Here is a 57,671-nt window from a genome sequence, read left to right as displayed (position 1 = left end):
AAATAAATTTTCTACCTATCCTTGGTTCAAAGAATAATTTCAGGTCTGATGAATTGTTCCCGATTTTGGAGGATCTTAAAACTGCAGTCAGAAATCCTTTGCCTAATTCAGCTAAGCTTAATAGCCAATCGTTTGGTGATATATCAATATTTTCGAATATATTAATCGAATTACTGCTGATTTGTTCTTCCGAGAAAAAATTTAGAGCATTCTTCGTTTGAAAATTTGAATCAAACAGATCTTCCCAATAGATCTTTTTGGGCTTAGAATTTTCTAAACTTACTTGCAAAAAGTTTTGGAAGATAGAAGAAACTGGTTCGTTTGCCTTATGAATTCCTTTGATTGCTTTTGGACCGGGGATCCAGGCGCAAGAATCCGGCTCAATATCAACACAATGAGAATACCAAAGTGAATCTGAGCGAATCCATTTTACTAAATCCTCATCGATTACGGGGATAAAATTTACAGGTTTACCTGGTCTTTTACAAACATCAAAGAAGAAGATTATATCTTCTGGTAAGATAAGAATTGTATCCGCATTCTTATATCTACTATTCCATTCTTTTAGAAAAACATTCGGCTCAAAGTTATGATCTATATTTTCCAATATAGATTTTTGATGTGAAGGTTCTGAAATCCGAGCTTCGAATCTTTGCACTAATTCTATAAATCTGTTTCTGAAACTTTTATCTATGAAAGGATGATCTGGCCAATTCTCTTCTGGAGAAATCAATCTCTGTCCAGGGCAGACCAACTCTAAATATCTAGAAAGAATTTGAGTATAACTCATCTTTTCTAGATCTCCGAAGAAAGGTTTTGCAGTTGAATTGATAAGAGAGATTAGTTCTTTCCTTTTAGAGAGAACTGCTTTTTTGGCTTCCTCTGTTTCTTTTCCTTTTGTAAGTTCTTCTGCGAGTGAAGAAAGTTTAGTCCAAGTGTTTTCTGCATAATAAATATCAGCGCCGAGTCCAGATCTTCCTGAGATTACCCCACCAGCGTTTTTGCCTTCTTGAGTGGTCTTCCAATTTTCAGAGCCTGAGATATCAACAAGAGCTTGTTTAATTTTTTCTGATGTAGCACATTCCTTGGCGGCCATTAATCTGGTCCCTAAGAATACTGCGTCAACCGGCATAGCATTTTTTCCTGCCCAAGTGCCGAATAGCCAAGACTTAGAATCTTGAGGTTCTGCAATTCCTCCGCCCACTGCTAAGACAATATTCTTACAATCTCTGATCTCGCCATAAGTAGAGCGCACTAATTCTTCTAGATCTTCCCAGCTATGGTGTCCTCCTGCGGCTCCACCTTCTATCTGCATTAGGATTTTTGAATCAGATACTTGTTTTGCGATAGAGATTACTTGTCGGATTTGTTTTTGAGTTCCAGGCTTGAATGAGTTCAACCAGATCCCGTGAGCTTCAAAATCTTTTAATATTCTAACTGCTTCTTCCGTTTCAGGAATACCAGCGGAAATAGTAACTCCTTCGATAGGGGCGCCTTCACTCTTTAGTTTCTTTACTAAGGGAACTTGAAGATTCCATAAATAAGCATCTAAGTATAGAAGGTTAATGACTATTCCAACACCTGGAGGTAATTCTTTTCGAAAGACATCCATTCTTTTTCGAAACAGCTCTTCTGTTACTTGCCCACCGCCTGCCCACTCGATCAGGTGTCCTCCTTTTGCGGCGGCGATTACTATTGCCGGTTCAACAGTAGAAGGAGTCATACCTCCCCCAAAGACGGGAGATCTTCCTGTCCACACCGAATAACTGTTTTTTAAGAAAACCTTTCCATTTGGTAGCTCTACTGTTTCTGGCTGGAATTCCTTCCATGCTTTAGGAAATTCTAAATTAATTTCTTTGGTAAAGGATCTATAAGATTCGGATTTGCTTAAGTTGCGAACTAGGTAGGATTTTCCTTTGAGGATAGGAGAGCACAATTTTTCAGCGTCAACTCCTGGCCCGAAAGAGATTAGTAAAATTTTACCTTCTTCTCTTTCTAAACTTCCTAAACAGATTTCCCAATCCAGAAGTTCCGCAACTGCCATTCTGGAAAATGCAAGTGCAAGATCAGATTCGGTTCTCAGATCTCTTCCGTCTCTAGTATCGTATAACGGAATTTTTAGATCAGATTGTTTTGGATTAAATCCAATTCTTTTGACATCTTCTTCTAAAAGTATAGGAACTCTTCTTAATAGTGGGCTATGAAAAGGAGCGGAAATTTTGAGAAATACCCAAGATTCCAAATTGGGGAAGTTATTATTTGAAAGGAAACTTCTGAACTCTAATAATGACTCAGGAGATCCGCATACTACTCTTGCCTTTGGTCCATTCTTCAATCCTAAATATACAGTATCTTCGGAACTTCTATTTATATTAAATTTATCTAATTCCTCTGTTAACAATTTGTCGCTTTCCGATTTAATGGCGGCCATTGGCGAGGCAATCTCATCGGGTTTTAAAAGCCTTTTAGCTATAACGTCCAATTCTAAAATTGGAAATTCTTCTTGGACTCGGATTCCTAAACTAATAAGATTCCTGAGTATTAGAGACAAATTTTTCAAAAATGTGGTTTTATCGGGAGAAGAAGATAATAAGAATCCTGCATACACTCCTTGCGAATGGCCAAATACACCTGAAGTTTCGTTAAACAAAGTCTCCCAGTTAGATTCATCTTGGACCACTCTGTATAAAGCAGAAGCTTGGGCTAAAAAGATAAGAGGAATGCTATAAGAACAATTCTTTAGGATAGAATGATCCGGAGTCAGTTCAGGTTGATCCAGCCAATCCTTTAAATGAAAACCTAAAGGTAATGCTCCTATAAGTCTGTCTTTATTGATTGCCTTACATTCTTCTTCAATAGAAGAAAAGACTGTTTGCCAGAATTCAGAATTCGAATGGCCTTCTTCATAGAAAGAACGTAACTCAGGGATAGGATCTATTCCTTGTCCACCGAAGGTTATAAATGTTTTAGCTGATTGGGCGGAAAGATTTTTAAAGATAGGTGATACTTGTTCAGACGACAAAGCTCCGCTTGAATAATTTGTTTTCATTTATTGACCCTTCCATTTTTATTTTTCGTTTATTAAGATTTCATTTGAAATGGAAGAGTTTACGTTTTGATTTCAAGAAAAAAATTTTTTACGCACAATAAAATCTAAATCGTGATGTGCGAACGCTGTTCTAAAACATGTAGCAAATGCCATACATATCTATTTTCCTAATTTATAATATGAATGTATAAATATTATGCTGATGAACGTTTGTTAGTTAAGTGAGTTAGTTAACAATTGTTCGTTAATAGTGTTTGATCGATGTATGATATCATTTATTTTATAGCATATGGATGATAAATAAATGAACGTTTGTTTATTATATATTAACAAAATGTAAAGTAATATTTGGTTAAAGAGGGGGATTTGATGCGAAGATATTCGTTTTATGGTATTCTGTTGATTGTGAGTATATATTTGATCTGGGCTTATTCCTTTTTAGGTAATTCTCCTGAAGAGAAACCTTTTGAGATCAGTTCGTACTCTTTCGGTAAGGATTCTGGCGCAGGGAATTTAATTGGAGTGGAACCTTTTATGGTTTCTGGAGATTACTCGAATCAAAAAAGATTTTTGGAGAAGACTGAGTCTTATCTGCTAACGGCAAAAAAGTCTGGCTGGATCTCTAATCGGACAATTTTCGTTTTTCCGGAATATTACGGCACTTGGCTAGTTGTTTCTGGTGAAAAATCCTCTTTATATACTTCCACTGATCTACAATCCGGGATGATCTATTTTATACTTCGAAATCCTTTTTCTTTCTTATATCATTTCCTGACTTCCAAGGAGAATGATAAGATACAAGCAGCTATATTTAAAAGTAAGGCAGAAAAGATGAAGGAAATCTATGAGAGTACCTTCTCAGCTCTGGCTTTAAAATACCAGGTCACTATATTGGCCGGTTCAATCGTTTTACCTTCTCCTTCTGCTCAGAATGGAAAGATTATATTGGGTCCTTCTTCTTTATTCAATACGAGCTTTGTATTTGGAAAAGATGGTTTTGTTCTGGGGGAGCCAATTCGCAAAAAATTTTTAACGGAAGAAGAGAAGCCATTCTTAGACTCCAATTTAAAACCCGGAACAGTCATCGACACTCCTGCAGGAAGAATGGGAGTTTTGGTATGCGCAGATTCTTGGTATCCCGAGTCTTACACAAATTTGAAGGTATCCGGTGCAGATTTTATTGCGGTCCCTTCTTATATAAATCGAGGAGAGACTTCTGTTTGGGACCAGGCTTGGGCAGGATATAATGGGGAAAAAAATCCCGCCGACGTAGATCCAAAAGATATAGGAAGGATCACGGAAGGGCAGGCTTGGAAAAAATATGCATTGGAAACTAGAGCTGCTAGATCCGGATTTAAGAATGGGATCAATGTGTTTTTACAAGGGAAGCTCTGGAATTTGGAATCAGATGGCAAGGCATCTATTTTGCGAAATGGAAAACCGGAAACGGTTCCAGTATCTGAACATAATAAAAATAGAATATATAATCTTTGGCTTTAGGACTTAAGCTTACTTAAAAAATCGGAAAAGACTCCACTGGTAGGGAGGAGTATAACTTCTCCCCTCTTTAAAGGAACCTTAGGAACCATATATTCCACTCCGGCAAACCAAGGAAGGAAATATTTGCTGAGTGCCATTACTCCGGAAACATCAAATCCAGTAGTGGCGATTACTTTAATTCCTTCGAATCCGTCTTGATAGATCTTACGAATCATCCAAAGTCCCGAGGTTTGGGTTTCCATTGTAATATCGGTGATGATAGCTTTTAGTTTATGTTTATTCGCAAGATAAAGATCCCAACCTTGGGAAGCATCTATAGCACGTAGGACTTCGCATCCATTTTCCTGCAGATAAGTTTTGAGATTATTAGCATAACGATCGTTGTCGTCCACTACAAGAACTAATGGTTTCAAGGCAGCATCCCCGCTCCAGCGTATTGGTTATCAGTAAGTTTCCTATAAAGACCGTTCATTTCCATTAGGGAAGTATGATTTCCTTCTTCTACAATCCTTCCATTGTCCATAACAAGTATACGTGGAATGTCTTTGATTGTGGAAAGTCTATGAGCGATCACGAATGTAGTACGGTTTGCAAATAATCTTCGGAATGCATCGCTGACCAGCCTTTCGGACTCGGCGTCTAATGCAGATGTTGCTTCATCTAAGATCATAATTTCAGGATCTCTTAATAAAGCCCTTGCGATTACAAGTCTTTGTCTCTGTCCGCCTGAAAGATTTAAACCTCTTACTCCCAAAATACTATCGTATCCATTGTCCATTTGTTTGATGAAGTCATGAGCGTGAGCAAGCCTCGCAGCTCTAATAACATCTTTTCTGCTGGCTCCAGGTTTTCCATAAGCGATATTATCTGCGACTTTTCCATGGAATAGAAAAATGTCCTGAGTTACGATCCCGATCTTATTACGAAGATCTGCAAGAGAAAGGTCTTTGATATTCTGTCCATCAAACTCTATCGATCCAACGCTCGGATCAAAAAATCTAGGAATTAAGTCCATCAGCGTCGACTTACCACAACCACTTGCACCCACTATTGCGATTGTTTCTCCCACTTTCACATTCAAGTTGATATCTTTTAAGACTTCTGCATTCGTTCCTGGATATGCAAAGTTGATCCCTTTGAACTGGATGGAATTTGTGACTCTTTCTACTTTTACTTTTTCTTCTTCGCTATGATCTTCCGTTTCCAGATCTATGATCTCGAAGATCCTTCTTCCTGCGATGATCGCTTGGGAAATTTTTCCCACCATTTGTGATAATTGTGTTAATGGGCGGAGAAGGAACAGTAATGTCAGAAGGAACACCATGAACTGTCCCACTGTAAATGGAGAACCAATATTTCCTGAGAGAATATACCTTGCACCTAATGCAAAAAATCCAAGCGCAACTAAGGAAGAAGTTAGTTCAACTAAACTAGGCGCAATCTGAAGATAGTACTGCCCTTTAAAATTCCTACGATAAACGTTCTGATTGATCTTCTGGAATTTTTCCTTCTCGTATTTTTCGGTATTGAAAACACGGATCACTTTAATCCCCGAGATCATCTCTTGGAGATTCGCGTTTAAGTCCGCAAGTTTCTCCTGGAATCTTTCCGTGGATCTTGTAATCTTTTTGGTGAATAATGTTACAGGAAGAATGACCAAAGGGACGATCCCGCACGCGATAAGAAGAAGTTCCGTATTCAGATAAAGTAATACTAATAGGTGAGTTATTACATAGAAAAAGTTGATCGTTGCGTCTCTAAAATTGGAAGAGATCACCGCTGCTACAACTTCTACATCGTTGATGATCCTGCTCATCAAGAGTCCCGTTTTTTCCTTAAAGAAAAACGTAAGAGGAAGCATTTGGTTCTTCTCGAATAATTCCTGCCGAATATCTCGGACAGCCCAATAGCCTGCAGTGGCAAGGCAATATACAGAAGCGAGATAGGTGATAAGTTTTAGTCCGTACAAAGGAAGGATCAAAAGACAAACTGCCCAAACCACTTCCTTAGGTTCCATATACTTAGTACGTCCGTTAGACCATCTTTTAACGTCGATGAGAACTTTCTTGGCCCTTTCTACGGGATTTAAACGGATCTCTAAATTGGATTCTTCTTTAGTGATGATCTCTTGTTCTGCTTCCGTAAATTCGAATTGGAAGCGAGTGTTTGGATCCGCGGCCATTGTATCGAAAAGTGGAATGATAGACGTTAAGGAGACTGCATTCAAGACTGCAGTTAGAAGAGCGAACGCAATACCTAATGAAAATCTGTACTTATAACGTACTGAATAACTCATTAAGCGGAAAAAAATTTTCATTTGGTTTATGCTTCTGAAACGATTCGCGAAAAGTTTCTCACCAATTCCAAACCGTTTTGTGTCATGATAGACTCCGGATGGAATTGAACTCCATATAAATGAGGTTTTGTTTTATGACGCACACCCATAATAATTCCATCTTCGGTCTTAGAGGAAACCTCTAAAACATCAGGAAGACTTTCCGGTTGGATCACTAGTGAATGATATCTAGTAGCTAAAAATGGAGAAGGCAAGGACTTATAGATATCCTTACCGTCATGTTCTATCAAGCTTACTTTTCCGTGCATGATAGTCGGAGCGTTTACGATCTTTCCGCCATGGACAAGACCAATGGCTTGGTGACCTAAACATACACCTAAAATCGGTAATTGTCCTGCCAGTTCTTTTAAAATATCAATACAAACTCCTGAATCCTCAGGACGTCCTGGCCCCGGACTTAATATGATCCCTTTCGGAGCTAATCTTTTGATCTCGTTCAGATCGATTTTATCATTTCTGAAAACTTCTACCTTATTGCCAATCTGCGAAAAATACTGATACAGATTGTATGTAAAAGAATCGTAATTGTCTACGAGAAGGATCATCTATTCCATTCTCCTTTCAATCCGTTCCTGGCGAAGTCCACTGCTCGGAGTAATGCGGCCATTTTATTTTTGGTCTCTTCTAATTCGCCTTCCGGAGAAGAATCGTAAACCACTCCGCCACCTGCTTGGACGAATGCCTTCTCGCCGTAAAAAGAGATGGTGCGGATTACGATTGCCATATCTGTATCTCCTTGGTAGGAAATATAGCCTAAGGCTCCGGAATAAATTCCTCTTCTGGTCCTTTCCAGTTCGTCTATGATTTCCATAGCTCTGATCTTAGGTGCGCCTGAAACTGTTCCTGCAGGAAGAGTTGCGCGGAGAAGATCGTAAACCGATTTTCCTTCTTCTAAAATTCCGGAACATTGGCTCACAATATGCATAACGTGAGAATATTTTTCTATAATTTTAAAATCTTCTACTCGAACACTTCCCGCTTCACAAACTCTACCTAAGTCATTTCTTCCTAGGTCTACTAGCATGATATGTTCTGCTATCTCTTTAGGATCCGCTAAAAGATTCTCTTCTAAAAGTCTGTCCGCTTCCGGATTAGCTCCTCTTGGTCTCGTTCCTGCAATCGGTCTTAAGTAAGTTTTTCTATCCTTACATTTTACCATGATCTCAGGAGAAGATCCTACCAAGGAAATATCATCCAACTTTAGGAAATACATATAAGGACTCGGATTTACAGTTCTTAATCCGCGATAAACTTGGAAAGGAGGAACACCAGGTCGGAATTCCAACTTTCTGGAGGGAACTACTTGGAAAATATCTCCCGCGTAAATATATTCCTTCGCTTTCTGAACCGCTTTTTTATAATCCTCATCCGGAATATTAGGAGTGTATTCTAACTTTTCCTTGGATTCAACCGGATGTGCTACCCAACCAGGAAGTTCGCCTTCTCTGATCTCTTTTTCAATTGCATCAATTCTTTCTAATGTAGCTTCATAACAAGCTTTGGGATCTTTGTATTCTGAAAGACGTGCGTTTACTACGATCCTTAAAAGACGATCTACATGGTCGACTACTAGTATCTCATCGTATAACGCGAAATATGCATCCGGTGCCGGTTCATCTTCTGGCTTAGTATCTGGAATATTTTCATAATAACGAACAGCGCCGAAGGAAAGAAAGCCAACCGCTCCACCTTGGAAAGAAGGGAGTCTATGATCCGGAACGTATTTGTCGTCTCCCATGGAATATTCTAATAGGAATAAAGGATCGTAGGTAATTATTTCTGTCTCAGGTTCTTTTCTTTTGGAAACATAGAAAAGACCGTTTTTTCCATAAAGAAGTCTATAAGGATCTTTTCCTAGGAAGGAATTCCTACCTACATTCTCTCCACCTTCTACTGATTCTAGAAGAAAAGAATGTTTGGCCTCAGTGCCTCCCCATTTTGCAAAAAGAGACACCGGGGTTTCCAAATCCAAGAAGACTTGTTTGAAAACCGGGATCAGATTCCCAGATTTTGTTTTCTCCAGGAATTCTTCGTATGTTAAGGAAAATTCCTTCAGAGGTTCGGTCCTTCTATCCCTTTACCTTCTGTAAGATAACGAGAGATGATCAATCTTTGGATTTGAGAAGTACCTTCGTAAATTTGGAAAATTTTAGCGTCTCTCATCAGTTTTTCAACTGGATACTCTGAGTTAAAACCGTAGCCGCCTAAAACTTGAACTGCGTCAGTCGTAATTCTCATACAAGCATCCGCGCAGAATGCTTTAGCGATAGAAGCTTGGTATGTATTTCTAAAACCGTTATCGATCAACCAAGCTGCTTGGTGACAAAGAAGTCTTCCTGCTTCTATATCTCTCGCCATCTCAGCGATCATAAAAGAGATTGCTTGGTTTTCAATGATAGGTTTACCAAATGCAGTTCTAGTTTTAGCATATTCTAATGCATGCTCCATAGCAGCTCTTGCAACACCAACTGCTCCAGTAGCAACTCCAGGGCGAGTATGATCGAATGCTCCCATTGCGATCTTGAAACCGTCGCCTTCTTTACCGATCATTTGGCTTTTGTGGACTTTTACTTCTTCGAAAGTGATCCCTCTGGTGTCAGAACATCTTTGTCCCATGTTCAATTCTTTTTTGCCTACAACCACACCAGGAGTTTTGGAACTAACTATAAATCCTGTGATACCTTTGTGACCAGCAGCAGGATCGGTCTTAGTAAGAACGAAGAACCAATCCGCATAACCCGCGTTAGTAATCCACATCTTAGAACCGTTGATAATATACTCGTCTCCAACCTTTCTTGCAGTAGTGCGGATACCTGCAACGTCAGAACCAGCGCCAGGTTCAGTAACTGCGTAAGCGCAGAGTTGGAATTGTTCAGTCATAGGCTGAACCCATTTTTTCAGGACTTCATCACTTGCTCCGATAAGTACCGGTGCTAAAGCCAAGTTGTTTGCGAGGATGGCAGTTGCCATCGCTGAACAACCCCAGAATAATTCTTCTCCGATGATTGTATCATCTAACTCGGCCATTCCGGCTCCGTTATATTTTTCCGGAATATGGATATTCATTAAGCCGATTTCCCAGGCTTTCTTCAAGATCTGAAGAGGATATTCTCCCGTTTTATCATGATGTTCCGCTTTTGGGCGAATCTCATTTTTTGCAAAATCTCTGGCAAGACCTCTGAGCGCTTTTTGATCGTCTGAAAGAGCGAAATCCATTATAATTATAACCTTAATTGGAATGAGGGTAATCTGCGGGAGACGCGATGTATGAACCCTGGGAACAGGTTCTAAGCGGAAGGGTACCGAGTCAAGAACGTACGATTGGATTAGAAGAGATGAGAAGAATCCGGAAATCGTTTAAATGCCGAAAGGACGGCATCGGTTTGAGGGCTCTCTTTTGGAAATAAATTTCCATTAAAGATATTATGAGCGAAATACTCTCTTCCTCTAAGACCCAAATGAGTTTTTAATTAGTTCCATGTTAGAGATTTCAAATCCTTCTTTTACAGATGTTTTATAAAAAAAGAAGAAGGCTAAATTAGCGAAATTTTATATAAACTTTTGAATTTTGATTGTGGGTGGTCTGTACTTTTTCGGATTATCTTTTACCTTGGCCCCGGGATTTTACCGAGGTCAAAACAATTAAAAGGATGTTCCATGAAAAAACTAGTATTAGCGCTTACCACTATTTCACTCGTTGCTGCTTTCGCACTAAGCGCAGAAGAGAAAAAAGAGGCTCCTAAAAAAGAGGAAGCAAAGAAAGAAGCACCTAAGGCCGACGCTAAGAAAGAAACAAAAAAATAATCCCGAAAGGGTTTATTGACGTCGGCACTGGATATAAGAGTGCAGCGACAAAAAGGGCCTCCCAAAAGGAGGCCCTTTTTATTTCAATATAGCTAAAGAAGAACTATCTGTTGTCAGCTTTCAAAAAAGGATCCGGCAAGGTTTAAGCCGCACCGGATATAAGAGTGAAGCGACGATAGGAGTCCGAGGACTCCTGTTTCTTATTCATAAGATTATCCCCTCATTGTCAGCCATTTTTTCCCACAGGCTCATTTCTGCCCTTTTTGGCCAGGCATGCGTAATTGCGGAATATTTATCTGTTATAACATATCTTTTGATTGTAAAACAGATTCCTCTTTGATATGTTCTTTTACACACCGGAAGCAAAAACGGAAGGTGGAATTAAGGAAAAGGATGAATTCCAAATGAAAAAACTAGTATTAGCAATCACCACTTTGTTTCTTGTAGCGGCTTTTGCGTCTAGGTTCCCAATATTTGGGATTTCATAAAATGAGCGGACCTTCTGCCTAACTCCAAAGCTAATCTTCCGTTTTCCATTTTGTTGGGATGAAGATAAGGAGTATTGGTAACCACTCTGATAATTTTTTTACCATACTTCTTAGCTAATAATTCCTTAAGATCTTTGGTTTCACTTGCGATTACACTCACGCAAGAATCGAAAGCCCTCATTAGAATTTTATCTGAAACAGGTTTACGGTTTTCAATGTCGTGAACAACGATCCTTTTGATACTTGGATCCAAAATAAATTCTTTGATAGGCTCTGCATCTGCAACTCCGCCATCTAAAAATTCCTCACCTCTTAGGTTTGGAATTTCAAATAGAATGGGGAAGGTCATGGAGGCCATGATCATATCTACGATATTTCCTTCGGTCTTTAATTCTCTAATACCTTTGGTAAGATTAGAAACTGCGATTCCCATCTTGATAGGCATATCGGAAATATCCTTACCTCCCAAGTAAGGCTCCAGTAAAGACCTGATCTTTTTACCAGAAAGAAGGCCTGAATAATTTTTAAGTCCTTTTCTAAATGGTTTTAGGAACTGACTGAAAAAATTTCCGTCCCAGAAATCGCTTTTTTGCAAAGTAAGAATGAATCTTGTGATCTCTTCCGGAGGAATTCCTGCGGATATTAAGGAACCGATTAAAGCTCCCGAGCTAGAACCTGCGATTGCTGCAGGTTTAAAACCAATCTCTTTTAGTCCGAGCGAGAAACCAGAGTGAGCGTAAAAACCGAAAAATGCAGAATTCAAAGCCAATGCGTCATACGATTTTTTAAAGATAAGATTCGGCGATTTTTTGGTGGCCATTGCGAATTTCTTAATTTAGAGGGGGACTTTGTCCAGAATTTTACCTTAACTTTTAGGACTTTCGTTTTGTGAATTTGGAGAATCAGTCTTGAAACAATTCAATTCCGGGAGTATCACTATGGCATGAGCTATCGAACTTTTTACGTTACCACGAAGAACGAAACCGAGGCCTTACAGATCGCGGAAACTTTAGTGAACGAAAGACTGGTCGCATGCGCCAATTTGATCCCTGGTATGAAATCTATTTATAGATGGCACGGAAGATTGGAGCATAATCAGGAAACAGTTCTTTTGTTAAAAACCAAAGATTCTGAGGCGGAGAAAGTCGTAGCAAGAATTTCTGAACTACATAGTTACACGGTCCCTTGTATTGTTTCCTGGGAAATCAAAGAGGCGAACCAAAAGTATTTGCGTTGGATAGATTCGGAAATCGGAAAATAATTCTTTCCCTTTAAACATTCTTTTCATACATTCGGATATTTTTATCGAGTCTCTTGGTTGGAAATTCCGAGAGATTCGTGACTGAGGCGGATGAATGGAAGAAAAAGCGGAAAAGTTTTGGACCTGGTTTTCCCAAAACAGCCGGTATTATACTAAACTAGATGACCTGGATGATAAAGAAAGAGATCGCCTTTTGGACGATCTAATGGATCGACTCCAGGAAGTGAATTCCGAGTTTTTTTTCGAGATCGGCGGGGGAGATGAGAGTCCTCATGAATTTACTGTCGTTACAGCTGGGGATGAGGATCTGTACGCTAAAGCGGAAAGATTTGTAGATCTCGCTCCTGAAATTTCAGGTTGGGATGTGTATTCCGTAGATCAATACCAAGAAAAAGGCACAGTTATATTTCACGAAGGTTTAGAATTGGATTCAGAGGAGATCTGGTTTCTACCTTTAGAGAACACAAGTCTTCCCAAAACTTTTGGAGTTCGGATTTGTTTCCCTGATTTTCCCAATGTAGAATCCAATCCTCATCTCAAAAAGGCAGTGGGCTTATTATTAGAGGCTCTTCTTGGCGAAGATACATATACGAAAGAAATCGGATATTACGACATTGGAATGCTTCCCGACGATCCAGAAGAAGAGGGATTTATAGAATTAGTAGAATTGCCTGATTATATCCAATGGAGAAAGGAAAGAGAGGCATAAAAAAAGGCGGGCAAGCCCGCCGTTAAAAAAGGGGAATGGAAAACCGAAATTAATTCTCCGATTGGATCACTAAAGTGGTTTGTGGGGTTTTGGAGTGTTTCACATCCAGACCATAAATCAGCACAGTCGGCACCGAGTATTGTGAATCGAAAGTATCGATTGCAATCGCGATCTTATTTCCTGCAGGAACATCATAAGCTACCGCATTTAGATCGATAGACATATCTTTTGTTTCATACCATCCCGCATCGAAAATAGTCGATGTACCATGAGTGATCAAGGTAGCGGTGCCATATTTGTCTACATCGTAGAAGTAAACGTTCACGTTAGCCTTTCCTAGGCTGGAAGAAATTCTTCCGTTCCAGAACATTTTGCCTCTGATCTTCAATGTAGAACTTAGGTTAGAAGATTGGTAAACGATACCGTTCACTCTGCTGACTAAACCTAAATTGGTTGTTACAGGAATATCTGCGTGAGACGCAAGAATATCTGCAAGCAAAGGAAATCCAGTGGTAGCAGCAGTGTCCGCTCCGGAAAGAATTCCAGTGTTAGTAACAGTAGTGTTTTGGCTTGTGCCTATCTCTCCGTTAGTAAAAAGACCTCTCGGTTTCAGATAAAAAGTTTTATCGGAAACAGTAGGAGAAGGCCAAGAAGGAAGAGTCACTCTAGGTCCAGCAAAACGTTTTTGGAAAGTAACCTGAGGTTTGTCCATGATCCCGTTATTAGTCCCTTTCAACCAATAATCGAACCAATCGTATGCGTTATCCCAAACTGTACCGGAAAAACCGAGAATGCCTCCAATTTCTGCAGAAGCATGGATCCCTTCGTTCATTAAAAGTTTTTTAGGAACAGTGATCTTAGAATAATAATCCAAAACCGCGTTCGGGTTAAATAAGTAATCCTCGAAGTTATTCGAGATCATTACTGACTTGCCCGCAGAAGCATTCAACTGTCCTACAAAAGTTTCTGGAGAACGATCTGCCGCCCAAGTAGTCACTGCATCGATATCAGTATGTTGTAGAAGTTTTCCGAAATTCTGTGCAATGATCGGATCAGGTTTTCCTGTTATATAACTGGAAGCAACCAGCAATAATCCCCAGATCAATCTAGGAGTATCATTGCCGTAAAGAGAACGTTTGAGATTTCCCCAACCGCTCATTGCAACAGCAGTTTTAATTCTAGGTTCAGTACTTACACCTGCTAAGGAAATTCCGGCACCATAAGAGATACCTGAAATACCGATATTTGCGGAATCGGTTTGAGTGTTTGCAAGCAACCAATCGATAATTTTGCTTAGATCTGCTCTGTCTTTTGGACCAGCAGTATCAATGAGTCCTCCGGAAGCTCCAAAACCTCTTGTGCTATAAGAGAGAACAATATATCCCTTCTTAGCAAGTTTCGCAGCAGGAACCAGATACTCGTATTTGTTCAAAGCCCAGCTATTAACGAAAATTATAGTTGGGTATTTTCCGGTAGGGGAAGGGGTAGAAGGTGTGAAAAGGCTAGCTTCTAACACAACTCCATCGTTCGCAGTTACCTTGATGGTATTGTCGAAAGTAAAACTTCCGTCACTCTCTTGGGCAAATGCATTTTGGATTTGACCACTGGAATCTTCTAACTCGGAAACTCCTTTATTTCCGGCAGCTTGGGCCAGGCTTGGATCTAAGGAAGCTAAGAGAGCTGCAGCTTCCGCATTTTGAGAAGAATCACTTTTACAAGAGTAAAAGGATCCTCCTAGGCTCAGCGTTAGTATGCAAAATTGCATAACTAACGTTCGGTATATTTTTCTCATCACTATTCTCCATACGCTTTTTCAGTCTTTGACTTTTAGCTAATTTATGGAAAAGGAGTATAAGACAGTTATCAGTAGGGGTCGTCTTGGATTCGAATCTTAGACAAATTAAAAGGTCTTAATTTTTTATTTAAACAAATTTGAAAGAAAACGTTCGTTCAATTAAGAAACTTTGGATTTCCTAAGATACTCTCTTGGGGAAACACCTTGTATGGATTTGAATGCAAGATTGAAAGTTGCCTTAGAGTTGAAGCCGGATCTGTATGCGACCGAGAGAATATTGGCTCCTTCTTCTTTTTGTAATATACGAACGGCTTCCGCTACTCTGAAACCGTTTACAAACTTAGCAAAATTTGTACCTTTTCTCTGGTTTAGAAATTCTGAAAGTTGATATGGTTTGATATCTAACTGATTAGATAGTGTAGAAAGAGACAGATCTTCCTGCAGATACAATTTTTCTTTTGACATCAAACTTTCTAAACGATTTTCCAGATCAGTCGTGTCCACACCTTCTAATCTGGAATTACGATATGCATCTCTCATCGAAGGCCCCATCTCGCTGAAAACTTCGGGAGCATAAATCTGCGCTAGATAACCTGCGACTGCATAGATAACAGTGCTCAAAACTGAAATGAATAATAAATTAATATCTCTAATCAAATAAGAAATAACAAGGATGGTAGTTACACTTCCGCTTCCAATTACAACGAACAGAAGTATCCTTGCGCCAGCATCTTTTCTCAATCTTTCCAACCGGAAAGCCGCTCTCGTTTGCCAAACGATAGAAGAATAAAATACCAAATTTGCAGAGTAGGCACCTAACAGTAAGACATCTGACCAACTTGTGGATTTTTTTTCGAAATAATCTACCGGTTTGCTTAAAAAGATTTGAGGTAAAACTAAATATAGAATAGGGAAAAAGATAAGAAGAAGTATTCCTGGAAGATAAAAACTTCTTTCGAATGCTGTGAACTTCTCCTCTCGAACAGTAACAGAGTATAAACTATACATTCCAGGCCCTAAAAACCAGGCGAACGGAATATGAAGATGATTTAAAAACGAAGGTTCGAAATAAATCCCTTTCAAAAGAAAATAAACATATAAGAACTGAATCGAAACACAAAAAGATAATAAAGATAAGATCCTTAAACCGGCGTTTCTCTCAGGTCGGAGTAGGCATGCCACAGAAAGAAGCATGCAGAACAGAACTCCGAAAAATACGATCTCATGGAAATGAGGAACCACGAACTAATTGGATGAATTTATATCGCCTGCTTGTCAAGTTCTTACGTTTAGAATAATGCCTTCAAATCCCTTTTCAGGGAGGAAACTTGGGTCGTTTTAGTCTAAAAATATCTAGGAAAGAGACCCGTTTTTAGGATTCCTTTCTAAGTTTTTGGGAAAATTCTTCGAAACTATTAGTATGGCATTCAGAGGGTTTCTTCTTCTATTCTTCTTAATTCCCTCTTATATATTTTCCGAAACGCCCGTGCTGTTCCGATGGAAAATGAAATCCGGAGACGATCTGGAATTGAACGAATACCATAGAGTAAAGGCTAGACAAGGCCTTAGAGTTATTAATAGAGAAGATAAAAATCGTATTTTGTTAAAAGCTACTTCCTGTAAAAAGGAAGGTTGCGATTTTTCAGCCATATTCGATACGTATATTAAATTTCCTGAATTAGATCCCGCATTCTATAAAGACAAAACCTTTAAAAGTAAATTCTTTATTTCAGACACAGGCCAATATACTGTTCCGCCGGAATATAGTATGCCAAATCTGAGATCATTGCCTAGTTTTTCTGCGAAAGAGGTAGGCGTAGGAGAAGAATGGACTAAACCTGCGTCTGAAAGTTTTCAGTTCCCTACGGCAAGAATAGAGATCCCAGTCCAAGCAAAGTATGTTTATCAAGGAAAGGGAGATTGGGAATACGCAGGTAAAAAAGGGAATGCAGATCTAATTGAATATAATTATAATTTAATGAAAGAATCAGATCCTATTGCTCAGAATATTCCTTACAAAATTTACGGTTTTGCAAAAGGAAAAGTGTTTTTTGATTCTGAACAAGGTGTTCCTCAATATAAGTATGTTCAGCTTGCCTATACATTTGTATTTCCGAATGGGATCGCTCAAGAAATGTCTTTCGAGATCCATGGAGTATATTCTAAACAAAATTCCGTTACTGAGAATGATAAGGATAAAATTGCAGAAGAAGTGAAAAGGATCCTTGGTCCTTTTCCGGAAGGAAGTACTTACCCTAAAAAGAAACCTACTGGCAAAAAAGGAAATGGATTAGAATGGCCAGAATGGGAAGGCAACCAGGAAGAAGAAGTTTCAGATCGTGCACCTGTTGAGATCAGAAAATCAAATGAAGGTGTTGTACTTTCTTTAGATAATCTTCTTTTCGATTATAATAAGTCCGAATTAAAGCCGGAAGCAAAAAAGGTTTTGGAAAGGATTGCTGATGTTCTTAAAAAATATCCAGAGAGAGAAATTCGAATCGGCGGACATACAGACGATAAGGGTAGCCAAGAATATAATCTCAAACTTTCCCAAGATAGAGCATTATCGGTTCTGCAAGAATTAAGAGATTCTCATGGAATAGAAGAAACTAGAATGTCTTATAGAGGTTATGGTAAATCTCAACCCGTAGCCGAAAATTCCACAGAATTAGGCAGGGCTAAAAACCGAAGAGTGGATATCACCATCGTTTTAGAATAATTTCGGTCTTTGCCCTTTTGAAAAATGTAGGAATTAAAAGTAACCTTCACTTTCGCATTCGTTCAAATGATTATTTTCCATTAAGCAAGCAAGAAGGATATTATTATAGGATTCTGTTCCGGGTTCGTGAGCGCCAACGGCTTGGCAAACCGCATCTCTCATTATTTTTCTTCTATCTTGGCAGCGTTCTACTGGATTACTTCCGCAGGAAATAAAACCGAATATTAGAATAAGACAAAATACAAAATTTCTAACTTTCATTCTTTTCACCTATTTCTGTTTGGATTGGCAAGCGGATAACATAACGAAGGATATAAAAAAAGCAAGGAGTTTTGGCAAAAAGAGACGCGGAAACTTTGTTATAAAACAAATTCTATTCGTGAATATATCCCCAACTTTCTAATACTTTTCTGACTTCTTTTCCTAATGCAGCTTGCTCAGAAGATTCTGAATTTCCAGAAAGTCCTGCATCATTATAAAAATAAGGTATTTTAGAAGTTTTGAATTCGTAAGGGAGTTTTGCAGAAGCAACAGACTCCGGAGAATCTCTATAAATTTTAGAACTTGCTTCCGATAGAATTCCCCATTTTCCGGATTTATAATCCTCTTGTTTTCCATCTTTTAAAATGGACAAACGAAATCCAAAAACGGGTTCTACTGTATAGAAGGAGATAATACTTTCTTTACCAGGGACTTGCTTTACTGTGAGAGAGGCAGATTTTGTTTCTAATCTATTTTCAATAAACGGAGTGTCTGATACTATTTTATAAATTCCGGCTTGGATGCTGATCTCTATCTTACGAATACATTCTTTTTCGCAGGATGGCAATCTGAGTTTGAAAACATTCTTCTTTAAACTATGGGAATCCAATTCCTGTCTAGCTTTCGTTAGAAGCTCAGAACTAACAGAAGAAAGATTTTGTAATTCTCCCGGATCTGAAACTAAGGAATAGAGTTCTTCAGGCATTTTATGAGGTTCGCCTTCTTTGGTTCTTCTCACAAAATCATAACCTGGATATCTGCGGATCAGCTTATATTCTTTGGTACGAATTGATTCTGAAAATCTGCCTTCAGTGTATACAAATTCTTCGGATTGTGGACCTTCTTCTCCATATATCGCTTTGGAGTAATCATTTCCATCGCAAGAATTTTTATCACAAGGAAATCCTAATGCCCCTGCTAAAGTAGGGAAAAGAGAAAGTAATGAAACTTGTTCGGAGAAAATTCTTTTTTCAATATTTGACTTTGCTGATGCGGGTGGATGAATGATCCACGGAACTTTGATCTCTTCGTCGTAATGTGTTTCTCCGTGTGCATGCAAATTTTCTGCCACGAAATGATGATGATAATAATGCTCCATGGACTGTAATTCTCCATGGTCTGCAACCACTGCGATCCAGGTTTTATCGAAAGCTCCTGTCTTTTTAGCCTCTTCTATAATTTTGCCTATTACCTCGTCCGTATATAAAATCTCTGCCATATATTTTCTTACATAAGGATCGTAGCTATTCCAGATCTTTGGATCTGTTTTCTTTGCTAAGATATCCATGTATTTTCTTTCAGGTAGATAAGGGTAATGAGGAGTATTGATGTTAATATGGAGAAAAAATCTTCTGCTTTTATTTTCTTTCAGGAACTTTATAGATTCTGCAAGTATTAGTTCAGTATCATCCTTGTCTTTTCCGGGTTGGAATAATTTATGAAATCCCAGATCTACACCTACTCCTGTGTAATCCAGAAGAAAGACATTATTCATAAAGCTTGCTGTTAGATAACCTTTAGATCGAAGATGATTCGGAAGTGTTTCCGGTTTTTTAGAATAGAATATTTTTCGATGAAGGTTACTGGAGTAGAACCAAGCATTTCCAAGACCCAATTCTGACGCGATCTTAGATGTAAAAAAGGAGATCATACTCGGCTTAGTCCAGTTTCCATTGGAAAAAGCATTTTCGAAAATTATGGAATCGGAAGCTAGCTCGTCCAAATAAGGACTGGTAGGAACAGCAGAACCTCCGAAACCCAAACGATCCGGCCTAAGTGCATCCACCACAATCAATATTACATTTTCTTTAGGTCCCCAAAGTTTTGGGTCAGCCACAGAAGCGTATAATGTAGGTTGTCCTACAAATAAAAGATCATTTTGATTTTTGGGAACCCATTCAAAATTCCAAACGAGTGAAGGATTCTCTTCTAAAGATTTGGAAATAGATTCAGGGATTTTGATCTTATGATCAATCCATTCTCTTCCTTGGCTTTGTATGTCCTCGGAGAAGATGATAGAATCTCCTAATTTTATGATTAATTTTCCCGAGCTTGGAACATTTTCGCCTAAGGAAGAAAGCGCAGTCGTCGAGAGATCTAAAACAACATTTTGTAGATCGTAAAGTTTGGCGCCAGGGATGGTGAATTCTGAAGAGATATTGCAATCACCATTTTGAAATAAAAGCAAACTATCTCTGGATTCGTTTAGCAGAGTTTGTTTATCTTTTAAGATAGTGAGTTGAGTGTTTCTCCATTTTTCATTCAGAGGAAGCTCCGAATATCGGGATGGATTTTTTTTATAATGATAAGAGATCTTTTTAATGGCTTCTTCTGAATTTCCTTTGCAAACACTTCCGGACTTTTTTAAGGAGCGTAGTCCATCCCAAACAGGGATTATTGTCTCTTCTTCGTTTGAGAAAGATCCTGGAAAAATTTGCCTACAATCCTGTAAGACAAAACAAAGCAAGATTGGGATCAATATCCTAGAAAGTTTGGAACCAAAAGAAATCATGAGAACAAGGACAGAATTTTATCCGAGGGGTCCACTTACAACACTTATCATCCGGATGAACACCATTCAGTGAACGCTTGTTTGAGCGAACAGAACGTTCGTTACTAAAAATTCAATGGACCTGTGGGATCGGTGTCTAAAAAATAGGGCCATAGAAACGATCTTCGATCCTTCGAAGGTTTTTAAACCAATCCAAAGGAAAAGGATTATGGCAGAAAAAGGCATTTCAAAAGACCTGATCGGCACAAAACTCGACTCCTACGAATTCGACGTAGAAAGAGGAAAGATAAAAGAGTTTTGTCTAGCGATCGGCGAAAGCAATCCGATATACTTCGATTTAGAAGCGGCAAAAAAAGCAGGATATGAGGACATTCCAGCTCCTCCTACATTTCCTACAGTGATCCAATTTTGGGGATATCCTAAAATTTGGAAAGATATGGAGAACATGGGAGTTGATACTTCCAGGATTCTACATCTAAAAGAAAGATATAATTATGTTAAAACTCTTTATCCTGGTAAGGTTTCTTCTCAGGGAGAATGTGTTAACGTAACTGTTGGTAAAATGGATACTATGACTTTCCGCACCACAATTCGTAATGCGAAAGGTGAAACTGTGATTGAAGCAGAGATGTCTATTTTCATCCGTAAACCGGAACAGTGATAGGAGGATTAAGATGAGTAAGATTGAATTCGACAAGTACGAAGTAGGACAAGAACTCCCTCCTTTAAAAGTGGATACTATTACACATGCACATTTAGTGCGTTATGCGGGAGCAAGTGGTGACTTTAACCCGATTCATAATGATCCGGATTTTGCTCGTAAGACCGGATTAGATGGAACTATCGCTCATGGTATGTTCGTAATGGCTCAGATCGGAAGACTTTGCACTTCTTGGGCAGACCAAAAGCAGATTAAAGAATTCGGAGTCACTTTCAAAGCAATGACCAAGCCTGGACAAAAGTTAACTTGTTCCGGTAAGATCAAACGTAAGAAAGAGGAAAACGGAGAGAAACTTCTTACAGTAGCTGTAGAGGCTGCTGACGAGTCCGGAGAAGTGAAAGCTTCCGGAGAATTAGTAGTTATCTGCTAATCTTTTCGTTTATCCGAATGTTAAAAAGGCCTCCGACCACGGGGGCTTTTTTATGCCCACGGTTAATTCTAACTCAAAAATGAATTGTTCTTCTTTTAGAATTAGTTATGCATATTGTCCATGATAAACGCGGCAAAAAGTGTACAGTTCTTCGGGATCTTTTTATTGATAGAGGGACTTCTCCTGGTTACGATCCCAAATCTTTTTCTAAGTATAATCTTATTAAGTGCTAGTGATGTATGGGTGAGAGTAGTTGGTCTTACTCTAATCATATTAGGATACTTTTATTTTAAAATGGGCCAGGATAATATTCGCCCTTTCTTGAAATTGACAACTCATTCGCGAACTTTTCAGTTTATAGTTTTGGTACTATTTGTATTACTCGGATGGATCCATCCAATGATCTTATTGCCGAGCGGATTTGAATTCTTATGCGGAGTTTGGACCTTCTCACTTCTGAAAAAGGAAAAAGTTTAGATCTAAGCAGGATACTCAGGAGTTTCTCTGGATTCGATTGCGATGATGGTGATGTCATCGTATCTTTGCTCGTCTCCCCTGGATTTTTCTTCCATCACTACTAAGTCTTCTAATAGTTTTTGCAGACTTATATTGGAGAGATTGGAAGCTCTTGATGCAATTGTTTCCACAGTGCTCCATCTATTTTCCTTTCTTCTGTTCTCGATAAGTCCATCAGAGAAAAGTAATAAACGGCTCCCCGTAGGAAACTTATAGGTAGAGAATTCAATCTCCAAGTCATCGAATAGTCCTAATATTGGACCTGTCTTATGAAGTAATTCGTAATTACCACCAGGAGTAAGTAAAACCTGATCCGGATGTCCCGCAGAAGCGTAGAGGACTTCTTTTTTTTCTAAATAGATATCAGCTACAAAACAAGGGAAGATACTTTCTAAGGTATCGAATTTCCTTAAAAACCTTCCATTCAATTCTTTTAATACATGTGTAGGGCAGGGGAGTTTTTTCAACTCTTCGTATTCAGTCTTTAAGGCCATGGTCATAAGACTTGCCTGCACTCCATGTCCGACGGCATCTGCTAATAACACTCTTACTTGGCCAGGGTTGATCTCTGAAATATCCAAGAAATCTCCACCCACTTTTTCTAAAGGTTTGTATACGTAATCGAAACGAATTCCTTTGATCTCTCTTTCCGGAGGAGTAAGTATTTTTCTTTGTACGTTTTGAGCGATCTCTAATTCTCGATTGATCTGCTGTAGAGTATCGTTTAAGGTTCTGGTTCTATCTTCTACCTTTTGAACCAACTTTTCTTTCATTTCGAAAAGTTCTAAGTTCATGGTTTGTAGATCTTCTGTTAGGAGTTTTGCTTCTTTATACTTGGAAGAACGATCTGAAGCGATCACCAACGACTGCAAGAATACGAAAAGTACAAGTGCAATATGGGAAACCTGATGAGAAGAAACTTTTAGGATATAAGTATAGAACAGGTCGACCGCTACTCCTAAGAATAGTATTCCTGAACCATATAGTATATAAGAAGAATTGTTTTCTTTGTCGAAATCTATTCCAAAGATCACATAGATCACATAACCGATCGTAATACCTATAAATAAATGGAAATAAGCAACCTTGCTGCTATTAAATTCCAAGGACCCGAATAGGGTTATTAAGATAAACAGGGAGATGATCGCTAAGGAAATCCTTATATATAGTTTGGATGCGTAAACCGTAAATGTTTCATAGAAAAATAGAAGATACAATCCGGTAGCACACATCATGGAAATCTGCTCTATCATCTGTATTCCATTCTGATTGATAGAAGGGAAAAATTCCATGAGAAGTCTTGTATTTGTAACAAGTGTCCTGATTCCGATCGCCATACTCATAAATCCAAAATACAAGGGGGCCTTGCTGGATCTTAAATATAAATATAGAGAGATATGGTAGAGACCCATTATCACTAAGCTGGAAAATGCGAAAATATCCGTGAAGATTGTCCTGGTTCTTGTGGACAACATCACTTCAGAAGGACCCAACTTGACGGGAGAGCTGATCCCACCTTGCCTTGCAAAATTATTCGCAACAAAAAGTGAAATTTCTATCTGGCTAGAACTTGGAACAAAAGAGAAGGATCTAGGCTGTACTCTTGCCACGCTCGACTGAGTAGAAGTAGATGGGCCTCCAGATTCTCCCTGGAACTCTCCATCTAAGTAAAATCTGTAGGAACTCCAAACAGTGCCTAAACCTAAAGTGAGAACCTTTCCTACCCAAACATCTGGTAAAAGAACTTTGAGTCGATAGGTTGCATAACCTAATCTATCATAAGATGGATGTAGTTCAGTTTCCCTATTCCAGGAACCGGGAACAGTCATGTTTCCATGAAAGGACTCTAGGATTCTTCCGGGTTCTTGGCTCCAGAAAAATTCCCATTCTCCGGATAGATCTACTGGACCAGAACTGACGCTTTGGATACCTCTCAGGTCGATTATACCCTTGTACGCGCGTAAATTTTCTTCCTTATGCCATGGAGTGAGAGACAAAAGGAAAATGAGGAAACCGATGGGTCCTAATAAAAAGAATAAGTATTTTGCCGTGTGCATTGAGCAGGAAGGTTGGACCATCCTCCATCGGATTATATTTTCTCGTCAATCCTTCTCCGACTAACAAGAGTATTCGAGAGAATTTTGGAAAATAATAATTTCCAAACTCAACCCTGGAATATTTGACCTTCTACTTTTTGCTTGGATTCCGTAAATACGAAAGAAGCGGCCCTGAAATATGCCAGGGAACTTCAAAGATGATTAGAGGAAAAAAACCGAAGAATTATACGTCCAATCCGTCGTTTTTTCGTAAAAAAGAAGTATTTTAGCAAATCCGCTTAAAAACTGAAATTCATGTTGCCATGTTGATCCTCCGGAAGAGCATGAAAAAGGCCGATACGAATCATAGATATGAAACGTTTTCATTTTACTAGAAAGTATTCTATTTTAGCTAGCGTTACACTCGTATTGGCTTTGTATTCCGCGTGTTCAGGGGAGAAGGACGAGCCATCTATTTTGGAAATCAGAGATTTATTGGACTCCGGTCATTTAACGGAATCTGTTCAGAAGGCAAAAGACAAGGCATTGATCACAGGAAAAATGGACCAGGTCCATTATCTGAGAGGTTGGATCCATTATTTACGCAAAGAAGATCCTTCTGCGGAGAAGGAATATAAACTTTGTTTAAAGGAAAATAAAAACTCGATCGATTGTCTAAGAGGTCTAGCTCAAATCGAAAAACATAAACAGAGTTATGAAAAGGCTGAAACAAGGTATAAACAAGCCTTAGTAATTGCACAAGCCACCAAAGACCAAGAATACAGTTCCATGTTACTTACCGATTTGGGAAATTTGGCTCTTTCTCAAGATGAAAAAGAAGAAGCAATGGATTGGTATAATAAATCCATTCAAGTAAAACCAGAAGGATCTGCGTATTATGGACTTGGTTTTGTGTATCTATTGAATCGAGACAAGATAGCTTCTATTCAAACTTTAAAGAAAGGATTAGAAACTGAATACAGAGATCTAATTATCAAAGCGGAAACCTATTATCTTCTGGCAAAGTTACAAAACGATTTCGAAAAAAATCCTAAGGCAGCAAGTGAGTCTGCAAAAAAAGCCTTCGAATTATTCCCTGCAATGGAGAAATACTCAAAATCTTGGGAACAATATTCCAAACTTTCCAGTTCTAAATAAAACAGGGCCCAATGAATTTTCTCAGAACAATATGGCGTATCATCCATAAACAAATCATTTTACCTTTTCAAGAGTCTTATGCTCCTATTCACGAAGTTTGTTTAGGGACAACGGTTGGTCTGATATGGTCCATGACTCCATTGGTTGGAGTGCAAATGTATTTGGGACTCGGAACCTGGTTGATTCTTAGGTTGTTCCGCATCCGTTTTTATCTTCCAATTGCGATCGCAATGATTTGGATCACAAATCCAGTCACTCTCCCATTTTTTTATTCATTATTCTATTGGATAGGAAAGCAGGTTTTACTTTTAGTTGGAATTCCTTTCCAACAGATTAGTTTTGATACGTTATTAGCCATCTCTAAAGAATCGGAGTCTATGGATTTAATCAGTGGATTGTATCATTGGACAATTTTCTTATTTGATAAGATGGGTCTTCCAATGTTCGTAGGTGGTTTTGCTTTTGGAATTCCTCTGGCTTTGCTTGGATATCCGATTACCTATCGTTTATTAAATTCGTATAGAACCAGAAGGGCGGAAGAAGAAGGTATCAGCCTTCAGGAATGGGAATTAAAACACGTTAGAAAAGATGTGGGATTGTTCGCCGCAAAAACGCCTTAGGTTCATCGTATAACATTCGTTCTTTTCAATATATTTTTTCCTATTTAAACATTATTAGTTGTCCGAATTCGTTTCGGATTAGCATAGTATTTGTTACTCGAATTCAACCCGGGAGAATGTATATGATTCGTCGATTCTTGGCCTTTTTCTTTTTTATGGCCATCTTATGGAGTCTTCCTGTTTCCGCTCAAAAATTTGAAACAGATGCGGACCTAATGAAATGGATTAAGTCCTTAAAGTATGAAACTAACTTGGTTCCTCTTGCAAATAAAGATGGAAAGGTGATCGCAAACATCCAGGTCCCTAAAGGCTACAAATATTTAAATCCACAGGATAGTAAAACTGTATTAGAAGATGTTTGGGGGAATCCTCCCAGTGAACTTGGACTAGGCATTTTATTTATCGCTAGCGAAACTCCATTAGATCTAGGATCATATGCGATCACCATTGATTATGTGGAAGAAGGTCACGTAGATGATGAGGATTCCAAAGAGATTAAATACGACGAATTATTATCAGAACTGCAAGAAGCTTCTAAAGAAGAAAGCGAGCAAAGAAAAAAAGACGGCTACTCTGGATTAGAATTAGTCGGTTGGGCTTCTGCTCCTTACTATGATTCTGCAGCAAAAAAATTACATTGGGCAAAAGAATATAAATTCGAAGGAACTGAAACTAACACTCTCAATTATAATATTCGAGTTTTAGGGAGAAATGGTTATCTTCTACTTAATGTGCTCGGAGACATTTCTGTTCTGAAAAGAGTAGAAGGAGATGTAGGAAGAATTCTAAAGAGTGTGGAATTCTCAGAAGGCAACCGTTACGCAGATTACGATTCTAAAATAGACAGCTTAGCAGCGTATGGAATTGGTGGCTTGATCGCTGGCGGGCTTTTGAAAAAAGCTGGATTGTTCGCAGTGATCGGTGGCTTCTTATTAAAAGGAGCAAAATTACTGATCCCAGCTGTGATCGGTTTATTCTATGCAGTTAGAAGATTTGTTTTTGGAAAAGGAAAGCAAGAAGATACAGCTGCAGGATCTTCCGATAAAGAAACCTAAACAATTCCTAAAAGATCAGAAAGCGTCTCCGCATCGTACTTAGATTTGCCGGAACCGCTTTCTGCTTCTGTGATTAAGGAAGCGATTTTACGATTGATCGGTGCCTTATGACCGATCTCATCTGCTAAACTGATTATCTCTCCATTCAAATAAGAAATTTCTGTCTTTCTTCCATGATGTAAGTCTTCCCACATAGAAGATCTTGCTTCGGGATCAATTTTGACCATAGAAGAGGCTACTCTGAAAAATAGAAAGTCCGGCAAGCCCAAAATGATTGGAGCAAGCCAAGGGATCATCTTGCCCGCGCTTGCAGGTTGGATCCCGGAAAGTTTAAGTATTTCCAAACCTTCTAAGATCATAGAAGCTAAAATTTTTCTGTATGTTCTTTGAGATAATTCTTCTCTAAGAGGAACGCCAGCGAGTGCGTTTAAGCTATTATTTAAATTGAAAAGAAGTTTTCCCCAAAGAATACCTTCCATGTTTTTATGAACGATAGAAGATAATCCTGCTTTTCTAAGGCAAGAATGGATCTTGTTCCCAAATTCATTTGATTTGATTACAAGTTCACCGCTTGTTCCTTGATGGAATTGTCCCTTTCCTTTCGCCACAACATTGAAAGGGACCATGCCCGGTAAGTTTCGATCGTTTAACTCTGGCAATACGGAAGCTAATTCTTTTGAATTTCGAACCCCATTCTGAAAGCTCAAAACGATAATTTTGGATAATTCTTCAGGCGAAAAAAGAGAACGGATGGATTTTCCTGCTTCTATTGTATCTTTACTTTTGACTGTGATCAGAAATACATTCGAGTCCTTTGCTTCTTTTATATCGGTAACATACCGAACTTGGCTTGGGGCGAGTGTGAAGGAATTCCCTCTATAGTCGCTGATCCCTAATCCGAATAATTGAATCTCTTGTTTTAATCTTTCCCTACCTACAAATACTACAGGATACCCTGCTTTTACCAAGTAAGCTCCGATATATGTTCCTATACTTCCGGAACCCAAGATTGCAAATTTCGGGGAAAAACTCATAAGCGGAAAGAATGAAGAATATTAGAAAAATACCAAGTATAAAATCGGTATTCTACTCTTAGATTTGGGCATAAAAAAAGCCGGAGATAACCCCGGCTTTTTTCAGACTCAACGTTCGAAATTACTGATTAGATTTCGCGTTAGAAGCCATTTTCAGGAAGTAACCTTCCACGTCAAACCAAGGTTTTCCGGAACCCAAGGTATTGGAAGCTTGGATATGGTCCACACCAGTTACAAGAAGTCCGTAATCAGGTCCACCTTTGAAGGTTCCCCATTTCAAAGAAGTATAAGGAACGAGTCCGTCGCAAGTTCCACCTTGTCCGTTGAACAATCCTCCTGCAACACATGCAGGTTGGATAATTCCCATTAAAGGGTGTTGGATTAGGTCAGGAATAGTGATGTAAGATCCGTAAGAGAAATACTTAACAGAAGAAGCATCAGGGGTACGGGTATTGAAAGCCGCAGTTCCGCTGGTAGTTAAGGAACCGAGTGCTGCAAGAGCGTCTTGGTTTCCGCCACCATATACTAATTTAACTACAACACCTAAGACACTGCTAACGAAAGGTTTGATCCAATCAGGAAGAACAGTAGTAACGATATCAGCGATTGGGGATCCTCTGTGAGGAGTGTTCAAAGTAGTTAAAGTAGAAACTTTAGAAGAAAGTCCTAAGTTGGAGATAGCATAACGGCTATCCAATCCACCTTGAGAGTGGCCAAGAATATGCACTTTGCTGAATCCGTTTGCAGCCATATAAACAAGAACCTTGTCTTTTAGCTGAACACCACGAGTCTCATTTGATTGAGCCGCAGTTTTTGTAGGAGCATATACTGTTGCACCTTGGGATGTCAGATAGGAATCCATTCCGCCCCAATAGTTAACGATGCTGATGATGCCGGATGAATCAGTTCCCCAACCGAAAAGTCCGTGGGAAAGAATGATTGGATACGATCCAGCCAATGGTTTGGAGGAAGATCCTCCCCCTGAAGCGAACAACGTGCCGCTACACAAAAATAGGAGTAATACCGCTAATCCTAATTTACGCATTTGAGTTTACCTCTTCACTATTCTCTTGCTGTCTATATGGTCTCAGATTGAGATTCGCTTAGTTTTAACTTGTTCGCTTTTTTATCTGTATCACTCGGTACAAAACCGAGCTTTTGAAGATTAAATCCAGAGGCAAAGCTGTCAAGATAAAACGTTCGAAAAAAGTGATGATAAAATAACGTTTGATATAGAACTAATTTCTTTTTATAACGGTCGGTTTTTTATAAATATTCCTTTAGGGATAGGTAGGGTGAGGGAGACTTCACGAAGAAAAATTCAAATTTCCAAGGCTGACTAACGTTTTTCCGAAAGAAGGACCACTCGTTTGGAAATTATTTTCTGACATTCCTGCGAACCTCTGAATAAAAAGCCCGAGATTGTGCATACGTGCAGGACTAAGACGGAGAGAAAATAGATCTTGTTCTACTTTGGTGAGATGAGGTTAGGGGAAGAATACTTTAATCAATTATCGGGATTGTTAAGCTTTGTTGAGTGTAAGGCGAAGATTCGCATATCCATCTGGATATTATAAAGAATTTTTCAATACTAACTTATATCAAAGAAATTTTCTATTTTGTAAACAATTGTTCATCTATATTCAAAAAAATTGAAAAAGATTGACTATGGATTATTATACATTTTCGTAACGAAGCTCTAAGAGATAAAATAGAGAAGAGGAATCATATGAAGTACGATGTTCTTATTAAAAACGGAAGAATATTTGATGGAGAGGGAAACGAATCCTTTATTGGAGACGTAGCGGTTCTTGATGGAAAGATTGTAGAGATTTCTAAATCTATTTCTGGTAATGCAACAAAAACATACGATGCGAAAGGACTTTGGGTCACTCCAGGATTTATAGATTTTCATACACATTATGATGCAGAGGTGGAAGCTTCTCCAGGGCTTAAAGAGTCCGTTATGCATGGAGTAACTACCATTACAATGGGAAGTTGTTCTCTTAGTCTTTGTATAGGATCACCTGAGGATCTAGCGGATATGTTCAGTAGGGTAGAAGCAATTCCTAGAGAACAGGTCCTTCCTTTATTGCAAAAAAATAAAACTTGGAATTCGATGAAAGAATATGCGGATCATTTGAATTCACTTCCGTTAGGTCCGAATGTTTCTACATTCCTGGGACATTCAGCGATCAGAGCTTACTCTATGGGATTAGAGAGATCTCTTTCTTATGGAGTGAAACCAACTGAAGAAGAAATGATCAAAATGGAAAAACTTCTGCAAGAAGCGATTGATTACGGATATTTAGGACTTTCTATCAATACGCTTACTTGGGATAAAATGGATGGCAGCCGTTTTAGAAGTAAACCTCTTCCTTCTACATTTGCTAAATGGTCTGAGATCAGCAGGCTGAATAAGATCGTTAGGAGAGAAAATAGGATTTTCCAAGGAGTACCGAACGTATCTACCAAATACAATGTATTACTTTTCTTTAAAGAAAGTATGGGAATTTTCAGAAAAAAAATGAAAACAACAATCATTTCTCTCATGGACCCGAGATCCAATCGTTCCATTTACAAGTTGGTGGCGTTTCTAACAAGAATTGTGAATACCATCTTTAAAGGAGATGTCCGCTTACAGGCTGTTCCTGCGGTATTTGATCTTTATGCAGATGGGGTAGATGTCGTGGTTTTCGAGGAATTCGGAGCAGGAACTGCAGCCATTCATTTAGCAGACCTCGCTGAAAGAAGGAAACTTCTAATGGATAAAGGATATCGAAAATGGTTCCGAAGACAATGGACGAATTGGTTTTTGCCTAGAGTATTTCATAGAGATTTCAACGAATCCAAGATTGTAGAATGTCCTGACCAAAAGTTAGTTGGTAGATCTTTTTCCGAGTTAGCGAAAGAAAGAAAACAACATGTGGTCGAAACATTTTTGGATCTTTGCGCGGAATATGGAAACGAGATCCGTTGGTATACTGTGATCGGGAATGATCGCAAGGGACCTTTAAAGTATATAGTCAGTCATCCCGATGTGTTGATCGGATTTTCTGATGCGGGCGCTCACTTGAGAGGTATGGCGCATTATAATTTTCCATTACGTTTTTTGAAATTAGTCAGAGATGCTGAACTGGAAGGGAAACCTTTCCTTTCTGCAGAAAAAGCAGTCTGGCGAGTTACAGGAGAAATTGCAGATTGGTTTGGTCTGGACACAGGCAAACTTAAAGTTGGTGCCCAAGCAGATCTCGTTCTTTTAAATCCAAACGGATTAAATGAAAAAGTGGAAACCATCCAAGAAACCCCGATGCCTGAATTCGGCGGAATGGTTCGTTTAGTTCGCAGAAACGAAGAGGCAATTCGTGCAGTGTTAATCAATGGAAAGGTTGCAGTTGAGAACGGGATCGTTCTTCCTGAGATCGGTAAAAAAAGCGGCTTCGGAAGGTTCATGGCTTATAAAGAAAAAGATTATCTATACTCTTCTGCGAAAACCCAAAAAAGAGAAGCTGTAGGTTCGGTGGCTTAACGTTTTCGACTTTTTGTCCGGGGTATGAAGTAGGAATTACCTCGGACAATTTCTCCAATTTTTTAATCAAAAATCTAATTTCTTAAAATCACATATCCCATTTGGGGAAAGTAAATTAAGAAAATATAAAATACTTTTCTTAAAATTAACAATAAACCGTGACTGAATTTGTCCTGTAGCTTGACTATACTTTCTAGATAATTTTCTTGTGACTAAAAACACAAAAATATGACTGGAAAGAGACAGAATGAATTTACGTAACTTACTTTTATTTACGCTAACGTTGTTTTGCTTTAATTGTTCCAACGGTTTTCTAAAAAACCTTTTTGGACAAAGCAATTCTTCGTTTCCCGCTCCTATTTTGGCTAGTTCTATGCCAATAGTTACTCTACCTAAAGGAGTTCCTACTCAAGCTCTTCGTATATCTGAGGATACAAATGTTCCAAAACTAGTTGGTCGTTCTCAAGTACCTATTGGTAAGGTGTACGACATTACAATGGTGTACGCAGATAAAGACGGCAAAGAGAAGCCTCTGGCTCGTAACTCCAGTGTCGTTTTTTCTGAGCCTGTAAAGTTCGAGTTTCCAGTGGATCTGGAAACGTTGGAAGAAAAAGGTTTCACAGAAGAATTATACGTTTGGTATAAAGATTACGTAACAAAGGAATGGAAACTTTTAGAAAAAGGAAAGTTAGATAAAGAAAAGTCGATTGTTACTGTCCATACTAAACATTTTACTCCTTTCATATTAACTGCTCTGCCAGTTCTTCCAGATAGCGGAGTTGCGGCTCCAACAGCTTGTTTGAGTGATGAATCTGTTGCTTGGGGAATGCAAGGAATTCTGGATGATTCGAACGTTTCCAAAGCTCAAGTTGGAACCATCGGAGAGGGATACCAATACTATTTGGATCGCCCTTATTTCGTAAAGGAAAACGAAGGTGCATTTCGTGAATTGGGACTTCAATTTGCCGCTTTGATTCCAAGCTGTCAAGGTGGGGCAGGAACTTGTGGTTCTAGTGCTATCCATGCAGATTCTATTGCAAGCGAATACGTTTCTTTTAATGCAGTTCAAGATATCGATGTATACGTTATGTATGACTCAAGGGGAGGAGTTTCACCTTCTGATTCTTCTAACGATGCAGATTGGCTAAGAACGGATTTTACTCTTCTTTCTGGAAAATATATTTATACTACAGATCCAGCATTAGATCTGGCACAAAACATTGGTGCATCCGGATACAAAGTATATAAACGCACTTATCTTCAAGGAAGCAGGGTTGTTCTTGGTGGAAACAAGAAAGGAACAGTAGGCGGTGGAGTTTCATCCAACTTCTGGGCCGTTGTAAAACCTAAGAATACGGAAGGAACTGTAGTTTCATCCGGAATTCTTTGTTCTACCGGACCGGATATTAGGGTCTCCAATCCTGTTTCGGTTAAGTTTTTTCCTGGAGCGAATCAAAACCTCTTATGGTTTTCTTATTCTGATTCAGACGCGCCTAGAAAAATTATAGTTCGAAGAAGCCAATTAGCTCCACCAATGTCGCCTACATTGGGAGAACCTAGTTCCGGATCAGAAATCACTCCATATTCTTCTTCCGATACAGGTTTAACAGTAGATACCACATATTACTATTCGATTTTCGCTTTGAATAATGACGGAATCTATAATGGAATTACAACGGGATCTGTTACTACGGGTGTGGATACAGATGGGGACGGTCTATCAGATATATTTGAGACCTCAAATCCTATCAGATCTTTGTTTGTTTCAGGTTCTTCGAATGTATTTCTTTCTTCAACGAATACGGATACGGATGGAGATGGGATCGATGATTTTTCGGAACTTTCTCGCGGAACAGATCCTACTAGTGCGGACAATGATGTACCAACAGCGATATTTACACTTTTATCGGATAATGGTAGTTCAAGCTTTGTAGACTTTTCGTTAGGCGCTTCTGAGATCAACCCGGTGGGTCCTGCCTTAAAATATTGTTACCTACGTCAGTACGAAGCAGGTATGCAAAATTCGGAATTTGAACGTAAACCTTTCGGAGCTTTGAGTTTCGCTCCGGTTAACGGTTCAGTATTTAACACATGGAAAAAGGATTGTTACTTACCTAAAGCTTTCGTTCAGCTTGGAAAATCTGGTAGCAACGTTGATAAGATTGCCGTTTGGGCAAGAGACGGATCTGGAAACGTTTCCGAGATAAAAAAATATGAGTTTACTCCATCGGAAGCAAAAGACGCGTCTTGGTTGTCCGCTACGAACACTTCATATAACTCTAACGGAAATCCATCTAGTACATTTACCGACTTCACTTACTTGAATTACACTTCGAATTGGCTGGATTCTACTTGGAGTATAAAATATACAAATTTAGGCTTAAAAGGACAAGTGTATTTTACGAACGGAGGGAATGGTGTAGCATATCGAATTCCAAACTTCTTCGCGATCGGAAACGGTTCATTAAGTTACTACGATAATTCAAATACTCAGCAAAGTTTAGGAACTTTGTATAATATCTCTTATGGTTTTTCGGATACATTAAATCAATTTAAACCGATAGCCTTCGCTGCGAACTTAGACTCGAAAGAAATAACTTCGTTAGTTCATTTGAATCAAAATGGTACATTTCAAGCGAATATGATCGATTTTGGTTTTTTTGGGCCTTCTATAAACGGAAACACCTTCCCGGAGGTTGGTGGGGCTCCGAAGTTCGTAATGCCATATGATAGAGGCCAAGGGCTCATGGTAGGAAACGATACAAATCAATTCGAATTTCTGAATTCGAGCTACCGCTATTGGAATACAGATATAAACGGATTAGGAAATTCTAATTTTGCTGGAGTGATTTCGGCTGACTCGCTAAGGAGATATAATCCACAAGAGGAAGTAGAAGTTATTGCTACTCTAAAATCTTTACCTTCTCGCGAGATCAAGGTTTGGTATAGAAAATCTGGAGAAATTGCATATAACAGTATCATACCTCAAGGAGTAGAGTTAGGTACAGATTTTATTGGAAGACAGGTCAAATTCCTTTCTTATAAGGATTGGTCTGGAAACTCCGTATATATGTTATATATACTCGGGGGCTACGCACATACTGTGGACCAAAATACAGCATATGGATTGCTTCGCTCTTATAAGATAAACCTGTCTGGAGGAGTTCCGTCCTTACAGTTTATTCGTGAATCTGTGGTTGGTACAACTATGGAATCGATTTCTTTCGACGGTTCTGGAAGATTCATGCTCGCAAAGGGAGCTTCTCAGCGTTATGCGATCTTATTTTTGAATACGAATACGGGGTTTACCGATATCGCGTTTATCTATAATAACCAATCAAGTGGGCCTTATACACATTTTTCTTTTTCTCCTTCTGACAAAGTTGGAATAGGGAATGTGGGGGGATATTCCAAGTTACGTTTAATCCCAGGTGCAGGTTATTCGGATTATAAAAAATATGGTTTCTTACCGGAAGGTTCGAATTTAGGATTTATGCATAATTTCTACGATGCTGTAGGAAACGAATGTGTAACAGGTGGATCTAATCCTGGAATCGGATATGTTACTGCCGTCGCCGGTGGGAATTTCGGAATACCTCCAGTCTCTGTGACAGTTGGGCCAGGGATAAATTCGGATCTAGTTCGATCACAAGCAGTTACTGCTCCTAATCTGGCATCTACATTGGTGATTCAATCCTCGTTTACCCAAGGGACTTCTCCATGTAGGGATATCTTAATCTCCAGAGATAAAATGGAAATTCCAGTTAGAGCTAAAACTATCCAAGCGACCACAGTAGTTTATAAAGACACTACCATGAATGCTGCGAACGTTCCGACAAGTATGCAACCGGCTTCGATACCTACTGCAGTTGCAAATGCCGACTTTAAAGTTTGGGAACATTTGAGTAAATCTACTGCGATAAGGAAAGGAACCTTTACAGGACAAAAATGGTTTTATTTGCCAGGATGGCCATTCCCAATATATGAACCTAGTCCTTCTTGTGTTGTGAATGATGTAACTTACGATCAGGGACTTGCAGCTTGCACTACGATGTTAAATGGATGGCCTTTTGCTCCAGTGTTTACAGCTAAATATGACGAGTATACGTTCTCTGGAAGATATGTTTACTCAGGAGATAAATTGATTACTGCACCATAATTCATTCGAATACAAGTATGGAGTTCGGCCCGTGGGAAGAAATTCTCTCGGGCCGTTTTTTCTATTAAGAAACTTTAACTACGATCTTTCCGAAATGTTTTCCGTCTTTCAGATACTCTAACGCATCTTTAAATTCGGAAAGTTCATAGACTTTATCGACGACGGGATTGAGTTTCCATTCTTCGATCTTTTTGTTCATAGCAAGGAAGCCTTCTCTATGGCCTACCACGATTCCTTGGACTTTGATCTGGTTCATAACTAATGGTAGAAGGTTCAAATCCTTGATGGCACCTGCTAGGATCCCGATCAAATGGATTGTGCCAAATAGTTTTACTGCCTTAATGGATTGTTCTAAGGTTCCGGCTCCGCCTACTTCTACTATATGATCTGCGCCTTCTCCGTCTGTTAACTCTCTAATCTTTTCTCCCCAAGCAGTGATGTTCTTATAGTTGATTAGATAGTCTGCGCCTAGGGACTTTCCTCTTTCCAATTTTTCATCAGAAGAAGATGTAAGATAAACAGTCGCTCCAATAGCTTTAGCAAATTGTAATGCGAATAAGGAAACTCCTCCGGTGCCTTGAACGACTACAGATTCTCCTTTTTTTAGCTGGTTCTCTACGAAGAATGAAGACCAAGCGGTAAGTCCTGCACAAGGAAGTGTGGCTGCTTCTTCAAAACTAAGATGAGAAGGCATCGGAACTACACCTGTAGCTGGAAGAATTGCATACTGTCTTAGTGTTCCATCTAACGGGCCGCCTAAGGTAGTCCTAAGTTCTTTTTTGTTTGCGTGTCCAGACAACCAATAAGGTGCAAAGGTTGCATTGATCTTGTCTCCTGCTTTGAACTCTGTTACGTTCTCGCCGACTTCTACAATTTCTCCGGAGCCGTCGCTGCATGGAACCATTGGAACTGGAAAATTCGGATTGTACTTTCCTTGTACAACGAGATAGTCCCTGAAATTTAAGGAAGCCGCTTTGAAACGGACTAAAACTTCGCCAGGGCCTGGCTTGCCTGGGTCTGGGAGATCGATTAAGGAGAGATTTTCTTTTCCGAAAGAGGAAAGTTGGACCGCTTTCATTTGATTATGCTTTTATAATATAGTTCGGAGGGCAGAAGGACTCCGGTGCAGACCGGAAGTCCTTCTTTGTTAGGTATTAACTTCTACCTAATCCTAATTTATCTGCACCTACAAGGATACTCATGTTTCCTGATGGGTGTTTGTTTTCTTTCATCAATTGGTGAGCTTGTGCAGTTTCTTCAAACTTATAAGTATGAGAAAGAGCAGGATCTACCTTCTTGTCGATCACGAGTTGGTTTAGGCCAGCTGCATTTTCGTCGTTTGCAAAGTGAGAACCTTGGAGACGTTTTTGGCGCATCCAAAGATATCGTAAGTCAACAGTTGCATTATATCCAGTGGTTCCTGCACAGATAACTACCATTCCTCCAGTTTCACAAACGAATACTGAAGTAGGGATGGTGGTTTCACCTGGATGTTCGAATACGATCTTAGGATTGTTTCCTTTGCCTGCTATGTCCCAGATAGCTTTTCCAAATTCTCTGGCTTGTTTGGTCCATTCTACAAATACTTCAGGCTTATTGATATCAGAAGTTAGAGCTCCCCAATGTTTGAAGTTATTTCTATTAATAACTCCTGCGGCGCCAAGATTCTTACAGAACTCGATCTTATCATCAGAAGAAACAACTGCGATTGGAATTCCACCAGCTGCTTTTACGATTTGGATCGCCATAGCTCCTAAGCCACCTGCTCCTCCCCAGATAAGAACTACATCCCCTGGTTTTACATCATTTGGTTTCCAGTGGTGAAGCATTCTATATGCTGTTGCTCCAACGAGCATGTAGGCAGCTGCCTCTTCCCAGGAAAGATGTTTTGGTTTAGGAAGACATTGGTGGTCCTGGACCTTACAAAATTGAGCAAAGGATCCCCAATTTGTTTCATAAGCCCAGATTAATTCGGAAGGAGCAAGCATAGGATCATTCCCTGCTTTGACCCAAGGATCGTTCTTGTCCCAGATACCGCAATGTAGGACTACTTCATCTCCTACTTTTACGTTCTTTACTTCGGAACCTACTTTATATACGATCCCGGATGCGTCTGAACCACCGATATGAAACTTTTCAGGTTCGCCCTTTTTGTTTCTTGCGCCGATTACATCGACCGGAAATCCGAGGCCGGCCCATACGTTATTATAATTAATTCCGGCCGCCATAACTGCAACCAGCACTTCGTCAGGTTTAATTTCAGGAACGTCTATCTCTTCCGGTTGGATAGACTTGATCGGGTCTCCAAAACGCTCTGGTCGGATGACCTGTGCATGCATTTTCTTAGGGACCACTCCTAATGGAGGGAGTTGGCCAATTGGTACGATTTCAGGTGCGCTCATGGGGACCAGAAAACCTAACCGACCGAGGCTTACGAGAAAAAAAACAGTCTTTAACTTGGCTTTCCGGCTTAAGTAAGAAGGATATGATCCACCCTATCTTCCAAACCTCTAACCCGATCTTCAAAAAATCGCTCCGAGGAGATAGAAAGTATCAAACTATGCAATAGATCCACGAGTAGAGAAAGCTTTAGTTCTGCATTTTTAGGCGGGGGGTTACGATCTACGGCCGCATCTAATAACTTTCTATACTGGGCTCCGTAATGATTCGTATATTCTTGCACCAGATTTTCAGGTGCTGAATAAACCAAGCTGAACGGAAGTTTAGCTCTATCAGGAAACTGCCTTGCTATATCGCAAATTGCTCGGAACACCGAGACAACTTCTTCTCTTAATCCTTTGTCTTTTACCAATCTACTTCTGATATCGTTCAATATCATCAAATGAGTGGCGACCAACGCTTTTCTAAACAAGTTTTCTTTGGAATGGAAGTGATGATAAATGCTAGGCTGCTCCAGCCCGCATTCTCTGCTGATTTCTCTCAGAGAAGTTCCATGGAAACCCTTGCGGGCGAAAGCTATCGCAGCGCCTTCCAAAATTCTCTCTCGAGAATTTCTGAAAACTCCATTTGTGGGGTAGACAGGGCTACCGTCCTTCTTTTTCACCGATCCGACCTCTTTTAGGAGGATTCATCCTGCGATTTTATTTTTATGTCTGAAGATCGAAGATCTCGAAATCGCCGGAAGATCTATCCGTTAGGATAGAAATTTCACTATATTAGCGAAGATATAACAAACGCCAGAATTCCGCAATTCATTAACTTATTAGGAAAGGCTATTTGAGTCAAACTTGCTTGAAAGCTAGTCTTACCTGATCGTAATTAAGTTTAAAGGGTCAGAACTCTTTCTTAAAAACTTCGAAGTAGTTGTTTAACTCACTTGTACCTGGAAGCCTTCCTTCTGCCCCCGGTTGTTTTTTGCCAGGAGAACCAGGTTGGTTTAGGTTCTGATCTTTCTCTTCTCGCCCAAATGCAGCGGCAGGGGTGTATAATTGGCTACCGAATATCAGTTCAAAGTTTGCAACGTTAGACTCTGATTCATCTAATCTGATCTCTACTAAGAAATGATTCTCTCCGAATCTTGCTTCCCATTCATAAACAAAAGAAGGTTCCACAAATCCGGTGAACAAAGGAGATAACTTTCTATCTTCGCTATCTGATTGGAAGATATGTACCATAACAGATTGTTCCGGATTCTCATGAGCAAGCCCAACACCCAATTTACGGACGATCTTTCTGTCCTTACCTTCTGGGAATTGAAGTTTGAAAGACACTGTGCTTCCTTTAAACACCGAACCAGTGAAATGTGATTTTCGATCTACGATATATCCTCGGTCTTTTAGAGAAACTTTAACTTCTTCTACCAACTTCTTAAATGTAGGAGGTCCTCCTGCTATGGATTCTTTGGAGTTAGCTGGTGGATTTGTAGTAGTAGTTTGTGAATACAGACCAGATTGGATAATTAAGAATAAAAACAGAATAAAGGGAAAGAATCCCAGTTGGGGAAGTTCTAATTGAAAAGATCGCATGATTACTAACAGACTAACTCGGAACGAACTTTCTCGCCAGATTTTTTCGAAAATAATTCAGAAAATAGCGGAGAATCCCTCGGGAAAAGTGGGAAAAAAACGATAAATTAATTATGCGCGCTGTTTTAAGAAAAAACTCGGAGGAATCATGAAAAGGAATCTGGGTATTCTGACCTTAGTCTTTGCTTCTATTTCCATTCTACCCAACTGCGTTTCTCAATCCAAGTATGATGCCTTACAGGCGATGTACGACGAGAAGGCAAGGGATCTTTCCAATTTAGAAAAAGATAAGTCTTCTCTCCAAAGATCCGTAGAAGATATGAAAAGGATCCAAGAGGAAACGGAAAGAAGGATCGCTGATTATAGAAGTTTATTAGAAAGTTTTAAAGGAATGATCGATTCTGGAAAACTTAAGATCCGGATCGTAGATGGAAGAATGGTGGTAATACTTTCTTCTGATATATTATTCCCTCCTGGCTCCGCAAGTTTATCCTCTAAAGGAACAGATGCGATTAAAGAAGTCACAGGAATTCTGTCTTCTCTTCATGGAAGAAGATTCCAAGTAGAAGGTCACACGGACGATGTGCCAACAGGTATTAAAGGATATTCCAATTGGGAACTTGCATCAGCAAGAGCTTTGACTGTATTACATACGATGGTGAAATCAGGAATGCCTGAAGAAAGGATCAGTGCAGCTTCTATGGGATCTTCTCGTCCTTCTGTCCCGAATACAAGCGTGGAGAATAGAACCGCGAATCGAAGGATAGAAATTGTGATTGTTCCAGACTTATCTAATCTACCAGGTATTGAAGAATTACGTAAATTGAGCGAATAGACCAGGCCTAGGATTCGCTTGGCGAATTACAGCACTCTATAAACTATGGTCCTATCCCCTCTTTTAATAAGATTCCTTCGGTGTTTAGGTAGGTTGTATGATCAGCGTTTCGGGTTTGTCTCTGAATTTCGGAAAGAAAATTCTTTTTGAAAACGTTACTGTTAAGTTTAAGGAAAGCTGCAGATACGGTCTGATCGGAGCCAACGGTTCCGGTAAATCCACTTTTATGAAAATTCTTGCAGGAATGGAACAGGCCGCTGCTGGTTCCGTTGCCATCGATGCAGGAATAAAAGTCGGTTACTTAAAACAGGACCATTACGAATACGAAAACGAGACAGTATTAAATACTGTGATGATGGGGAATAAAGAACTTTGGGAAATTGCCAAAGAAAGAGACGAAATTTATTCTAAACCTGAAATGTCCGACGAGGACGGTATCCGAGTTTCCGAGTTAGAGGAAGCTTTCGGAGAGATGGGCGGTTACGAGGCGGAAAGTGTAGCCGGAGAATTATTAGAAGGTTTAGGAATTCCTACCAACATCCATGGCCAGACACTTTCTTTTTTAACCGGCGGCTTTAAACTTAGAGTACTACTTGCACAGGTACTATTCCAAAAACCAGACGTTCTTCTTTTGGACGAACCTACCAACCACTTGGATATCAAAACGATCCACTGGTTGGAATCATTCCTATTAAATTATAAGGGAGTGGTCATAGTAATTTCTCACGACCGTTACTTCATTAACTCTGTTGCTTCTCATATCTGCGACCTAGACTATCAGACTATGACCGTCTATCCTGGAAATTACGACGAGTACATGGAAGCATCTCAGGCTGCGAGAGAAAGAGCTCAATCGGATAATAAACGAGCAAAAGAAAAAATCGCGGATTTGCAGGAGTTCGTCAGCAGATTCAGTGCTAACGCGGCAAAATCCAAGCAGGCAACTTCACGCCAAAAGATGATCGAGAAGATCAAAGATAATATGGCGGTGATTAGACCATCTTCCAGGCTTTTCCCTTATATAATTTTCAAAATGAAAAGAGTTCTTGGTAAGGATGTAATTCTTGCTGATAATATCTCCAAGGCTTACGAAGACAGAGTTATCTTTAAAGATTTTACAATTAATATCACAAAAGGTGAGAAGATCGCGATCATTGGAACAAACGGTGTGGGAAAAACTACTCTCTTAAAAACTCTGATGAAGCAGATAGAACCTGATTCAGGAACGGTTGCCTTTGGAGATTCCGTAGAAGCTTCTGTCTTCCCACAAGATCATAGAGAAGGGATTGGTGAAGATGCTGATTCCATTATAGAATGGTTATATAGATTTGCTCCTCCTGGCACCGAAATGGAAGAGATCCGAGCAGTTTTGGGAAGAATGTTATTCAGCGGAGACATGGCTAAAAAACCAACTCAGGTTCTTTCCGGAGGAGAAAAATCCAGGATCATTTTAGGAAAGATGATCATGGCTCAAGACAATCTTCTGGCTTTGGATGAGCCTACGAACCACTTGGATTTGGAATCAATCGAATCCCTGAACTATGCATTAACTAAGTTTGAAGGAACTATTTTATTTGTTTCTCACGATAGGGAATTCGTAAGTTCCATTGCAACTCGAGTTCTGGAAGTTACTACAGAAGGGATCAGAGACTTTAAGGGTACCTATGAAGACTTCTTGGAAAGAGAAGGCCAAGAATTCTACAAACGCCTGGCAGGTGGACCTGTTCTTACAGAAGCAGATTGAGACAGAGATATTTAACCAAAAGTTTTACGAATATTTTTTCAGATGTTTGACTAGCTCATCCAATGCTTTCTTGCGATGTGAAACTGAATTTTTTTTCTCATCTGAGACTTGGGAAAAATGAGCGGAGAAGGGCGGGTAATAAAAAATAGGATCGTATCCGAATCCGTTTCCACTGGTATCATAAATATCAGAGATAAGTCCGGGACATTCTCCTTCGAAAGTAAATTCTCCTTCCGGTGTGACTAACGCAATCACGCATACATACTTTGCGTTTCGATTTTTTTCTCCTTTCATTTTTTCCAGGAGAAGTCTGGCTCTTCCTTCGTCGTCTAAACCTTCTCCGCCAAAACGTGCAGAATAGACTCCAGGCTCTCCGCCTAAAGCTTCTACACAAATTCCTGAATCGTCTGCTAAGGAAGGAAGTTTAGAAAGAGAGAATAATTCCCTCGCTTTGAGAAGAGCATTCTCAGTAAAAGTTGTGCCGGTTTCTTCAGGGCCAAAATCGATCCCTAACTCCTTCGGGGTGGATAAGTTAAACCCTAAAGGAGAAAGGATGGCTCGAATTTCGCGAACTTTATGGGAATTGTTAGAAGCTAAAGAAAGGGATTTCAATTTCCCAATTTGAACTCGTCAAAAGCATCTTCAATTGTAGGAAGAACTTTGAACACTTTGTCCAACATTGTGATCTCGAATAGTTGGAGAAGATCGTCGTCGTTTACAACGATTATGATGTCTCCTTCTGCGGAGTTGAACTTTTTTTTGTAGGAGACTAGGATCCCCAACGCAGTTGAGCAAATATGACTCACCTCTGTAAGATCAATTATGATCTTAGGAGAAGGTTCGAAATTATGATCGCTCAGGTTGCGGTCCAGTTCCTCGCTGTCGGATTGCAGAATGGATCCGGAAATTTTGATGATGTGGATGTCGCCTTGAACCGTTATTTCCATGTGGGTAACGAACCTTGTGTGCATATTCGATTTTTTTATAGCAAGCAAAAAACGCCCTTTTGAGAACTTCTTTGCTCCCTTCTTCCGAATAATTTTAGAAAAAGAAGGGAATGTACGTTTTTTCAGGAGAATATCCCGAAAAAACTTCGTTTATGTCCCCATCAGTTGAGCTTTATCAAGTCCTTGCTGTGATATTAGGATTGGGAGACCTTCTGTAATTGCTCGCTGAAAATTTGAGAAGTCATCTTGACTTTGTACTTCGCAATCAATTTATCTTTGAGGATTGCAAACGGTTTTTCAGTGAGCAAATGATAGAAATACGCGAAGAAGAAAACTGTAAGCCCAACAGGGATTGTATAGAGTAAGAATTCGTGCTGTTGCAATTGTTTATCCGCATAAAGTAGTTTTCTTGAAATCGGGGTCATTACCACTATATGAATGATGTAAGCGCAATAAGACAATTTTGCAAATGGAGAGAAACCTTTCCAAGAAAGGAATTTGCCGATCGGGTCTCCTTTTCTCATCGAGAGAATAAAAATCCCAATCCATAATAAAGCAAAACTTGGGTAACGAATGATCTGGTGAAATCCCATTTTAAATTCATTTGCTAATGCAGTGTAAGCCAGAAGTCCAATCCAAAGTCCAGCGTGCAAATAATTTGCCCAAGGTCCTAACTGAAGCGCCTTTTCGACCCATGATTTATGAAAATTGAATATATACGCGAATATAATTCCATATAAAACCGAATCTATATGTCCGTGGAATGGGTAATAGAAATTTGCATTATATAGATCTACACTTTGAGAACCACTGGTCTTTAAGATCACTGTATACATAAAGATTGCGCGATAGATCAAAGGAATTGCAGTAAGAAATATCAGAAAACCTAGTCTAAAACGTTTCGGAACATATCTAAAGATTCCTAATAAGAAGATTGGAAATGCGATATAGAACTGTTCTTCTAACGAGAGAGACCAGCCATGGAACATGGTTCCTTTAAAGTAGTCGGAAATATATAAAAAGTCGAACCAGATCTTACTTTTTGCCGCTTCAATTTGTGGTACAAGTTCCGGCGGTGCGCTCTTAAGCATTGCGGGTATAAATACAAAGTATTGCAAAATTAAGAAAATATAAAATGGAGGAAAAATTCGTAAGGATCGTTTTAGATAGAAGAACTTCCAATTGATTGTGCCTTTCGATTCTAATTCTGCAAACAAAGGGCTAGCGATCAGGAATCCACTTAATGGAAAGAATAGATCAAGACAGACAGAGCCGTTATTTAAGAAATTTCTTAAGTAAGGGTCTATATCCGGAATAAAGATCTGCACCGTGCGATACATATGTCCATAGATTAGCATGAAAAAGCCTAAGGTTCTTGCCCCGTTAAAAGGTGCGATCTCTCTTTCGTCAGGTCTAAAAATTCCCAGGAAATATTCTTTCATTCAGCTATCCTTATTATAGTGGATTTATAGTGAAAAGAGTTCTTGTTTAAGATTTGAAACTTTTCACTTTCTCTTTCTGGTGTTTCTAATGTGATCGTAATTGCAGGTTCCGAATCGGCGCATCGGAAAGATTTTGGGACCAGAAAATGCCATTCTTCATTTAAGCAGGAATTATATCCTTCTCTCGTTAATCTAAGAAGAATTCCTAAACTAAGATCCCCTTGTCCGAAATCTTTAGGATTAGATTCCCAGCGAATTCTGTATTTGTTTTCTTTTTGGGGAGAGATTGCTGTTAAAAATTTTTCAGGCCTATCATCATATTCAAACTCTGTATTTTTACCATAGATTGCAATACAAAGGAATATTATAGAGATAGAATAGATCCGGAACTTTCGTGTATTCGGGAATTCTAATTTAGATAAAATGATCTTCAAGTTCAGATAATAAAGGGCTCCGGCTAAAACATAAGTGAACCAATAGATATGGACGATCTGGCCCCCTTTCATTTTGAATGCGCCGAATAATGTGATGAAGAATGCCCAGATCAGAATTCTGAGTAGAGATCTATCGAATTCTTGTAATTTATCCTTCCAGAAACTCGGAATCCCAAATAGAAAGCCTACAATCAAAAGTGCAGGGATCTGCTTGGGAACATTAAGCGGAGAAACGTAGTAAGAAAGAACATACTGTAATGTAGGAGCTAATTTATGAAAGGTAGAATTCTTAAGAGCTAATCCGATAATTTTACTTAAGTTTCCTGGTGAATTAGTGAATTGTTCAATGAGAGGAGGGATCCAGCAGATCACTGTGAATGTCACTGCAAGAAGAATGTTTAATCCAAACTCCTTTTTTTTATATTGAGAGAGTCCTTTGTTCTTATAAAAATAAAAACATCCAACTGCAAACATAGGAACTATAAATGAGATCCCTACGATCTGGTTTTGCACTATGATATTAGCACAAACTACAAACCAGAAAAAATTTCGGATAGAACCTTGGGAAAAATCAGTTAAGGAAAGGATCAGCACTAAAGTAGGCAAGAGCACTACTCCTGGTCCCCAAATGTTCGAGAATGCATTCGGTAATAGAGGAGTTAAACCTAAAATCAAAGATGCAAATAATAAAACGGTAGATCTATTATCTTCCAATTTCGAATAAAGAATTTTTAAACCGATCAGTAGGAAGAGAAGATTATAAAGAACAATGCCAATTAAATGTGCTCCATGCGGAGATTTGACAAAGAAGAATATTTTTTCTGCAAGCGCTAGATAATAGAATACGATCGGACCTGGATGATTTACTAAAAAGCGAGAGTATGCTCCCAAACTTTCTTCTAATTTTCCAGCTTTCCAGATCTGAAGAGCGTTAGCAGCATAGTCTCCGGTCTCTTGGTATGGTTGGCTGAAAAATCCTGGGTTTGCTAGTAGATACGCGAAACAGAATAAGATCGGAAAAAGTAGATAAAGTGGAAGTTTGTTATTAGGAGATGTTTGCATGAATCGGAGAGAAATGGTTGGCCGATGTTTCCAGTAAGCTTCTGTTTTTCGATTCCTGGGTCAAGTAGATTCCTTTTTAGAACGTGCTTTATGCAAAGAAGTAAAGCTGATAAAGAAGCTTAAATAATTTCTGTTGGAATTCCGACAAATCTAAGAAGTCCAAAGAAATTTTGGAAATAAATTACGCTTGATCCGAGTCGGATCGTTACTCTAAGCTTCCGGGACTACTTTTCTACGCCAATCAATGGATCCGTTATTTTTTAACTTTTACTCTTTCGGTTCGATCTTAATCGTCCTGTATTTCTTTTATGCTGGCTTCTTCTTTCTTACTATCAAGGAAAGAAGTATGGCTGCTTTTCATTTGGGAGTCTGTGCTTTAACCACTGTCTTCCATAATATAGGATACTTTTGGGGCTTCATTTCTTTTGAAGAAGGAACAATTTTTCATAGGGTCATTGCTGTTGCGGGACCTTTGATGAGTTTCACTCAATTAGTAGGATTCTTTATCTATTTTCCCGAACCTAGGAAGAAAGGTATCTTGCCGGGTTTAATATTTTATTGGCTTCTATATCTAGGAGTATTAGTAGTTACAGGTTATTATGTATATGTTAGTTGGGATGCTCCTAGATCCTTTGTTCCAGGAAGTCATTATTGGGATTATGAAGTCCATGTATTTTACAGTTATTTTATATATGTAATTTTATTCTACGAAGTATGTTATCTTGTGATCGGGATCTGGAAGGCGATCATAGAAACCGGAAAAGAGAGAAGGTCCGTAATTTATATTCTTCTTAGCTATGCGGTGATCACTGTGGTTCCGGGGATTTTGAACGCACTTAGTCGGAACGGAACAGTAGCCCGGGCTACATACCAACAATCCTTTAACCTAGGAATGGTTACTGGAATGTTCCTGATCATGATCGTGTATGTAAATGCTACGAAAGAAAGGACTACAATCTTAAATCGAATCATAGGAGTTTCATTAGCTACATTCTTCGTATGTTATCAATTAGTAGGTTATTCTATTCTGAATGGATATGAAAGAACTTATGATGATATGAAAAGAAGGGACAGCTCTATCGCAGTTCTAGAACAAAAAGATCCACAAGGTCTGGCTTATATAGTTTCCTATGATCCTGAGAAGAATGAGTTCCGATCGGAAAAAGGAAATAAAGACTCTAGATTCAAAAAAGAAGATGAGTTAGAGGTTCGTTTTTTTAGAGAAAAACAAAAGATTTCCAATTTAGGAAGTTTATCTGCGAAAGAACGTTTGGAAAAAACAGAGAAAATTTTAGAAACTTCTCCCAACGATTTTAAAGCATACGCTACTGGCATACGTTTCTTTCTAAAATCAAAAGGTAATGAAATAGTAAAAGATTCTGATATGGAGGAATATTTTCGAGGTATTTACGGAAAACTCAATATTATCAGAAATAAATACTCGAGGCTTCCTGATCGCAAAAAACAAAAGTCTATCGAGGGATTACTTGTTTCCAATGACATAGGATTATCTGAAACATTAGCATACGTAAAACAATCAGCGATCCAAGCAATAAACTCGGACAAATCGACCGAACAGATCTCAAAAATTGTACTAAATTCTCTCGCTCCGATACATTTTGCTGGAGAAAGGATCTATCGAGGTACAAGGATTTATTCTCCTTCTGACCCCAAGCCAGTAATGTATCTCTCCTATTATTTTGCTCCGAATCCAAGTGGGAAAATATACGAGGTAGGATTTGAATATAAAGATTATAGAATATTCCATCATGATCCAAGTTTTATTTTAGTAGCTTCCATGGTTCTCACTTTCTTCGTAATCGTGATAGGATTTAGGTTCTTCTTCCAGAATGCAATCGTTGTTCCTGTGGATGAAGTAGTTGTGGGGCTAACCGAAGTAAACTCAGGAAATTTAGAATATAGACTTACTCCTCGCGTTGAGGATGAGATTGGATTTATCGCCAGGTCTTTTAATAAAATGGCGAGAAGTATCCAAGCCGCCCGAAAGAGACTCGAGCAATATGCTGATGAATTAGAGGAAAAGGTAAAGGATAGAACCAAAGAATTAGAAAAAACTTTGGAAGAAGTGAATGAACTCAAACAACAACAGGACGGAGACTATTTCCTTACGTCACTTCTGATCAAACCATTAGGTGCAAACAAAGCAACATCTGAAAATGTAAAAGTCGATTTTTTAATAGAACAGAAGAAAAAATTCAGCTTCCGCCGATTTAACGATGAGATCGGTGGAGATATGAATATCTCTAATCAGATCACACTCAGAGGGCAGCGTTATATAGTATTCTTGAATGCGGATGCAATGGGAAAATCTATGCAAGGAGCAGGTGGGGCATTAGTTTTAGGAGCCGTTTGTGAATCTATCATAGAAAGAACTCGAATCGTGGAATCTATGAAAGAACAGTCCCCGGAAAGATGGCTGAAAAATGCATTTATAGAATTACATAAAGTATTCGAAAGTTTTGAAGGTTCAATGCTCGTTTCTTCTGTGATCGGGCTAATAGATGAAGATTCTGGAACATTATATTATATTAATGCAGAACATCCTTGGACGGCCCTCTATCGAGACGGGAAAGCAGACTTTATCGAGCAAGATCTTATGTTTAGAAAGCTGGGAACAACTGGAATGGATGGAAAAATTTCAGTAAAAACATTCCAGTTATTACCTGGAGATGTGATAATTGCAGGTTCAGACGGAAGAGATGATATTCTTATAGGAAACGATGAAGAAGGCGCAAGGATCATCAATGATAATGAAAAACTTTTCTTAAAGCTGATAGAAGAAGGAAACGGAGAACTTTCTAATATATATGAATCTATAAAGAAAGTAGGTTCATTAACTGACGACCTTTCCTTGGTCAGAATCTCTTTCAAAGAAGAAGGCGGGATCCAAAGGATACAAGAAAAGGAGAAGATCAGGCAACTTCTTCGAAAAGCCAAAGAGAAATCCCAAGATAAGAATATCAAAGAAGCATTATCTTTCCTAGAGGAAGCAGATACATTGGACAATCGTCTACCTGAGGTGAAAAAGGGGTTACTTAAGTATCATATTCGATTAAAGAATTATTCAAAGGCCGCACAATTTGCAGAGGAGTATTTGAATATTCGTCCAGTAGATAAAGAAATACTATTTATTGCTTCTTACGTAGCAAGAAGAGCTAGACAATTCCAAAAAGCTCAAGATTTCGGCGAAAGATTACTCTTAAGAGAACCTGATCATGTTAGAAACTTGATCAATTTGACTAGGATCTCAATCGCTTTAAGAAATTATGAAAGAGCAAAACATCTTTTGAAAGAAGCTCAAAGATTAGAACCTGAAAATTCTCAAGTAATAAAGATCAGGCAAGCGCTAGATAAAATATAAATCTTTCGATCTAATGTGACTTAATCAAGAGGCTAAAAGGCTGTAATTGGTTTAGGAAATTAATTTTGTCCAAACTGTGTAAATATCTTGCAAAATGAGGTCAAAAAAAATAAAATACGTGTATCAAACATGAAACAAAATTAAAAGATTAGAAACTTTTAATCAATGGTTTCCTTATCATGCTTTCATATGATTCTAAACTAAGATTCGGAGTTGTCGGAATAGGTCTTTTGGGCCTATTGATTGGCGTTTCTTCTTGGATTAGTAGCAGGAATCTAACTCAATCCAAAGATTGGGAGTCTCACACTTTCAGCGTAATTTCTAGATTAGAAAGTCTGGCTTCGTCTGTAAAAGAAAGCAGAATCCGATTTTTAATTTTTTTAGCCTCGGGAAGAAAAGAGGATTTAGAATATTATAAAACAGAAAAACAGAATTTGTTCGTTAAATTGGGTGAACTGAAATACATTACAAGAGACAATTCTACGCAGCAAAACAGCCTTATGGAATTGGGAAAGCTACTTAATCAAAAGGACGAACTTGTTCAGAAAATAGAGCATTCCACTTTCAAAAATCATGAAACAAAGGCGGAAAACGCAAAATTCGAGAATGAAATAGATCGTTTAATAGATAAACTGAAAGAAAAAGAACTTTCACTTCTTTCGGAAAGGGCTCACGATTCTATTAGAAAGGAGAAGATTACAGATTGGGTCTTATTCTTTTCCATCTCCTTTAATATATTGATATTAGCTGTACTTTATAGATTTTTAAAAAAGGAATCCGATCGTAGAATAGAAGCCGAAAACATCCTTTTTGAGAAAAATAATCTTTTGGAAAATTCACTTTCCGAAAAAGAAAAATTCTATAAGGAAATATTAATGATTAAATCAGCTTTGGATTGTGCCTCCAGCAATATTATGATTGCAGACAATAATCTGAATGTGGTGTACACTAATCGATCCATAGTGAATATGTTCCAAGCCGCAAGGGAAAGTATTCGTAACGAATATCCTAGATTTTCTCCTGAAGCTTTGATCGGATCTTGTATAGATTCTTTTCATGCAAATCCTGAAAAACAAAGGCAGATACTTTCTACATTTACCAACACTTATAAAAGTTCTATTTCTATCGGTGGAAGACAGTTCAATTTGAGTGCTGACCCTGTTATCGGTTCTTCTGGGGAAAGACTGGGAAGTGTCGTGGAATGGCTGGATGTGACTGAAAGAAATTTGAAAGAATTCCAGATAAATAAACTAAATCAAGATCTCGAAGAGAATATTCGAAAATTAGAATATGCAAATCGAGAATTAGAAGCGTTTAGTTATTCTGTTTCTCACGATTTACGGGCACCTATCCGAGGAATAGACGGATTTACTAAAATTATGTTAGAAGATTATTCTGCCATTTTGGAGCCCGAGCCTTTGAGGATTTTGAATGTGATCGCTACGAATTCAAAATTTATGGGGCAACTGATAGATGATCTATTGGCATTTTATCGCGTATCCAAGCTGGAGCCAAAATCAGATTCTATAAATATGAAACATATGGTATCCGATTCGATAGAGATCATCAATCAGGAATACGGATCCAGAAGTCCTATCGTTGAAATTTCAGAATTACCCCCCGTGAAGGGAGATGCTTCTATGTTAAAACAGGTTTGGTTGAATCTGATCTCAAACGCATACAAGTATTCCTCCAAATCGCAAAACCCATTTGTTGAAATAGGTTTTTTAAATGAGGAGGGAGCCCGAACATTCTTCGTAAAAGATAATGGAGTCGGTTTCGACGATCAATACTCTCATAAACTTTTCAAAGTATTCCAAAGATTACATTCCAGTGAGGAATTCACAGGAACAGGGATCGGACTTGCAATTGTGGATCGGATTGTACAAAGACATGGTGGAAAAGTTTGGGCAGAAGGAAAGATGGGACAAGGTGCCACATTTTATTTTACAATACCGAGCAAGGAATAGAGAAGAATGAATCAATCGGGAAACTATGATATACTTTATGCGGAGGATAATCCAAACGATGCAGAACTTACTTTAAGAGGTTTCAGAAAAAATAATTTAGTAAATCAAGTCTTTCATGTCAAAGACGGAGAGGAAGCTTTAGAATTTTTGTTTTGCAGAGGGAGATTTGAGGGTAGAGAATCCGGTGGAAAACCTTTATTTGTATTATTAGATCTAAAAATGCCAAAAGTGGACGGTCTCGAGGTGCTACGAGAGATTAAGTCTGACGAAAAATTAAGAACAGTTCCTGTAGTAATGTTAACCTCTTCGGCAGAAGAGAAAGATATAGTAGAAAGTTATAAACTAGGCGTAAACAGTTATATAATCAAACCTGTAGAATTTGAAAAGCTGATCATAACAGTATCTGAAATTGGACAATATTGGTGCATATTAAATAAATCGGTGCATTAACATGAGAACACTAAAATTCCTTTTTTTAGAAGATTCTTATACTGATCTAGAGCTTATTCAAAGAGAATTAAAAAGGGGAGGAGTAGAATATATTCCTGTCCATGTTCAAGATAGGGAAGAATATTTAAAGGCAATCGAAGATGAGAAACCTGATTTTATTTTTTCGGATTACTCACTTCCTAATTTTGATGGTTTATCGGCATTAACTATCGCAAAAGAACAATGTCCCGCTACTCCTTTTATTTTCGTTTCCGGAACATACGGCGAGGATGCTGCCATCCAAACTCTGACTAGAGGAGCAACTGATTACGTTCTGAAAGACCGGCTAGTTAAACTTGTACCAGCTTTAAGAAGAGCAATTAGAGAATTAGAAGAACATAAAGCTTTAAGAAGAGCAGAACAAGAGAAGTTCGAAATAGAAGAACAACTCAGGCAAAGCCAGAAAGTAGAAGCTATGGGGTTTTTGGCAGGAGCAATGGCCCACGAGATCAATAATCCTATCATGGCGATCATCGACTATGCCCAATTAATTTCTAAAGGAGAAATGGATATAGATAAGGCTCAAAAGATCGCTTCTAAGATAAAACAAGAAGGGGAAAGAATTTCCATAATGGTAAAGGATCTACTCAGATTCGCCAGACAAGAAAAGGCAGCCTTAGAGCCTGTAAGCGTTTTTGCTTTAATTTCCAAGACGCGTTCTATTGCTGAACAAAGATTAAAGATGAGCCGCATCCAATTGGATATAGATGTGCATACAGATCTTCCCTCTGTAATGTGCAAAGAAGGACAGATACTTCAGGTGCTTTTAAATCTGATCAATAATGGGATCGATGCTTTAAATCAACGTTATCCGGAATATGATGAGAATAAAAGAATGACCATCTCCGCAAAGCCTGAAGAGATCGGTGGTAAACCTTGGGTAAGGATCACAGTAGAAGATTTGGGTTCTGGAATTCCTCAGGAAATTGGTAAGTCCATTTTTAATACATTCTTTACAACCAAGGGAGCGGATAAAGGAACCGGTCTCGGACTTTCTGTCAGTCTTGGCATCGTGAAAGAGCATGGAGGATTTCTTTCGTTTGAAAGCGCAACCAATGAATACACTAGATTTTTCCTAGATTTGCCCGCAGTCTAACAGTGATTTTTGGACCTTCTTTGCGATTTTCTTGTCAAATAATTATCTAAGAATGGTTATACTAGATGATGGAATCGACTGAATATACAAACTTAGTTTCGGAAAAACCTTTTGCCGATCTAGACCTAAGAGTCGGTAAAGTAATCGGTTTCGAATTGGTTCTCGATCACGGAGAAAAAGCTTATAGATTGATCTTGGATTTCGGTGAGAATGTCGGAGTCCGCAAATCAAGCGAACCCATTCTCTCCCTCGGAGAAGAAAAAGATTTCTTGGGTAAACAAACACTTTGTGTGATGGACTATCCTTCTACTCATATAGCAAGAATGAGAGCACAAGCCTTGTTCTTAGGCTTTGTGGAAGAAGAGGAAGAGTTCAGCAAATCCGACGCGATCAGCTTTGTCCAACTAGCTTGTTAATCAAATCTTAAATATTCGGGAGCCTTTACGGGCTTCTGATTATCAGATTTCAACTATCTTTCCCCTTGACGGCCCGCAGTTTTTACGTATAGTGAGGCGGCGCTATCTAATTAAGAATCTAAAATATGCCATACAAACCCACAGAACCCAGCATGAAGCTGGGAAAATTTGCAGTTTCATTCGCAAGAGATACTTCTCTTGGAGTTTTATCCGGAGTTAAGTCCGCGCTTACAGGTTCATTTGAATGGTGCGCAAAAAGTTTATCTCAAATTTCGGAAGCACCTACCGTAAATGGAACTCGCCTCGGAGAATTTTTAAAGGATGCAGGAAAGTCTTTAGGAGAAGCAGGAAATAAAACTGAAGAAGGTCTATCCAGAGCATTCGAATCTACTGCACAAGCAATGCATACTGCTTTGGAAGCGTTGAGTGAAACAGAATCTTTGATACAAAGAAAGGTATTCGAAAATATTTCTGTTTCTAGCGTTGTGGGAGATTCTTTTGCAGGGATGATCACTACTTCAGAGATCCAAGCGTCCTTTCGTTTAGAAGGAAAAGATGTAAGTCCAGAAGATGTATTGGCAGATTGGAAAAAATCTGGATCTAAAAAACCTATTTTATGTGTGCCCGGACTATTTTGCGACGAAGGACTTTGGCTTAAGAATGGAGAACCCTCTTTCTCTGAAATTCTAATAAACGAAAATTATTATCCATTTTATCTTAGATTCAATCCGGGAGCTCATATTTCGGAAAACGGCTCCAAACTTTTAGAATTGGTGAGAAAGATATTAGAAGATCCTGAATTGAAGAAGAAAAAATTTGATGTGGTTACTTATAGCCAGGGCGGACTCGTTCTTAGGAGTGCACTTTATTCTTCTCAAAAAGAAGGAAATCCACTTTCTTCTAATATTCAAAAAGTTTTATTTATCAGTTCTCCTGATGGAGGATCCTATATTGAAAAAGTAGGATTCTGGTTGGGGCTTGGAGCGGAAGCTTTACCTGTGTTTCCAGTGCAGTTAGTCGGCTATATTGGAAATCAAAGAAGTGAAGCAATGAAAGATCTTTCTCATGGAATTATAAGAGAGGAAGATTGGAAAGAGGGAACACACTTAGGTAGATACGGAAAAGATAAATATTTTGGCGAGCTAGATGATATAGATGCTTACCAGATCTATAGTTTCGTTTCCGAAGAAGAAGGAGACTGGTCTTCCTGGATTGGGGACGGAATTGTTGAAAAACCAAGTCTTACTCTTTTCAGCGATTTAGTATTTCGTAAGAAGCCAAATCCAGAAACTAGAGTTAAGATCCTAAAAGGATTATCTCATTATCAGATTATGCCTTCTGCCGAATTGAGAGAATATTTCTTAAAAATCTTTATAGGAAAATAAGAGATTTATTTTACCCAGCCCTTCTTCTTGTAATCTTCGTATCCTAATTTTAGGGCATCTTTGATTTGAGAAAGAAGGACTGGATCCTTCTTCTTTATATAAAAACAACTTTTGCCTTTTAAACATTTCAGAAGTTCCTGTGGGAAAACCTTTTTTAATGCAGGCTCTGAATACACTGGCATAAAATAAAATCCCACATATCCTTTTTGAACGAGTACACCAGCGAAATATACCTCTGGCTTTTTTTTACCTTTTACTTCGATTTCCATTTCGCTGACCAAGCCATATTGCCCTCGTGAATCTCCTCTTTCTTTAATAGTTCCCTTTATATAAGGTTTCATCAGTTTCTTAATCTCATTAAAAATCGGAACTAGTTCTGGTTGTCCCGGGGATTTGTCTTCGTATTTAATCCCTCGTTTAGGGGAAGAACTGCTTTTCACGGACTTCTTCTTAGCTGGCATGTATCGTATTTTGGGACCATTTTAGGATGAAACAAGTTATTTTCGCGTATCGAAACTTAGGAAAAGGGGGATCGCACAAGTATATATTAAGTTATAGGTCGGGGGCTTTTGATAAATATATTAAGTAAATATAATATATGAGTGATTGCTCACTTAACTCTGTTTGTTTGTGGTCCCACTAATTCACTACTGAATTTTAAATAACGATCGTTCTTCATAAAAACACTCATATATAAGCCACTTATAAGAAGAAGCTTGTTACAAGTTAAGCCTTCAGAATATTATGCATCCACAGAAGTAAAAAGGTGAATGGAAATATGAAGAGAAAATTAATCATGCTTACCGTTTTGCTGATAAGCTTGTCTTCGACTAGTTTATTTGCGAGCAGGGGAGCAGTAACTGAAAGCCCGATCGATATATTCGAAAAGTCTGCGGAAGCAAAATCACTCGCTGTGCAAAGACAAGTGCAAGTAGCGGCGAACCTGCCGGTGCACAAGGCTTTATTTTATGGCACACATAATTCTTATAATAGTAAGGCATATGCGGGACCTTTCTTTTCTTATGCTTTTCCTAATCAACAGGTTTCGATTACGGATCAGTTGAGACTGGGAGCTAGGTTTATAGAATTAGATATTCATTATTATCTAAGCACGAATTTCAAAAACGATTTCTTACTTTGCCACGCTCAATCCAACGATTTAGGATGTAACGTATTCGATCGTCCTGCGAGCAAAGGGTTAGAAGAAATTCGTAATTGGATTTCTTCTCCCCAAAACAGAAACGAAGTTCTGGTCCTTTATTTTGAGGATTATCTGGATGGAAGACAAGATGAGTTCTTAGGGATCGTAAGAAGTTACTTAGACCCTTATCTATACAGATACAATAGTGGGTCTTGTGGAGATATTCCGAACGCAGCTAATATGCCTAAACTCAAAGATATGGTTTCTTCTAACAGAAGGATCCTAATGATGAGCAATGGTTGTTACGACGGAGCTTGGAATCAATATTCAAAACGGATTTTCTTCGGAAGTAATACAATTAGCCCGAAAGCTTTCCAAGGTTATCCTAGCTGTAACTGGTCAAGAAATACATACGATAACACTATGACTCGCGTTTTCAATGATAGCACCAACTACTTTGGCGTTTATGATGGCGTGAAAGAAAGTGGAGTATTCACAAACGATAATATAGCTCAGATGTTGGCTTGCGGGATCAGTGTATTCGGGATCGATCAATTCAGCCCTGATTTTGCAAAACAAGGAATTTGGTCTTGGGATAATGCTGAGCCGAACGATTATGGTGGCGCAGAAGATTGCCTACAGATCGTAGGAAGCGGACGTTGGAATGACAATAAGTGCTCCAATAGCTATCGTTATGCTTGCAAAGACGGAAGTGGAAACTGGGCAATCACAGATGCTTCTGGGAATTGGGCGAATGGAAAGAGCGCATGTTCTGCAAGAGGCTGGAACTTCTCCTCTCCTGTAACTCCATATGAAAACAAAAAACTCCAAGAGGCAAAAACAGCTAAGGGAGTTTCAGAAGTATGGGCAAATCTTACCGACCAATACTCGGAAGGATACTGGGAAGCCGGAAGATAATCTAATACACTTTCCGCTCTAAGGTAAAAACGGGATCTTCGAGAATTCGAGGTCCCGTTTTTTTATTTTTGGGCTAAATTCACCAAAATTTTATCGTCGACGGAACATTATAAAAACGGATGATTTACGAAGAATAAAAGTTTTAGCCGGCCCATTGGGCTTTTTGGCACTTAATTAAGGAAAAGTTTCAGATTTATGGTCCAATCTTTCTTTAAAATTTTATTTGCAGAAGATAACGAAAGTTCTGCTGAGTTGCTCATTCATTTTTTGGAAAGGTTCAATTTCGAAGTGGACCATGTCGTCGACGGAATGGCCGCAGAGCTCAAATTAAGAAAAACCAAATATGATTTTATCCTCTTGGATAATATGATGCCTGTACTTTCCGGGGTCCGACTGGCAAATAAGGTCCCCGATCTGAACAAAAATACCCCGATTGTCTTTTTAACTGCAAGTAATGAAAAAGAAGATGTGATGGCCGCAGCTCATAGCAAACAACTTGTGGGCTATATTCTCAAACCATTCGATCCTGAAAAACTTTTACAAAAGATAGTCTCAGTTCTTAAAATCCCCAGTGACATGATCGTGGATAAAAAGAAATTTCCATTCTCTATTGAAAGAGCACAAAATGTCTCTTACGGGAATGGAGTAAAACTTATAGGTTGCCCTTTTCAAAAAAACGCGGAGAAGATTGCCCAAGAGATCGCCTTCGTTCTGAAGGAACTCCCTGGAGTCCGCAAATTCTTCATCGAAGTTGGAGAAGAATTCTACTATC

General features: G+C 38.8%; 46 protein-coding genes (2 of these 46 only partly in view). 23 read left to right on the top strand and 23 right to left on the bottom strand.

Annotated elements, in window-relative coordinates:
- Positions 1-3,049, bottom strand: the start of a protein-coding gene (locus B1C82_RS09095) for a type I polyketide synthase (RefSeq protein WP_086447284.1). It extends 6,860 nt beyond the left edge of the window; the window shows 3,049 of its 9,909 coding nt (coding positions 1-3,049); the start codon lies at positions 3,047-3,049; its stop codon lies beyond the left edge, outside the window.
- 369 nt (positions 3,050-3,418) lie between these two features.
- Between B1C82_RS09095 and B1C82_RS09090 the strand changes: the two genes are divergently transcribed.
- The gene (locus tag B1C82_RS09090; protein ID WP_086447283.1) at positions 3,419-4,549 is read left to right on the top strand and encodes a carbon-nitrogen hydrolase family protein; all 1,131 of its coding nucleotides are present in this window, start codon (positions 3,419-3,421) and stop codon (positions 4,547-4,549) included.
- On the opposite strand, the gene B1C82_RS09085 is transcribed toward B1C82_RS09090, so the two are convergent.
- The 5 genes from B1C82_RS09085 to B1C82_RS09065 form a co-directional block, all read right to left on the bottom strand.
- Entirely contained in the window at positions 4,546-4,962 is a 417-nt protein-coding gene (locus B1C82_RS09085; RefSeq protein WP_086447282.1) for a response regulator, read from the bottom strand. The two genes, B1C82_RS09090 and B1C82_RS09085, sit on opposite strands and share 4 nt — an antisense overlap.
- On the bottom strand, positions 4,959-6,866 hold the full coding sequence (locus tag B1C82_RS09080; protein WP_086447281.1) for an ABC transporter ATP-binding protein: 1,908 nt from the start codon (positions 6,864-6,866) through the stop codon (positions 4,959-4,961). The genes B1C82_RS09085 and B1C82_RS09080 overlap by 4 nt, the downstream gene beginning before the upstream one ends.
- 5 nt (positions 6,867-6,871) lie before the next feature.
- On the bottom strand, positions 6,872-7,450 hold the full coding sequence (locus B1C82_RS09075) for an anthranilate synthase component II (RefSeq protein ID WP_086447280.1): 579 nt from the start codon (positions 7,448-7,450) through the stop codon (positions 6,872-6,874).
- The gene (trpE, locus tag B1C82_RS09070) at positions 7,447-8,871 is read right to left on the bottom strand and encodes an anthranilate synthase component I (protein ID WP_199775747.1); all 1,425 of its coding nucleotides are present in this window, start codon (positions 8,869-8,871) and stop codon (positions 7,447-7,449) included. The genes B1C82_RS09075 and trpE overlap by 4 nt, the downstream gene beginning before the upstream one ends.
- A gap of 86 nt (positions 8,872-8,957) precedes the next feature.
- Positions 8,958-10,121 (bottom strand): acyl-CoA dehydrogenase family protein, encoded by a 1,164-nt coding sequence (locus B1C82_RS09065; RefSeq protein WP_086447278.1) that lies wholly within the window; start codon positions 10,119-10,121, stop codon positions 8,958-8,960.
- 441 nt (positions 10,122-10,562) lie between these two features.
- Between B1C82_RS09065 and B1C82_RS20665 the strand changes: the two genes are divergently transcribed.
- Positions 10,563-10,709 carry a hypothetical protein gene (locus B1C82_RS20665; protein WP_167373755.1) on the top strand — a complete coding sequence of 49 codons (147 nt, stop codon included), beginning with the start codon at positions 10,563-10,565 and terminating at the stop codon, positions 10,707-10,709.
- A gap of 459 nt (positions 10,710-11,168) precedes the next feature.
- Here the strand turns inward: B1C82_RS20665 and B1C82_RS09060 are convergent, their stop codons facing one another.
- Positions 11,169-12,017 (bottom strand): patatin-like phospholipase family protein, encoded by an 849-nt coding sequence (locus tag B1C82_RS09060; RefSeq protein ID WP_086447277.1) that lies wholly within the window; start codon positions 12,015-12,017, stop codon positions 11,169-11,171.
- A 123-nt stretch (positions 12,018-12,140) separates the two neighbouring features.
- Between B1C82_RS09060 and cutA the strand changes: the two genes are divergently transcribed.
- Both cutA and B1C82_RS09050 read left to right on the top strand, forming a co-directional pair.
- The gene (gene cutA / locus B1C82_RS09055; protein WP_086447276.1) at positions 12,141-12,458 is read left to right on the top strand and encodes a divalent-cation tolerance protein CutA; all 318 of its coding nucleotides are present in this window, start codon (positions 12,141-12,143) and stop codon (positions 12,456-12,458) included.
- A gap of 94 nt (positions 12,459-12,552) precedes the next feature.
- A complete protein-coding gene (locus tag B1C82_RS09050) occupies positions 12,553-13,167 on the top strand; it encodes a hypothetical protein (protein ID WP_086447275.1) in 615 nt (204 codons plus the stop codon).
- Between the two features lie 49 nt (positions 13,168-13,216).
- Here the strand turns inward: B1C82_RS09050 and B1C82_RS09045 are convergent, their stop codons facing one another.
- On the bottom strand, positions 13,217-14,932 hold the full coding sequence (locus B1C82_RS09045) for an alpha/beta fold hydrolase (RefSeq protein ID WP_086447274.1): 1,716 nt from the start codon (positions 14,930-14,932) through the stop codon (positions 13,217-13,219).
- A gap of 189 nt (positions 14,933-15,121) precedes the next feature.
- Positions 15,122-16,156 (bottom strand): helix-turn-helix domain-containing protein, encoded by a 1,035-nt coding sequence (locus B1C82_RS09040; RefSeq protein WP_086447273.1) that lies wholly within the window; start codon positions 16,154-16,156, stop codon positions 15,122-15,124.
- Between the two features lie 199 nt (positions 16,157-16,355).
- On the opposite strand from B1C82_RS09040, the gene B1C82_RS09035 reads away from it, so the two are divergent.
- Positions 16,356-17,681, top strand: a complete 1,326-nt coding sequence (locus tag B1C82_RS09035; RefSeq protein ID WP_411550316.1) for an OmpA family protein — start codon at positions 16,356-16,358, stop codon at positions 17,679-17,681.
- 33 nt (positions 17,682-17,714) lie between these two features.
- Here the strand turns inward: B1C82_RS09035 and B1C82_RS09030 are convergent, their stop codons facing one another.
- Both B1C82_RS09030 and B1C82_RS09025 read right to left on the bottom strand, forming a co-directional pair.
- Positions 17,715-17,942 (bottom strand): hypothetical protein, encoded by a 228-nt coding sequence (locus tag B1C82_RS09030; RefSeq protein ID WP_086447272.1) that lies wholly within the window; start codon positions 17,940-17,942, stop codon positions 17,715-17,717.
- 112 nt (positions 17,943-18,054) lie between these two features.
- The gene (locus B1C82_RS09025; RefSeq protein ID WP_086447271.1) at positions 18,055-20,454 is read right to left on the bottom strand and encodes a sulfatase family protein; all 2,400 of its coding nucleotides are present in this window, start codon (positions 20,452-20,454) and stop codon (positions 18,055-18,057) included.
- A 208-nt stretch (positions 20,455-20,662) separates the two neighbouring features.
- Here B1C82_RS09025 and B1C82_RS09020 point away from each other — a divergent pair, with 208 nt between their 5' ends.
- The 3 genes from B1C82_RS09020 (at position 20,663) to B1C82_RS09010 (ending at position 22,022) form a co-directional block, all read left to right on the top strand.
- The gene (locus tag B1C82_RS09020; RefSeq protein WP_086447270.1) at positions 20,663-21,115 is read left to right on the top strand and encodes an FAS1-like dehydratase domain-containing protein; all 453 of its coding nucleotides are present in this window, start codon (positions 20,663-20,665) and stop codon (positions 21,113-21,115) included.
- Positions 21,116-21,128: 13 nt separating this feature from the next.
- Positions 21,129-21,545, top strand: a complete 417-nt coding sequence (locus tag B1C82_RS09015) for a MaoC family dehydratase (protein ID WP_086447269.1) — start codon at positions 21,129-21,131, stop codon at positions 21,543-21,545.
- A 120-nt stretch (positions 21,546-21,665) separates the two neighbouring features.
- Complete coding sequence (locus B1C82_RS09010) at positions 21,666-22,022, top strand: hypothetical protein (protein ID WP_086447268.1); 357 nt, start codon at positions 21,666-21,668, stop codon at positions 22,020-22,022.
- A gap of 2 nt (positions 22,023-22,024) precedes the next feature.
- Here the strand turns inward: B1C82_RS09010 and B1C82_RS09005 are convergent, their stop codons facing one another.
- Positions 22,025-24,118: a PP2C family protein-serine/threonine phosphatase gene (locus B1C82_RS09005; protein WP_086448534.1), complete on the bottom strand. Its 2,094-nt coding sequence runs from the start codon at positions 24,116-24,118 to the stop codon at positions 22,025-22,027.
- Between the two features lie 351 nt (positions 24,119-24,469).
- On the opposite strand from B1C82_RS09005, the gene B1C82_RS09000 reads away from it, so the two are divergent.
- The 3 genes from B1C82_RS09000 (at position 24,470) to B1C82_RS08990 (ending at position 26,930) form a co-directional block, all read left to right on the top strand.
- The gene (locus tag B1C82_RS09000) at positions 24,470-25,255 is read left to right on the top strand and encodes a tetratricopeptide repeat protein (RefSeq protein WP_086447267.1); all 786 of its coding nucleotides are present in this window, start codon (positions 24,470-24,472) and stop codon (positions 25,253-25,255) included.
- An 11-nt stretch (positions 25,256-25,266) separates the two neighbouring features.
- Positions 25,267-25,875 (top strand): DUF2062 domain-containing protein, encoded by a 609-nt coding sequence (locus B1C82_RS08995; RefSeq protein WP_086447266.1) that lies wholly within the window; start codon positions 25,267-25,269, stop codon positions 25,873-25,875.
- Positions 25,876-25,997: 122 nt separating this feature from the next.
- On the top strand, positions 25,998-26,930 hold the full coding sequence (locus B1C82_RS08990) for a DUF2167 domain-containing protein (RefSeq protein ID WP_086447265.1): 933 nt from the start codon (positions 25,998-26,000) through the stop codon (positions 26,928-26,930).
- Here B1C82_RS08990 and B1C82_RS08985 read toward each other — a convergent pair.
- Positions 26,927-27,964 carry a 2-dehydropantoate 2-reductase gene (locus B1C82_RS08985; protein ID WP_086447264.1) on the bottom strand — a complete coding sequence of 346 codons (1,038 nt, stop codon included), beginning with the start codon at positions 27,962-27,964 and terminating at the stop codon, positions 26,927-26,929. The genes B1C82_RS08990 and B1C82_RS08985 overlap by 4 nt on opposite strands.
- Positions 27,965-28,085: 121 nt before the next feature.
- Positions 28,086-29,009, bottom strand: coding sequence for an esterase/lipase family protein (locus tag B1C82_RS08980; RefSeq protein ID WP_086447263.1), 924 nt, complete (start codon positions 29,007-29,009; stop codon positions 28,086-28,088).
- 684 nt (positions 29,010-29,693) lie between these two features.
- Between B1C82_RS08980 and B1C82_RS08975 the strand changes: the two genes are divergently transcribed.
- A complete protein-coding gene (locus tag B1C82_RS08975; RefSeq protein ID WP_086447262.1) occupies positions 29,694-31,493 on the top strand; it encodes an N-acyl-D-amino-acid deacylase family protein in 1,800 nt (599 codons plus the stop codon).
- A gap of 373 nt (positions 31,494-31,866) precedes the next feature.
- Positions 31,867-35,652 (top strand): hypothetical protein, encoded by a 3,786-nt coding sequence (locus B1C82_RS08970; protein WP_157894120.1) that lies wholly within the window; start codon positions 31,867-31,869, stop codon positions 35,650-35,652.
- A 64-nt stretch (positions 35,653-35,716) separates the two neighbouring features.
- Here the strand turns inward: B1C82_RS08970 and B1C82_RS08965 are convergent, their stop codons facing one another.
- From B1C82_RS08965 to B1C82_RS08950, 4 genes are all read right to left on the bottom strand, one after another.
- On the bottom strand, positions 35,717-36,730 hold the full coding sequence (locus B1C82_RS08965) for a zinc-dependent alcohol dehydrogenase family protein (protein WP_086447260.1): 1,014 nt from the start codon (positions 36,728-36,730) through the stop codon (positions 35,717-35,719).
- Between the two features lie 76 nt (positions 36,731-36,806).
- Positions 36,807-38,054: a crotonyl-CoA carboxylase/reductase gene (gene ccrA, locus B1C82_RS08960; protein ID WP_086447259.1), complete on the bottom strand. Its 1,248-nt coding sequence runs from the start codon at positions 38,052-38,054 to the stop codon at positions 36,807-36,809.
- A gap of 68 nt (positions 38,055-38,122) precedes the next feature.
- Positions 38,123-38,716, bottom strand: coding sequence for a TetR/AcrR family transcriptional regulator (locus tag B1C82_RS08955; RefSeq protein ID WP_086447258.1), 594 nt, complete (start codon positions 38,714-38,716; stop codon positions 38,123-38,125).
- A gap of 229 nt (positions 38,717-38,945) precedes the next feature.
- Positions 38,946-39,638, bottom strand: a complete 693-nt coding sequence (locus tag B1C82_RS08950) for a hypothetical protein (RefSeq protein WP_086447257.1) — start codon at positions 39,636-39,638, stop codon at positions 38,946-38,948.
- A gap of 148 nt (positions 39,639-39,786) precedes the next feature.
- Here B1C82_RS08950 and B1C82_RS08945 point away from each other — a divergent pair, with 148 nt between their 5' ends.
- Positions 39,787-40,473 (top strand): OmpA/MotB family protein, encoded by a 687-nt coding sequence (locus B1C82_RS08945; RefSeq protein ID WP_086447256.1) that lies wholly within the window; start codon positions 39,787-39,789, stop codon positions 40,471-40,473.
- Positions 40,474-40,570: 97 nt separating this feature from the next.
- Positions 40,571-42,217 carry an ATP-binding cassette domain-containing protein gene (locus B1C82_RS08940; RefSeq protein WP_086447255.1) on the top strand — a complete coding sequence of 549 codons (1,647 nt, stop codon included), beginning with the start codon at positions 40,571-40,573 and terminating at the stop codon, positions 42,215-42,217.
- Between the two features lie 24 nt (positions 42,218-42,241).
- On the opposite strand, the gene rdgB is transcribed toward B1C82_RS08940, so the two are convergent.
- The 4 genes from rdgB to B1C82_RS08920 form a co-directional block, all read right to left on the bottom strand.
- Positions 42,242-42,829: an RdgB/HAM1 family non-canonical purine NTP pyrophosphatase gene (gene rdgB, locus B1C82_RS08935; RefSeq protein ID WP_086447254.1), complete on the bottom strand. Its 588-nt coding sequence runs from the start codon at positions 42,827-42,829 to the stop codon at positions 42,242-42,244.
- Entirely contained in the window at positions 42,826-43,164 is a 339-nt protein-coding gene (locus tag B1C82_RS08930) for an STAS domain-containing protein (RefSeq protein ID WP_010514772.1), read from the bottom strand. The genes rdgB and B1C82_RS08930 overlap by 4 nt, the downstream gene beginning before the upstream one ends.
- Positions 43,165-43,358: 194 nt before the next feature.
- Positions 43,359-44,606, bottom strand: coding sequence for an acyltransferase family protein (locus B1C82_RS08925; protein ID WP_086447253.1), 1,248 nt, complete (start codon positions 44,604-44,606; stop codon positions 43,359-43,361).
- The gene (locus tag B1C82_RS08920; RefSeq protein ID WP_086447252.1) at positions 44,603-46,102 is read right to left on the bottom strand and encodes a hypothetical protein; all 1,500 of its coding nucleotides are present in this window, start codon (positions 46,100-46,102) and stop codon (positions 44,603-44,605) included. Before B1C82_RS08920 ends, B1C82_RS08925 begins: the two co-directional genes overlap by 4 nt.
- A gap of 244 nt (positions 46,103-46,346) precedes the next feature.
- Here B1C82_RS08920 and B1C82_RS08915 point away from each other — a divergent pair, with 244 nt between their 5' ends.
- The 6 genes from B1C82_RS08915 to B1C82_RS08890 all read left to right on the top strand — a co-directional run bounded on the left by B1C82_RS08915 (position 46,347) and on the right by B1C82_RS08890 (position 54,840).
- Positions 46,347-49,484: a SpoIIE family protein phosphatase gene (locus B1C82_RS08915; protein WP_086447251.1), complete on the top strand. Its 3,138-nt coding sequence runs from the start codon at positions 46,347-46,349 to the stop codon at positions 49,482-49,484.
- A 179-nt stretch (positions 49,485-49,663) separates the two neighbouring features.
- Positions 49,664-51,454 carry an ATP-binding protein gene (locus B1C82_RS08910; protein ID WP_086447250.1) on the top strand — a complete coding sequence of 597 codons (1,791 nt, stop codon included), beginning with the start codon at positions 49,664-49,666 and terminating at the stop codon, positions 51,452-51,454.
- Between the two features lie 6 nt (positions 51,455-51,460).
- Positions 51,461-51,904: a response regulator gene (locus tag B1C82_RS08905; protein ID WP_086447249.1), complete on the top strand. Its 444-nt coding sequence runs from the start codon at positions 51,461-51,463 to the stop codon at positions 51,902-51,904.
- A 1-nt stretch (position 51,905) separates the two neighbouring features.
- Positions 51,906-53,039, top strand: coding sequence for a hybrid histidine kinase/response regulator LvrB (gene lvrB / locus B1C82_RS08900; protein WP_086447248.1), 1,134 nt, complete (start codon positions 51,906-51,908; stop codon positions 53,037-53,039).
- 65 nt (positions 53,040-53,104) lie between these two features.
- On the top strand, positions 53,105-53,455 hold the full coding sequence (locus tag B1C82_RS08895) for a CsaA family protein (RefSeq protein ID WP_086447247.1): 351 nt from the start codon (positions 53,105-53,107) through the stop codon (positions 53,453-53,455).
- Positions 53,456-53,607: 152 nt separating this feature from the next.
- On the top strand, positions 53,608-54,840 hold the full coding sequence (locus B1C82_RS08890) for an esterase/lipase family protein (protein WP_086447246.1): 1,233 nt from the start codon (positions 53,608-53,610) through the stop codon (positions 54,838-54,840).
- 5 nt (positions 54,841-54,845) lie between these two features.
- On the opposite strand, the gene B1C82_RS08885 is transcribed toward B1C82_RS08890, so the two are convergent.
- Entirely contained in the window at positions 54,846-55,280 is a 435-nt protein-coding gene (locus B1C82_RS08885; protein WP_234008248.1) for a DUF1801 domain-containing protein, read from the bottom strand.
- A 338-nt stretch (positions 55,281-55,618) separates the two neighbouring features.
- On the opposite strand from B1C82_RS08885, the gene B1C82_RS08880 reads away from it, so the two are divergent.
- Both B1C82_RS08880 and B1C82_RS08875 read left to right on the top strand, forming a co-directional pair.
- A complete protein-coding gene (locus tag B1C82_RS08880; protein ID WP_199775744.1) occupies positions 55,619-56,899 on the top strand; it encodes a phosphoinositide-specific phospholipase C-related protein in 1,281 nt (426 codons plus the stop codon).
- 195 nt (positions 56,900-57,094) lie between these two features.
- Positions 57,095-57,671 carry the 5' portion of a response regulator gene (locus B1C82_RS08875; protein ID WP_086447244.1) on the top strand. The gene runs 95 nt beyond the window's last position, so 577 of the gene's 672 nt are visible here — the first part of the coding sequence; its start codon is at positions 57,095-57,097; its stop codon lies beyond the right edge, outside the window.

The organism is Leptospira venezuelensis, from assembly GCF_002150035.1.
Classification (GTDB): Bacteria; Spirochaetota; Leptospiria; order Leptospirales; family Leptospiraceae; genus Leptospira_B; species Leptospira_B venezuelensis.
The sequence above is the reverse complement of the archived record's forward strand: the minus strand, read 5'-3'. Positions and strand labels throughout refer to the sequence as shown.

What these genes read in the sequence shown, in the direction of transcription:
- cutA (WP_086447276.1), top strand. Translation starts at nt 12,141, where the DNA reads ATGAGCTATCGAACTTTTTACGTTACCACGAAGAACGAAACCGAGGCC.
- B1C82_RS09075 (WP_086447280.1), bottom strand. Translation starts at nt 7,450, where the DNA reads ATGATCCTTCTCGTAGACAATTACGATTCTTTTACATACAATCTGTAT.
- B1C82_RS08890 (WP_086447246.1), top strand. Translation starts at nt 53,608, where the DNA reads ATGAAGCTGGGAAAATTTGCAGTTTCATTCGCAAGAGATACTTCTCTT.
- B1C82_RS09020 (WP_086447270.1), top strand. Translation starts at nt 20,663, where the DNA reads ATGGCAGAAAAAGGCATTTCAAAAGACCTGATCGGCACAAAACTCGAC.
- B1C82_RS08910 (WP_086447250.1), top strand. Translation starts at nt 49,664, where the DNA reads ATGCTTTCATATGATTCTAAACTAAGATTCGGAGTTGTCGGAATAGGT.
- ccrA (WP_086447259.1), bottom strand. Translation starts at nt 38,054, where the DNA reads ATGAGCGCACCTGAAATCGTACCAATTGGCCAACTCCCTCCATTAGGA.
- B1C82_RS09005 (WP_086448534.1), bottom strand. Translation starts at nt 24,118, where the DNA reads ATGCACACGGCAAAATACTTATTCTTTTTATTAGGACCCATCGGTTTC.
- B1C82_RS08980 (WP_086447263.1), bottom strand. Translation starts at nt 29,009, where the DNA reads ATGCGTAAATTAGGATTAGCGGTATTACTCCTATTTTTGTGTAGCGGC.
- B1C82_RS08965 (WP_086447260.1), bottom strand. Translation starts at nt 36,730, where the DNA reads ATGAAAGCGGTCCAACTTTCCTCTTTCGGAAAAGAAAATCTCTCCTTA.
- B1C82_RS08930 (WP_010514772.1), bottom strand. Translation starts at nt 43,164, where the DNA reads ATGGAAATAACGGTTCAAGGCGACATCCACATCATCAAAATTTCCGGA.
- lvrB (WP_086447248.1), top strand. Translation starts at nt 51,906, where the DNA reads ATGAGAACACTAAAATTCCTTTTTTTAGAAGATTCTTATACTGATCTA.
- B1C82_RS09010 (WP_086447268.1), top strand. Translation starts at nt 21,666, where the DNA reads ATGATAAACGCGGCAAAAAGTGTACAGTTCTTCGGGATCTTTTTATTG.
- B1C82_RS08945 (WP_086447256.1), top strand. Translation starts at nt 39,787, where the DNA reads ATGAAAAGGAATCTGGGTATTCTGACCTTAGTCTTTGCTTCTATTTCC.
- B1C82_RS09060 (WP_086447277.1), bottom strand. Translation starts at nt 12,017, where the DNA reads ATGGCCACCAAAAAATCGCCGAATCTTATCTTTAAAAAATCGTATGAC.
- B1C82_RS08985 (WP_086447264.1), bottom strand. Translation starts at nt 27,964, where the DNA reads ATGAGTTTTTCCCCGAAATTTGCAATCTTGGGTTCCGGAAGTATAGGA.
- B1C82_RS09000 (WP_086447267.1), top strand. Translation starts at nt 24,470, where the DNA reads ATGAAACGTTTTCATTTTACTAGAAAGTATTCTATTTTAGCTAGCGTT.
- B1C82_RS09050 (WP_086447275.1), top strand. Translation starts at nt 12,553, where the DNA reads ATGGAAGAAAAAGCGGAAAAGTTTTGGACCTGGTTTTCCCAAAACAGC.
- B1C82_RS08990 (WP_086447265.1), top strand. Translation starts at nt 25,998, where the DNA reads ATGATTCGTCGATTCTTGGCCTTTTTCTTTTTTATGGCCATCTTATGG.
- B1C82_RS08925 (WP_086447253.1), bottom strand. Translation starts at nt 44,606, where the DNA reads ATGAAAGAATATTTCCTGGGAATTTTTAGACCTGACGAAAGAGAGATC.
- B1C82_RS08880 (WP_199775744.1), top strand. Translation starts at nt 55,619, where the DNA reads ATGAAGAGAAAATTAATCATGCTTACCGTTTTGCTGATAAGCTTGTCT.
- B1C82_RS08905 (WP_086447249.1), top strand. Translation starts at nt 51,461, where the DNA reads ATGAATCAATCGGGAAACTATGATATACTTTATGCGGAGGATAATCCA.
- B1C82_RS09040 (WP_086447273.1), bottom strand. Translation starts at nt 16,156, where the DNA reads ATGCTTCTTTCTGTGGCATGCCTACTCCGACCTGAGAGAAACGCCGGT.
- B1C82_RS08920 (WP_086447252.1), bottom strand. Translation starts at nt 46,102, where the DNA reads ATGCAAACATCTCCTAATAACAAACTTCCACTTTATCTACTTTTTCCG.
- B1C82_RS08950 (WP_086447257.1), bottom strand. Translation starts at nt 39,638, where the DNA reads ATGCGATCTTTTCAATTAGAACTTCCCCAACTGGGATTCTTTCCCTTT.
- B1C82_RS08995 (WP_086447266.1), top strand. Translation starts at nt 25,267, where the DNA reads ATGAATTTTCTCAGAACAATATGGCGTATCATCCATAAACAAATCATT.
- B1C82_RS09030 (WP_086447272.1), bottom strand. Translation starts at nt 17,942, where the DNA reads ATGAAAGTTAGAAATTTTGTATTTTGTCTTATTCTAATATTCGGTTTT.
- B1C82_RS09015 (WP_086447269.1), top strand. Translation starts at nt 21,129, where the DNA reads ATGAGTAAGATTGAATTCGACAAGTACGAAGTAGGACAAGAACTCCCT.
- B1C82_RS09080 (WP_086447281.1), bottom strand. Translation starts at nt 6,866, where the DNA reads ATGAAAATTTTTTTCCGCTTAATGAGTTATTCAGTACGTTATAAGTAC.
- B1C82_RS08940 (WP_086447255.1), top strand. Translation starts at nt 40,571, where the DNA reads ATGATCAGCGTTTCGGGTTTGTCTCTGAATTTCGGAAAGAAAATTCTT.
- B1C82_RS09025 (WP_086447271.1), bottom strand. Translation starts at nt 20,454, where the DNA reads ATGATTTCTTTTGGTTCCAAACTTTCTAGGATATTGATCCCAATCTTG.
- B1C82_RS08970 (WP_157894120.1), top strand. Translation starts at nt 31,867, where the DNA reads ATGCCAATAGTTACTCTACCTAAAGGAGTTCCTACTCAAGCTCTTCGT.
- B1C82_RS08915 (WP_086447251.1), top strand. Translation starts at nt 46,347, where the DNA reads ATGGATCCGTTATTTTTTAACTTTTACTCTTTCGGTTCGATCTTAATC.
- B1C82_RS20665 (WP_167373755.1), top strand. Translation starts at nt 10,563, where the DNA reads ATGAAAAAACTAGTATTAGCGCTTACCACTATTTCACTCGTTGCTGCT.
- B1C82_RS08895 (WP_086447247.1), top strand. Translation starts at nt 53,105, where the DNA reads ATGATGGAATCGACTGAATATACAAACTTAGTTTCGGAAAAACCTTTT.
- B1C82_RS09065 (WP_086447278.1), bottom strand. Translation starts at nt 10,121, where the DNA reads ATGGATTTCGCTCTTTCAGACGATCAAAAAGCGCTCAGAGGTCTTGCC.
- B1C82_RS09090 (WP_086447283.1), top strand. Translation starts at nt 3,419, where the DNA reads ATGCGAAGATATTCGTTTTATGGTATTCTGTTGATTGTGAGTATATAT.
- B1C82_RS09045 (WP_086447274.1), bottom strand. Translation starts at nt 14,932, where the DNA reads ATGCAATTTTGCATACTAACGCTGAGCCTAGGAGGATCCTTTTACTCT.
- B1C82_RS08975 (WP_086447262.1), top strand. Translation starts at nt 29,694, where the DNA reads ATGAAGTACGATGTTCTTATTAAAAACGGAAGAATATTTGATGGAGAG.